Origin of the sequence: Photobacterium obscurum (genome assembly GCF_026191635.1) — a bacterium.
GTDB classification, from domain to species: domain Bacteria; phylum Pseudomonadota; class Gammaproteobacteria; order Enterobacterales; family Vibrionaceae; genus Photobacterium; species Photobacterium obscurum.
The window spans coordinates 1-57,671 of the sequence record NZ_JAKRRW010000020.1; the positions used below are offsets into that span (position 1 = coordinate 1).

At 50.5% G+C, this 57,671-nt stretch carries 53 protein-coding genes and 1 riboswitch (1 of these 54 running past the window's edge); of the genes, 18 read left to right on the plus strand and 35 right to left on the minus strand.

What is annotated here, in order from left to right; translation table 11 throughout:
* Nucleotides 1-404: 404 nt before the first annotated feature.
* Nucleotides 405-860, plus strand: a complete 456-nt coding sequence (locus MD588_RS19875; protein WP_265699414.1) for an RNA recognition motif domain-containing protein — start codon at nt 405-407, stop codon at nt 858-860.
* Here MD588_RS19875 and murI read toward each other — a convergent pair.
* The 3 genes from murI to MD588_RS19890 all read right to left on the minus strand — a co-directional run bounded on the left by murI (nt 829) and on the right by MD588_RS19890 (nt 4,261).
* Complete coding sequence (gene murI, locus MD588_RS19880; RefSeq protein ID WP_407676598.1) at nt 829-1,617, minus strand: glutamate racemase; 789 nt, start codon at nt 1,615-1,617, stop codon at nt 829-831. The genes MD588_RS19875 and murI overlap by 32 nt on opposite strands.
* Before the next feature lie 87 nt (nt 1,618-1,704).
* On the minus strand, nt 1,705-2,370 hold the full coding sequence (locus MD588_RS19885; RefSeq protein WP_265699515.1) for an adenine nucleotide alpha hydrolase: 666 nt from the start codon (nt 2,368-2,370) through the stop codon (nt 1,705-1,707).
* Nucleotides 2,371-2,437: 67 nt separating this feature from the next.
* Nucleotides 2,438-4,261: a TonB-dependent receptor domain-containing protein gene (locus tag MD588_RS19890; RefSeq protein WP_265699415.1), complete on the minus strand. Its 1,824-nt coding sequence runs from the start codon at nt 4,259-4,261 to the stop codon at nt 2,438-2,440.
* Nucleotides 4,262-4,296: 35 nt separating this feature from the next.
* A riboswitch (cobalamin riboswitch) is annotated at nt 4,297-4,535 on the minus strand.
* A gap of 148 nt (nt 4,536-4,683) precedes the next feature.
* Here MD588_RS19890 and trmA point away from each other — a divergent pair.
* Nucleotides 4,684-5,790, plus strand: coding sequence for a tRNA (uridine(54)-C5)-methyltransferase TrmA (gene trmA / locus MD588_RS19895; protein WP_265699416.1), 1,107 nt, complete (start codon nt 4,684-4,686; stop codon nt 5,788-5,790).
* 63 nt (nt 5,791-5,853) lie between these two features.
* On the opposite strand, the gene MD588_RS19900 is transcribed toward trmA, so the two are convergent.
* Nucleotides 5,854-6,228 (minus strand): YijD family membrane protein, encoded by a 375-nt coding sequence (locus tag MD588_RS19900; RefSeq protein ID WP_265699417.1) that lies wholly within the window; start codon nt 6,226-6,228, stop codon nt 5,854-5,856.
* Between the two features lie 22 nt (nt 6,229-6,250).
* On the minus strand, nt 6,251-6,883 hold the full coding sequence (fabR, locus tag MD588_RS19905; RefSeq protein ID WP_265699418.1) for an HTH-type transcriptional repressor FabR: 633 nt from the start codon (nt 6,881-6,883) through the stop codon (nt 6,251-6,253).
* 325 nt (nt 6,884-7,208) lie between these two features.
* Between fabR and sthA the strand changes: the two genes are divergently transcribed.
* Nucleotides 7,209-8,624, plus strand: a complete 1,416-nt coding sequence (gene sthA / locus MD588_RS19910; RefSeq protein WP_265699419.1) for a Si-specific NAD(P)(+) transhydrogenase — start codon at nt 7,209-7,211, stop codon at nt 8,622-8,624.
* A 61-nt stretch (nt 8,625-8,685) separates the two neighbouring features.
* Here sthA and cysQ read toward each other — a convergent pair whose 3' ends face one another.
* The 14 genes from cysQ to gspC form a co-directional block, all read right to left on the minus strand.
* Nucleotides 8,686-9,519: a 3'(2'),5'-bisphosphate nucleotidase CysQ gene (gene cysQ, locus MD588_RS19915; protein ID WP_265699420.1), complete on the minus strand. Its 834-nt coding sequence runs from the start codon at nt 9,517-9,519 to the stop codon at nt 8,686-8,688.
* 9 nt (nt 9,520-9,528) lie between these two features.
* Nucleotides 9,529-10,080 carry an ADP compounds hydrolase NudE gene (gene nudE, locus MD588_RS19920; RefSeq protein ID WP_265699516.1) on the minus strand — a complete coding sequence of 184 codons (552 nt, stop codon included), beginning with the start codon at nt 10,078-10,080 and terminating at the stop codon, nt 9,529-9,531.
* 157 nt (nt 10,081-10,237) lie between these two features.
* Nucleotides 10,238-10,996, minus strand: coding sequence for a type II secretion system protein N (locus tag MD588_RS19925; RefSeq protein ID WP_265699421.1), 759 nt, complete (start codon nt 10,994-10,996; stop codon nt 10,238-10,240).
* 2 nt (nt 10,997-10,998) lie between these two features.
* Nucleotides 10,999-11,475: a type II secretion system protein M gene (locus tag MD588_RS19930; RefSeq protein ID WP_265699422.1), complete on the minus strand. Its 477-nt coding sequence runs from the start codon at nt 11,473-11,475 to the stop codon at nt 10,999-11,001.
* Complete coding sequence (gspL, locus tag MD588_RS19935) at nt 11,472-12,752, minus strand: type II secretion system protein GspL (RefSeq protein ID WP_265699423.1); 1,281 nt, start codon at nt 12,750-12,752, stop codon at nt 11,472-11,474. The genes MD588_RS19930 and gspL overlap by 4 nt, the downstream gene beginning before the upstream one ends.
* Nucleotides 12,721-13,731 carry a type II secretion system minor pseudopilin GspK gene (gene gspK, locus MD588_RS19940; RefSeq protein ID WP_407676600.1) on the minus strand — a complete coding sequence of 337 codons (1,011 nt, stop codon included), beginning with the start codon at nt 13,729-13,731 and terminating at the stop codon, nt 12,721-12,723. Before gspK ends, gspL begins: the two co-directional genes overlap by 32 nt.
* Nucleotides 13,728-14,399: a type II secretion system minor pseudopilin GspJ gene (gene gspJ / locus MD588_RS19945; protein WP_265699425.1), complete on the minus strand. Its 672-nt coding sequence runs from the start codon at nt 14,397-14,399 to the stop codon at nt 13,728-13,730. The genes gspK and gspJ overlap by 4 nt, the downstream gene beginning before the upstream one ends.
* Nucleotides 14,386-14,748: a type II secretion system minor pseudopilin GspI gene (gene gspI, locus MD588_RS19950; protein ID WP_265699426.1), complete on the minus strand. Its 363-nt coding sequence runs from the start codon at nt 14,746-14,748 to the stop codon at nt 14,386-14,388. Before gspI ends, gspJ begins: the two co-directional genes overlap by 14 nt.
* Complete coding sequence (gene gspH / locus MD588_RS19955) at nt 14,745-15,335, minus strand: type II secretion system minor pseudopilin GspH (RefSeq protein WP_265699427.1); 591 nt, start codon at nt 15,333-15,335, stop codon at nt 14,745-14,747. The genes gspI and gspH overlap by 4 nt, the downstream gene beginning before the upstream one ends.
* Before the next feature lie 24 nt (nt 15,336-15,359).
* Nucleotides 15,360-15,794, minus strand: a complete 435-nt coding sequence (gene gspG / locus MD588_RS19960) for a type II secretion system major pseudopilin GspG (protein WP_265699428.1) — start codon at nt 15,792-15,794, stop codon at nt 15,360-15,362.
* Between the two features lie 24 nt (nt 15,795-15,818).
* Nucleotides 15,819-17,039, minus strand: a complete 1,221-nt coding sequence (gspF, locus tag MD588_RS19965; RefSeq protein ID WP_265699429.1) for a type II secretion system inner membrane protein GspF — start codon at nt 17,037-17,039, stop codon at nt 15,819-15,821.
* 3 nt (nt 17,040-17,042) lie between these two features.
* Entirely contained in the window at nt 17,043-18,545 is a 1,503-nt protein-coding gene (gspE, locus tag MD588_RS19970; RefSeq protein ID WP_265699430.1) for a type II secretion system ATPase GspE, read from the minus strand.
* The gene (gspD, locus tag MD588_RS19975) at nt 18,545-20,557 is read right to left on the minus strand and encodes a type II secretion system secretin GspD (protein WP_265699431.1); all 2,013 of its coding nucleotides are present in this window, start codon (nt 20,555-20,557) and stop codon (nt 18,545-18,547) included. The genes gspE and gspD overlap by 1 nt, the downstream gene beginning before the upstream one ends.
* A gap of 41 nt (nt 20,558-20,598) precedes the next feature.
* Nucleotides 20,599-21,492: a type II secretion system protein GspC gene (gene gspC, locus MD588_RS19980; RefSeq protein WP_265699432.1), complete on the minus strand. Its 894-nt coding sequence runs from the start codon at nt 21,490-21,492 to the stop codon at nt 20,599-20,601.
* Nucleotides 21,493-21,779: 287 nt separating this feature from the next.
* Between gspC and hslR the strand changes: the two genes are divergently transcribed.
* The 4 genes from hslR (at nt 21,780) to MD588_RS20000 (ending at nt 27,252) form a co-directional block, all read left to right on the plus strand.
* Nucleotides 21,780-22,187 (plus strand): ribosome-associated heat shock protein Hsp15, encoded by a 408-nt coding sequence (gene hslR / locus MD588_RS19985; protein WP_265699433.1) that lies wholly within the window; start codon nt 21,780-21,782, stop codon nt 22,185-22,187.
* A gap of 27 nt (nt 22,188-22,214) precedes the next feature.
* A complete protein-coding gene (hslO, locus tag MD588_RS19990; protein ID WP_265699434.1) occupies nt 22,215-23,096 on the plus strand; it encodes an Hsp33 family molecular chaperone HslO in 882 nt (293 codons plus the stop codon).
* A gap of 319 nt (nt 23,097-23,415) precedes the next feature.
* Complete coding sequence (pckA, locus tag MD588_RS19995; protein WP_265699435.1) at nt 23,416-25,047, plus strand: phosphoenolpyruvate carboxykinase (ATP); 1,632 nt, start codon at nt 23,416-23,418, stop codon at nt 25,045-25,047.
* A 219-nt stretch (nt 25,048-25,266) separates the two neighbouring features.
* The gene (locus tag MD588_RS20000; protein ID WP_265699436.1) at nt 25,267-27,252 is read left to right on the plus strand and encodes an AsmA family protein; all 1,986 of its coding nucleotides are present in this window, start codon (nt 25,267-25,269) and stop codon (nt 27,250-27,252) included.
* Here the strand turns inward: MD588_RS20000 and MD588_RS20005 are convergent.
* Genes MD588_RS20005 through MD588_RS20015 form a run of 3 tightly spaced genes read right to left on the minus strand, consistent with a single transcriptional unit; the run spans nt 27,207 to nt 29,544 of the window.
* Nucleotides 27,207-28,127, minus strand: coding sequence for a bifunctional GNAT family N-acetyltransferase/hotdog fold thioesterase (locus MD588_RS20005; RefSeq protein WP_265699438.1), 921 nt, complete (start codon nt 28,125-28,127; stop codon nt 27,207-27,209). The two genes, MD588_RS20000 and MD588_RS20005, sit on opposite strands and share 46 nt — an antisense overlap.
* A gap of 41 nt (nt 28,128-28,168) precedes the next feature.
* Nucleotides 28,169-28,606, minus strand: coding sequence for a D-aminoacyl-tRNA deacylase (dtd, locus tag MD588_RS20010; protein ID WP_265699439.1), 438 nt, complete (start codon nt 28,604-28,606; stop codon nt 28,169-28,171).
* Nucleotides 28,603-29,544 carry a virulence factor BrkB family protein gene (locus tag MD588_RS20015; RefSeq protein ID WP_265699440.1) on the minus strand — a complete coding sequence of 314 codons (942 nt, stop codon included), beginning with the start codon at nt 29,542-29,544 and terminating at the stop codon, nt 28,603-28,605. The genes dtd and MD588_RS20015 overlap by 4 nt, the downstream gene beginning before the upstream one ends.
* Before the next feature lie 105 nt (nt 29,545-29,649).
* Here MD588_RS20015 and MD588_RS20020 point away from each other — a divergent pair, with 105 nt between their 5' ends.
* Entirely contained in the window at nt 29,650-30,294 is a 645-nt protein-coding gene (locus tag MD588_RS20020; RefSeq protein ID WP_265699441.1) for a DUF2959 domain-containing protein, read from the plus strand.
* Here the strand turns inward: MD588_RS20020 and MD588_RS20025 are convergent.
* Nucleotides 30,291-30,821 carry an AAA family ATPase gene (locus MD588_RS20025; RefSeq protein ID WP_265699442.1) on the minus strand — a complete coding sequence of 177 codons (531 nt, stop codon included), beginning with the start codon at nt 30,819-30,821 and terminating at the stop codon, nt 30,291-30,293. The two genes, MD588_RS20020 and MD588_RS20025, sit on opposite strands and share 4 nt — an antisense overlap.
* A 144-nt stretch (nt 30,822-30,965) precedes the next feature.
* Entirely contained in the window at nt 30,966-32,795 is a 1,830-nt protein-coding gene (gene typA / locus MD588_RS20030; RefSeq protein ID WP_265699443.1) for a translational GTPase TypA, read from the minus strand.
* 538 nt (nt 32,796-33,333) lie between these two features.
* Here typA and glnA point away from each other — a divergent pair.
* From glnA to MD588_RS20065, 7 genes are all read left to right on the plus strand, one after another.
* Entirely contained in the window at nt 33,334-34,743 is a 1,410-nt protein-coding gene (glnA, locus tag MD588_RS20035; RefSeq protein ID WP_265699444.1) for a glutamate--ammonia ligase, read from the plus strand.
* A 129-nt stretch (nt 34,744-34,872) separates the two neighbouring features.
* Nucleotides 34,873-35,445: a DUF4124 domain-containing protein gene (locus MD588_RS20040; protein ID WP_265699445.1), complete on the plus strand. Its 573-nt coding sequence runs from the start codon at nt 34,873-34,875 to the stop codon at nt 35,443-35,445.
* A gap of 123 nt (nt 35,446-35,568) precedes the next feature.
* Nucleotides 35,569-36,618 carry a nitrogen regulation protein NR(II) gene (gene glnL, locus MD588_RS20045; RefSeq protein ID WP_265699446.1) on the plus strand — a complete coding sequence of 350 codons (1,050 nt, stop codon included), beginning with the start codon at nt 35,569-35,571 and terminating at the stop codon, nt 36,616-36,618.
* A 49-nt stretch (nt 36,619-36,667) separates the two neighbouring features.
* Nucleotides 36,668-38,083 (plus strand): nitrogen regulation protein NR(I), encoded by a 1,416-nt coding sequence (glnG, locus tag MD588_RS20050; protein WP_265699448.1) that lies wholly within the window; start codon nt 36,668-36,670, stop codon nt 38,081-38,083.
* A gap of 182 nt (nt 38,084-38,265) precedes the next feature.
* On the plus strand, nt 38,266-40,818 hold the full coding sequence (locus tag MD588_RS20055; protein ID WP_265699450.1) for a bifunctional diguanylate cyclase/phosphodiesterase: 2,553 nt from the start codon (nt 38,266-38,268) through the stop codon (nt 40,816-40,818).
* A gap of 76 nt (nt 40,819-40,894) precedes the next feature.
* Nucleotides 40,895-41,896, plus strand: a complete 1,002-nt coding sequence (add, locus tag MD588_RS20060) for an adenosine deaminase (protein ID WP_265699451.1) — start codon at nt 40,895-40,897, stop codon at nt 41,894-41,896.
* Nucleotides 41,897-42,109: 213 nt separating this feature from the next.
* Entirely contained in the window at nt 42,110-42,238 is a 129-nt protein-coding gene (locus tag MD588_RS20065; protein WP_265699452.1) for a hypothetical protein, read from the plus strand.
* Nucleotides 42,239-42,384: 146 nt separating this feature from the next.
* On the opposite strand, the gene hemN is transcribed toward MD588_RS20065, so the two are convergent.
* From hemN to MD588_RS20090, 5 genes are all read right to left on the minus strand, one after another.
* Nucleotides 42,385-43,758 (minus strand): oxygen-independent coproporphyrinogen III oxidase, encoded by a 1,374-nt coding sequence (gene hemN, locus MD588_RS20070; protein WP_265699453.1) that lies wholly within the window; start codon nt 43,756-43,758, stop codon nt 42,385-42,387.
* A gap of 203 nt (nt 43,759-43,961) precedes the next feature.
* A complete protein-coding gene (locus tag MD588_RS20075; RefSeq protein WP_407676599.1) occupies nt 43,962-44,441 on the minus strand; it encodes a DUF2489 domain-containing protein in 480 nt (159 codons plus the stop codon).
* A 3-nt stretch (nt 44,442-44,444) separates the two neighbouring features.
* Nucleotides 44,445-45,014 carry a Der GTPase-activating protein YihI gene (yihI, locus tag MD588_RS20080; protein WP_265699454.1) on the minus strand — a complete coding sequence of 190 codons (570 nt, stop codon included), beginning with the start codon at nt 45,012-45,014 and terminating at the stop codon, nt 44,445-44,447.
* The gene (locus tag MD588_RS20085) at nt 45,014-45,655 is read right to left on the minus strand and encodes a class I SAM-dependent methyltransferase (protein ID WP_265699455.1); all 642 of its coding nucleotides are present in this window, start codon (nt 45,653-45,655) and stop codon (nt 45,014-45,016) included. Before MD588_RS20085 ends, yihI begins: the two co-directional genes overlap by 1 nt.
* 897 nt (nt 45,656-46,552) lie before the next feature.
* On the minus strand, nt 46,553-47,170 hold the full coding sequence (locus tag MD588_RS20090) for a c-type cytochrome (RefSeq protein ID WP_265699456.1): 618 nt from the start codon (nt 47,168-47,170) through the stop codon (nt 46,553-46,555).
* A gap of 158 nt (nt 47,171-47,328) precedes the next feature.
* Here MD588_RS20090 and yihA point away from each other — a divergent pair, with 158 nt between their 5' ends.
* A complete protein-coding gene (gene yihA / locus MD588_RS20095; RefSeq protein ID WP_265699457.1) occupies nt 47,329-47,994 on the plus strand; it encodes a ribosome biogenesis GTP-binding protein YihA/YsxC in 666 nt (221 codons plus the stop codon).
* 717 nt (nt 47,995-48,711) lie between these two features.
* Here yihA and MD588_RS26205 read toward each other — a convergent pair.
* Entirely contained in the window at nt 48,712-48,759 is a 48-nt protein-coding gene (locus MD588_RS26205; RefSeq protein WP_438616993.1) for a hypothetical protein, read from the minus strand.
* 197 nt (nt 48,760-48,956) lie between these two features.
* Complete coding sequence (gene polA, locus MD588_RS20100) at nt 48,957-51,728, minus strand: DNA polymerase I (RefSeq protein WP_265699458.1); 2,772 nt, start codon at nt 51,726-51,728, stop codon at nt 48,957-48,959.
* Between the two features lie 324 nt (nt 51,729-52,052).
* Between polA and elbB the strand changes: the two genes are divergently transcribed.
* Nucleotides 52,053-52,703, plus strand: coding sequence for an isoprenoid biosynthesis glyoxalase ElbB (gene elbB, locus MD588_RS20105; RefSeq protein ID WP_265699460.1), 651 nt, complete (start codon nt 52,053-52,055; stop codon nt 52,701-52,703).
* A gap of 257 nt (nt 52,704-52,960) precedes the next feature.
* Here the strand turns inward: elbB and MD588_RS20110 are convergent, their stop codons facing one another.
* The 4 genes from MD588_RS20110 to recQ all read right to left on the minus strand — a co-directional run bounded on the left by MD588_RS20110 (nt 52,961) and on the right by recQ (nt 56,780).
* On the minus strand, nt 52,961-53,398 hold the full coding sequence (locus tag MD588_RS20110) for a GNAT family N-acetyltransferase (protein ID WP_265699461.1): 438 nt from the start codon (nt 53,396-53,398) through the stop codon (nt 52,961-52,963).
* A gap of 47 nt (nt 53,399-53,445) precedes the next feature.
* Nucleotides 53,446-54,123 (minus strand): 7-cyano-7-deazaguanine/7-aminomethyl-7-deazaguanine transporter, encoded by a 678-nt coding sequence (locus MD588_RS20115; RefSeq protein ID WP_265699462.1) that lies wholly within the window; start codon nt 54,121-54,123, stop codon nt 53,446-53,448.
* 170 nt (nt 54,124-54,293) lie between these two features.
* Nucleotides 54,294-54,632 (minus strand): DUF3630 family protein, encoded by a 339-nt coding sequence (locus MD588_RS20120; protein WP_265699463.1) that lies wholly within the window; start codon nt 54,630-54,632, stop codon nt 54,294-54,296.
* A 300-nt stretch (nt 54,633-54,932) separates the two neighbouring features.
* Complete coding sequence (gene recQ, locus MD588_RS20125; protein ID WP_265699464.1) at nt 54,933-56,780, minus strand: ATP-dependent DNA helicase RecQ; 1,848 nt, start codon at nt 56,778-56,780, stop codon at nt 54,933-54,935.
* A gap of 298 nt (nt 56,781-57,078) precedes the next feature.
* Between recQ and rarD the strand changes: the two genes are divergently transcribed.
* Nucleotides 57,079-57,671, plus strand: partial view of an EamA family transporter RarD gene (gene rarD, locus MD588_RS20130; protein WP_265699465.1) — the 5' portion only. Its footprint extends 319 nt past the window's final position; 593 of the gene's 912 nt are visible here — the first part of the coding sequence; it begins with the start codon at nt 57,079-57,081; its stop codon lies off the right edge, out of view.

A 57,671-nucleotide genomic window follows, 5' to 3' on the forward strand; every position in this document is an offset into this window, starting at 1 on the left:
AATACTTCAAGGGATTTTGCCAATTTGCTTTCTCTCTTGAAGAGGGCGGCCATCTTATCGAATCAAGCTGTAGTGTCAACCACTTTTATCAACTTTCTTCAAAGGCTCAAAACCCTTTCCCGATTGAGACATCTTCTTATATTTAAGAAGCCGTGCTCCGTGTCGGTGAGGCGGCATTATAGAGACTTCGATCACTCTGACAAGTGTTTTTTTAAGAAAAAAACACCACCTGATCATTATTTCGACTAATGTGATGTAAACGCCTCTAATTTCAACATTAGAGGATCGTCACATTCACTTACTAGCAATTCCAAGTCAATGAAAGTAATATCGATGTGACCTTGTTGTTAAAATAACCAATAACGTCTTCTTCTTATAATATTTATGACGATGTAGCTTTGAATATGAAATTTTCCAATCAAACAATTATAGCAATAGTCGCTATCGCCGTTATCGGGGCTTTAGTTTTTAGTTTTCTTCCATTTTCTCCCGGTATTGCTTTTGCTTTAGGTGCTATTACGGCGGCCCTAGCCATAAACCAATTACATAATTCTCAACCATCAACTCACGACGCAGACTCATCCCAAAGTAGCAAAACCTTGTATGTCGGTAACTTGCCTTACCGTGCTAATGAAAATGAAGTAAAGAAACTATTTGCCGAGCATGGTGAAGTCTTTGCTGTGCGTCTAATGAAAGATAAGCGCACCGGTAAGCGACGTGGATTTGGCTTTGTCGTAATGAACAGCAATGATGCCGAAACAGCGATCAACCAGCTCAATAACAAAGAATATGGACAGCGCACTCTCAAGGTACGCGAAGCCAACGAACCTAAGGCTTCGGATAATTCAGAGACTGAATAACCTCTAGCTTCATTGCTTTTAAACTATAATTCAGTGCCGCGACATGATTTGTCGCGGCACTGTTGTATGTATGGTTTAACATAGAAGGCAAATTACCTTCTATATCTCCCAGTAATGCTTTTACCCTATTTGCAATAGCCAGCCCCGAATCAACAATATGCACCGGCGAACCAAATGCCTGTGCAATTTCTTGCTTAATAAGTGGGAAATGAGTGCAACCTAATACAATACTATCGACTTTATTCTGCCAAGGGCTAAGTATCTCTTCTAATTCAATAAGAGAAACGTCTTTTCCCCGTAGTTTTTCCTCTGCCATTTCCACCAAGCGAGTTGAACCAATTCGGTACACGTCACAATCACTGGCAAACTGAGCAATGAGATTATTGGTATAGCTACGTTTCACTGTGGCGGGTGTCGCCAGCAAGCCGACCGCTTTACGTTTACTGATCAATGCAGCAGGCTTAATCGCCGGAACAACACCAACAACGGGGATCACTAACTGCGCTCTTAATGAAGGAAGGACCACTGTACTTGCTGTATTACAGGCAATAACAACCAAATCGATATTATGGCGTTCAACTAGCAAAGAGACGATATGCTGAGTACGCTCGATCAACACATCTTCCGGCAACTCACCATAAGGGAAGCCGGCATCATCAAACGCATATACATACTGAACAGAGGGTAACTGCGCATATATTTCCTGGTATACAGATAGTCCGCCGACACCAGAGTCAAAAATGAGTACCCGTTTCACTATTCACCACATACCAGAACTTATTATCAGGGCGCTCATCATACTGCGATCTTCTCCAGATAAAAATATCTCCAGCTAGTGATGTGATTAAGACACTAGCTGGTAGCGCTGATAATGAAACCTTTCCTGTCGTTCACACTCTGTCTTACAAATTGCCAATTCGCCTGTAAAACACGGTGCTTTCACCACCAAGGTATGAAATTCACCGTCTTCACCGCAAGGATCGACACTATCGGGCAAGTTATCAATAAACTCTGCCGTATACCATTGTCCGCAATAGCGGCCATCAAGCTGGCTAGTATCGATGGTCGTTACTAATGTTTTGATTCCGCTATCGAGAATCTCCTGTGCCAGCTCTTTACTATTCCGGCCTAACAACGGGAAGACACACTGCCAGCCCGCAGGCTCTATATAACTGCGGCGATAATCGGCAATCCCATTGCAGAACATATCGCCGAAAGCGACGGCCTCAACTTCTAGCCCGCTGCTGCGTATTCCTTCAACGACTCGCATCTGATAGACATCATTGGCAGGGAATACTTCAGGCAACAATATAGTGACGAGAGGCAACCCAGCTAGCCTCGCCTGCTCTTCAACGACTTCAATCGGTGTCGCCTGAAAGGGAACCTCATCTTTCAGGTAGGTAGTATATAGGCCAACAACCTCGTAGTTAGGGTTGTTAAGCAACTTGATAAGGGTCAGCGCTGAATCCTTACCGGATGACCAGCTGACGATAACTTTAGTTGGCTTGATCAACGTTTGTATTCCTTAATGAAAAAAGCCACCTGATGGTGGCTTTAATATACACAGCATAAAATCATTAGAACTGATAACCAATAGTCATGTAGTAACTACGCTCTGGTGCTTGATAGTTCTTTGCTGTCTCATAATCTTTATCAAATGCATTTGCTACTCGTCCACGAACAGTAAGCGCATCGTTGATATAATAGCTCGCGGCTAAATCAACCAAAGAATATGAACCTAACTTAGTTGTATTGGCTGCATCATCATAACGTTCACCTTGGTAAAGGAAACTCAAATCAAATTGCCACTGGTCAAGGAGATAAGAGACATTCCACTTACCACTTTCTTTTGCTCGACGTTGCAGCTCTTTCCCCGTCGCTTTATCTTCTGTATCAAGATAGTCAAATGACAGATCGTGATATAAAGCACCAGTTGCAAAGCTTGCTGTTAGCTCTACACCTTGGATGTCAGCTTCACCAACATTAACGTTAGTAACTCCATTAGATGAAATTAGGTTTTCAACCTTATTCTTATAAGCAGTGATACGCCAGCCGACAAGGGAATGATCCCCTTCCAGCGCTACTTCATAATTATCTGATTCTTCAGGCTTAAGGTTTGGGTTACCAGAGTAGCATCCCCACGAAGAACATTCTAAAGGCCAATACAGTTCATTAAACGTAGGCGCTTTAAATGCTGTTCCAGCAGAAGCGGTTACACGCATATTTTCAACGAACGCCCATCCCGCTCCTAATTGCCATGTAGTATGTCCACCATAGGCTTCGTGATCATCATAACGAACATTTGCTTCTAGCTGGAAAGGCTTCTTATCATAAATAGCCATTAGATAAGCCGCCGTATTATCACGCTTAGTCTCAGTGTAAGCTTTTGAACTATTAGTTACTTCTTCCGTATACCAATCAAGCCCTCCGCCAAATTGAATATCACTGTTTAACTGATAAACATTTGCCCACGTTGCAGTAGTACGTTGCGTTTCGATGGTACCAGGTACGGTCCCTTGCCCATATGACTCAGCTTCATCTTGATTACTCGCTAGTGTAAACGATGAATACAAAGCATCATTTTGGTATTGAGCTACACCAGCAATGTTATAAAGATCACTTTTACTTTTATCGCTACCAGTCCAAGGATTATCAAACTCGGTATATTTATCTTGATAGTAGCCATTAAGCTTTAACAACCAATTCTCATTTAGATGCTTACCGATATCAGCCACAAGATACTTATTACGATAACCATCATCATCTTGATCGACTGGATTCGTACTTGTTGGCTGAACATTATAACCATCACTGGTTTCATACGTAGCAGCAAGCTTGCCCCATACGCCATTTTCAGAGCTACCCGCCACGCTTGCGCCTGCACGATAGTAGTTATCACTACCAATACCGGCATCCAACGCTATTCCGTCATTACCTTGATAAGTAGTAATAATATTGATTACACCACTCACCGCGTCGGAACCATAAACTGCCGCTCTCGGACCGCGAACAAATTCAATACGCTCAACACCAGAAAGAGGAATTGCTGAGAAGTTGGCGTACCCTACCGTTGCACTCCCAAAACGTACCCCATTTAGTAAAACCAGAACATTCTTCGAGGACATACCTCGAATATAAAATTCAGCGTTCTGACCGGGGCCACCTTGATTTGCGACTTGCACTCCTGGCAAGCGACGCATCACTTCAGACAAAGACTTTAGATTCAAAGAATCTATCTCTTCTTTAGTGACAACCGATACTGGAGCGATAACATTTTTGACAGGCTGCTCGAAACGACTTGCCGTTACGACCATCACTTCATCTGGTGAGGATTCTGCTGCAAAAGTTTGAGATTGGAAACACAGCGGGGCCAACGCCACTGCTAAAAGCGTTTTTTTCATTTTAATACCTTAAGTCGCGTTTATGACTAAGCAGGTAACCTGCTTGTACACTGGTTGGTCTTCGGACTTAAGAGCATGGTTGGACAACCACCTAAGGCAACAACTTCCCACTTCTATATGCTGTCACTAGATGCTGCATTGCACAGCCAGCAGAAGCAGTGTTCGGAACTTACGTCCATGTGCTTTCGTTCTCTATCACCGCTGCGCGTCAGTCACGGACTCCCACCGTGTTCCCGGCCTGAGATTCAGGCTAACCAGCGCAAGAGGAATGCTAATTATCATTATGGCGAATGTCTAGTTTTGTTTGTTATTGCATATGCAGAATCGCTACCGTATACACTTTTATCTGGAACAACACTGGACATCGGTCAACAATGCAATAAAATCTGCGCTCTTATTTTGAGCAGTTTGAGGCACACAAGATGGCATCCACCGCAATTAATCCCGCTGAGTACCAGTCGCAGCTGGATGAAAAAGCAGAGCGTATTCAAAATATCTTTGCAGATTTTGAAACTCCTGAGCTTGAGGTGTTCGCCTCGCCTGCTGAACATTACCGCATGCGTGCTGAGTTCCGTGTTTGGCATGAGGGTGAAGACCTTTACTATGTCATGTTCAACCAGGAAACACGTGAAAAGTACCGCGTTGATCAATTCCCTGCAGCCAGCCGTCTGATCAATGATCTAATGCCACTGCTGGTTGAAGCACTAAAACCTGTCAAAGCACTACGCCACAAGCTCTTTCAGGTTGATTTCCTATCGACCCTCAGCGGTGAAATCCTGGTATCGATGCTTTACCACCGTCAGTTGGATGAAGAATGGGTAGCTGAAGCCAAAGCTCTGAAACAACGTCTAAATGATGAAGGCTTTAACCTGAACTTCATTGGCCGTGCCCGTAAGCAGAAGCTAGTACTTGACCAAGAGTTTGTTATTGAGAAACTGAAAGTTAACGACCGCACGCTCACTTACAAGCAGGTTGAAAATAGCTTCACCCAACCAAACGGCGAAGTTGCACAGAAGATGCTTGAGTGGGCCGTTGACTGTACCCAAGACAGTGAAGGCGATCTGCTCGAGCTCTATTGTGGTAACGGTAATTTCTCATTGGCGCTGGCACAGAACTTTGAACGAGTACTGGCAACAGAGCTGGCCAAGCCATCGGTTGACTCGGCGCAGTACAACATTGCTGTGAACAACATCGACAATGTACAAATTATTCGTATGTCGGCAGAAGACTTTACCGATGCGATGGAAGGCAAGCGAGAGTTCCGCCGCCTGAAAGATCAGAACGTCGATCTACAGAGCTACAACTGCAACACTATTTTTGTTGATCCGCCACGCTCGGGAATGGATGAAGGTACATGCCGTATGGTACAGGGCTACGATCGCATCATGTATATCTCATGCAACCCAGATACACTGAAAGAAAACCTAGAAATTCTATCGGAAACACACCGTGTAACCCGTTTCGCGCTATTCGACCAATTCCCATATACCCACCATATGGAAGCTGGCGTACTACTTGAACGCAAATAATTAACAGCGGATTCACAGATACAAAAAAGGCGCCCTAGGCGCCTTTTCTTATAGTGCGCAGCCTTACGATTGCGCGATTTGTGAGCTGGTTTTCATGATACCCAGCTTGTAGACAACCCAGAACAACAGACCTAGAGCTATCATCAGCGGAAGGAAGTTAGATCCCATATCCGGCATTTGCGCACGCAGGAATGCAGAATAACCAAATGCGCCTACCAGGAAGCAGGCAAATGCGATTGCTGGAGTACCTTCAGACATTGGCTTGCTCAGGTATTCCTGATACAGGCAGTACACTGCCAGGCCGAATGCAATAACAGGGAAAACTGAGAACGACACTGCGCCCGATGTGAGTACTGCCAACGTTGCATTACCACATAAGCCAGCCAACAAAGAGAGAACCAATGTTTTACGTTCAGCTTTTACTTGTTCCTTGTCCATATCCTTCACCAAGAAAATAAAGTTATAGTTTCTGCCTGAGCTCACGACGCTCACGCTCTTTACGGTACCAATAGGCACCCTTTGCAATCATTCGCAATTGCATAATCAGTCTTTCAGCATGCTCGGCACGAGCATGACTATCCAGATCCAGCGCATCGGCACCGGAACTGAAAACCAGCGTGACTGATGCTTCCGCCTGAGTAAAAGCTTCGTCATGCGTCACGCCTGTTTTTGCTACCAAATACTCGGTCAATTCAGCAACAAAATGCTGGATCTCCCGAGCAACAGCCGCACGAAACGCTGGTGACGTACCAGAGCGTTCGCGTAAAAGTAGCCTAAATACATTCGGGCTACTTTCGATAAATTCCATAAATGTTTCTACAGAGGTACGGATCACACTGCCCTCTTTGGCAATGCGCTGACGCGCCTGGCGCATCAACTGACGAAGGATCAAGCCACCTTCATCAACCATTGTCAGACCAAGCTCATCCATATCTTTAAAATGACGGTAGAAAGATGTGGGTGCAATACCCGCTTCCCGCGCCACTTCACGTAAGCTGAGATTAGAAAAGCTACGTTCTGCACTTAGCTGATTAAATGCAGCATCGATAAGTGAGCGACGGGTTTTTTCTTTTTGCTGTGCCCTAATACCCATGAACCTGTTGTTTCTCTGTAACCTTTTTCTGCAACTATACGCGCTTTTGCTTGCTACTTCAGCGAGAATCGCCATTTTCACTGCAATCAAAACATACTAAATCCTGATATGAGCTGAATCAAAGCAGTAATTGTTACTTTTAGCTACTGGCTCACAAAGTGACTCACTTCCCCTTTACGATGGGACTCGTCTCGTTTTCACCAATTTTTGCCTCAACAACGTGATCATCACCTATCTATCACGACCAGTTGATTCTCCAGAGTAACGGAAAAAGTTAAACTAGAGCAACAGCAATGTTGCACGGATGATAAGAAAGGCCTGAGCGATGACAAAGTCGAAAAAAATGAATGCCCAACACTTTGATGCCATCATCATTGGAAGCGGCCCCGGAGGTGAAGGCGCAGCCATGGGACTCACCAAGGCGGGCTTCAATGTGGCCATCATTGAGCGGGAAGACAGTGTCGGTGGCGGTTGCACTCACTGGGGAACCATCCCGTCAAAAGCCTTGCGTCATGCCGTTAGCCGGATCATTGAATTTAACCAAAATCCGTTGTACTGCAAAAACAACTCTACCCTACACAGTACCTTCAGCCAGATCCTCGGTCATGCTCAAGATGTAGTCAATAAGCAGACCCGGATGCGTCAGGGCTTCTATGACCGCAACCAGTGTTCCATTATCTTTGGTGAGGCCAGCTTCGTCGACAGCCACACGGTGAAAGTCAAAACCGCCGACGGCAGCCATGATATCTACAGTGCCGATAAATTTGTGATAGCAACCGGATCTCGCCCATACCAACCTGCCGATGTCGACTTTAGTCATAGCCGGGTATACGACAGCGATTCGATTCTTCAGCTCAAGCATGATCCCCGCCATATTATTATCTATGGTGCAGGGGTGATCGGCAGCGAATATGCATCTATTTTCCGGGGACTCGGGGTCAAGGTAGACCTGATCAATACTCGTGACCGGCTTCTGGAGTTTCTCGATAACGAAATTTCCGACTCACTGTCCTACCATCTGTGGAATAGCGGGGCGATGATCCGTAACGGCGAAACCTACGAAAAGATAGAAGGCACCGAAGACGGCGTGATCCTCCACCTGCAATCAGGGAAAAAAATGCGGGCAGACTGCCTATTATACGCCAACGGCCGTACCGGTAACACGGATCGTCTTAACCTCGACAAAGTCGGCCTGACGCCAGACTCCCGCGGACAACTGAAAATCAACCAGAACTACCGGACTGAGGTTGAGCATGTCTATGCGGTCGGCGATGTCATAGGCTACCCGAGCCTAGCCAGCGCGGCCTATGACCAAGGACGCTTTGTCGCCCAGGCAATCGCCAACGGTGAAGCTCAGGGACAGTTGATCGACCATATCCCAACCGGGATATACACCATTCCGGAAATTAGTTCGGTCGGCAAAACCGAGCAGGAGCTGACAGCAGACAAAGTCCCTTACGAAGTAGGGCGTTCGCAGTTCAAACATCTGGCACGGGCACAGATTGCTGGCACCGAAGTCGGCAGCCTGAAAATCCTATTCCACCGCGAGACCAAAGAGATCCTGGGAATCCACTGTTTTGGCGAGCGTGCCGCTGAAATCATTCATATCGGACAGGCAATCATGGAGCAGAAAGGAGAAGGTAATACCATCGACTACTTCGTCAACACTACTTTCAACTACCCAACGATGGCAGAAGCTTACCGGGTAGCAGCCTTAAATGGCTTGAACCGGCTATTCTGAACCGGTGAACAAGAATAAAAAAACGGAGCTTCTGCTCCGTTTTTTTATGTACCAGATTGACTTATTTGTTATCCATTAGCCTATTATCTGGTGTCAGAATCGTGGCCCACGGCAGGCTTTCGTCACCCAGGGTAATAAAGTTCGGATTTTCCAGCGTATCGCGCTCATTGTAAGACAGCGGAGTAAGATGGGTATTTAATATCCGGCCACCAGCTTCCTCGACAATACATTGGGTCGCCGCCGTATCCCACTCACCGGTTGGTCCCAAGCGTAGATAGCAATCCACCGCGCCTTCAGCGACCAGACAAGACTTTAACGCCGCAGAGCCCAGCGGTACCAAATCATAGTTCAGCGATGGGTCGAGGCGATTGGTGATCGCACTGATATCCTGACGACGGCTGATCGCCACCGCAATCGACTGGGTCGGCAACTCATGCTTGTGAGTCGAAATCCTGACCGACTCCCCCTCCGGCGTTACCTTCCATGCACCTTTGCCATCATAAGCGTAGTACGCAACCCCTGATACCGGTGCATAGACGACCCCCATCACTGGTTTGTTATTCTCAACCAAAGCAATAATTGTCGCAAAATCACCACTACCGGCAATAAACTCCTGGGTACCATCCAATGGATCCACCAACCAGTAACGCTGCCACTGACTACGTTCTGACAGTGGCACAGCAGCATCTTCTTCAGAAAGCACGGGGATATCTGGCGTCAGCTCAGTAAGCTTTTCCACCACCAGTTTATGTGCTGCCAGATCGGCGCTGGTTACCGGGGTATTATCGGTTTTGATCTGTTTTACAAACTGACCACGTTGATAAATATCTAAGATCACCTGCCCGGACGCGCGGGCAATATCGATCACTGAAGGTAATAGGTTCGATAAATCCATAACTCGCTCCTACTGTGATAATTGTTTTAATGCGAGGAAAAGAGCGGTAATACTTCGAGCTTCCGCGAAATCAAGATGACTCAATAATTCTTCAGCCTGGCTCACTGGCCAACGAACAACTTCAAGCGGCTCGGGTTCATCTCCTTCCAGCTGCTCCGGGTACAAGTCCTGGGCTAAAAACAGGGTCATCCGGCTGGAAAAATAGGACGGCGCCAGTACCACTTCTTTCAGCGGTGTCAGTTGGTTGGACCCAAACCCAATTTCTTCCTTCAGCTCGCGGTTAGCAGCCTCAACAGCCGCTTCGCCGTGATCGATAAGCCCTTTCGGAAATCCCAGCTCATAGCGTTCCGTCCCTGCCGAATATTCACGGATCAACAGCAAGTCACCTTCAGCGGTCACTGGAACCACCAATACCGCGTGTCGACCGCTTGGCTTCATGCGCTCATAAGTACGCTCTTCACCATTGGAAAAACGTAAATCGAGAGATTCAATTTTAAATAGCCGTGACTGTGCAACGACTTCCGTTGCTAATATTTCGGGTTTGTTCTTGTCCAAAGCCATGCCGTTGTCCTGTATCACCATCGGTTCCCAAGTGGCAGGCTCCGCTATAAACAAACGGAGCACCATGCCACCGGGTATTACGCTATTTAAGGGCAATAGCTGGATGAAATAAAGTAAATTATGGGGAAAGCGTTAAGTTGACTAAACAACTCAACTATTAAAGACGCCCACTGTAGTCGATTTTGTAACGCCCTTTCGGATCCGGGTTACCCAACCACTTCAGTTGCTGCCCTAACTGAGACGGGAACTCTGCACCCGGCTTAAACCAACCGTTCAGAGAGTAGCGCTGATTGGTTGCAAGCTCAGCCTGCCATTCACTCGATACATCTGCCGATGACTGATTCACCGCGGCCAGGACTTTACCCTGCTCACATTTCAAATCAGCAATCACCGGTCCCGGAGTCAATCCACCCAGCGGTGAGCTGATACTGCCCGCCGTCCAGGCCAAAGAACCATTCAGCACCGAACAATAAGGCGCTTGATACTGATAATCTCGTAGGGTCAACTCCAAGTTCCCCGCTACCGTCGCCGGTACTGGCACATTGGCGTACTTCACAACCTGTTGTGCAGGCATCGAGACCAGCAGGTTTTCAGCAAATGGGCCGGCGGCACTGTAGCCTACTAAGCCTCGGCCATTGAGGTTCATCTCGCTTCCCTGACCAAAGCGGACATTAAAGGCGGCCTTACCCGTGAACAACGCGCTGACACGCATATCCCACTGCAGGCGGCCAAGGTTTCTTCCTTGCCACTGTACCTGAGAGGCCATGCCCTGCCACGGTGTACCGCTGATCCCCGAAATAGCCAACCCTCTCACCGATGGTGCCTGCTGCCACACCCAGCTAGCGGGAATGTGAGCAACCAAACTGGCCACTAAAACGGTGCCAAACGAGACACCCAATCCTAACTTATACTTCACGCTTATCCTCGGCCCAGCTGTAAACGACTCACTTCGACCATACCGGCACTGTCAGCTTTTGATACGTCCAAAAACTGAGCATCAATACCATGCTCATCTTTCAGAAAGGCGAGCCAGTTGACCAGTGTATTAAAGGGCAGTGGTTTGACCCAGACCTGTACCGACTCACTACGAGGCTGCATTCGGATCAGCTCGATCCGGAACCGACGAGTCGTTTCGTTAACCACCTGGTTTAATCCTTTACTGCTTACTGTCCCCTTGGAGCCCGAGCTACCTCGCAGAGAGGTGATCTCATCCGCCTTGGTACTTACCCAGCTCAGCAACTGACGTTCGCTTTGCAAGCGGCGCTCTGCCATTTCAGCCCGGTTGGCTAGTGGTTGCCAAAGTCCCCAGTAGAGTACGGCGATGATTAATGCGCCACCACCACCTAACACCAAGCGCTGCTCGCGCGCACTTAAGGCTTTCCACCACGCGTTCATGATTTTCTCCTTAGCACCACGGCACCGGTAACCTGGCTGCCTTCTTTATTCAGTTGCCCTTGCTGTACCTCAAAGTCTTCAGCCAGTAAGGTACGCAATTGTTCAAAATGCTGGAACTCAGAAGCACTGGCCTGAAAACGCAACTCACCACGGTTCTGGTCATATTTCAGGCTCTCTACCGTGAGCTGAGAGACTTTGCTCAGCGCGGGCTGAATTTGCGCCAGCCATGGCAATACACCCTGCGCATCGTCGCTCCCGCCCAGGCGAGCCAGCTCGCTGTTGATCTGGCGCTTTAGGTAACTCGACGACGGAACGCGCTGGTACTGCGGTAATACCTGACGGAAAATACGCTCGCTTTCAGCTTTATAGGCAAGAGCCTGCTTTTCCATACTCTGTACCGACACGACATGCTCAGCCACGATAGCAACCACTACCAAGCCTGCAGCCACAGCTACTTTTCGCCATGGTTTAAGATATTTTCGCCAAGCTGGCTGCTGCTTATAAGGTCCGGATAACAGGTTGGCTTTACTTGTCTCCGCCCCTTGAGCTAGCAACTGCATCACCAACTCCGGCGCTTCCGGCTGCCACTTTCCCGGTACATCTTTCGGTGCCGGGGTATAGTGATGGATCAGTAATGCCGACGAACTGTCGGAAGCTTCATCGGCAACCGGCTCTTCGGCCTCAGCATCATCCGCCTTATCACCTTCCACCAAGGCAGTGATCGGTGCTTTCTGCGCCAATAGCCAAGCTCCAAGCCAAGATACCTCCGCACAGATCCCCTGCGCTTCCGACTGGCGCACCAGCCATTGTCCTTCAAGCTCGGCCGCACTATAGCTGCCATCAAACAGAGGCAAGCAAAGGCAGTCAGGCAGTAGCTTCTTGACTTCCATACCCGCATCATCCAACGCTGTCAGCCACGCCTGGATCTTTCGGTGTTCAACCACCGCCACATGCGCGGTATCGCCATCTCGCTTTAACAGGTGAACATGCAGAGAATCGACATCCTGTGCCAATTCCTCCTCCAGCAAATAAGGCAGTACGGCGGCTAGCTGCCGCCCACTTCCGGCCGGAATGGTCACTTCGGTGAGCAGCAAATCACCCGCAGGGATCAGAGCAAAGACCGGACGCTGAGCAGCGTATTCAGCCAGCTCATCTAACTGGGTGAGATCAGCCAGCTGGCCAGATGCAATCACCTCTTTTTGCTGTGGCGACCAGACCAGCCATTGCACCGGCTGGTTTGGCCGGCTACTTAGCCTTATTGTCAGAAATTCGCTCACTGATTCCTCCATAACGGCGACGTATAACCGTCACCTTTTCTTCGCCATCACGTTTTAGTAAGGCCACTAACCTGACTCTGGATCTATCGACCAGGATCTCTGTATCCAATTGAAAATAATCGCTGCTCACAACCAAATAGTCCTGAGCCTGTTTTTTGATGTTAGCGCTCAAGCCTGCAATAGTCGCTTCAGCCAAAAAATCAGTGGTATTCTGCCAGCCATCATACGGACGATCGGCAATCAGCTTTTGGGCATCAGACAATGACAGCTCAGGGGCAAACAAGCCGACCAACAGCGCGGCCTGATGCTCATAAAGTGTGTTCACGTTCAGCTTCATATCCGTGGCCGGTATCGCACAGAGCAGCGGTTTCACCTTGTTGTAAATCTCTGCGCTGACCCCGTTGACCGCACGGAACTCACTGACATCCGCCATGAATCCTCTTGGTGGCAGATACGACGGGCTGAAGCCTTCATAGGTACTGTCACCGGCACCAAACGACGAGTTAACGCCATCAGTCGGATCAACAAACTCCCAGCTGGAATCGGCAATCACTTCAGCGTCATAGCTCTCGACACCCAACTCTTCCAATATCGATTGCAGGTAACCAACCAGAAACGGCTTTTTGGTGTTATCCGGTTCTGGTTTCAACCCAGACAACGCATTGAGGTTAAAGCACGCCTGACGGTCGATTATATCGCCTATCGCCTCGCCCCCTTCCAGCGGGTAACGCTGGCCCTGGGTTGCCCAGGCCTGACTGAGGTTGACCGTATCACTGTCATCGATACCCTGCTGGATAGCGACCTTGCCAAGCTCTTCCATCCCCAAGGCATACCAATAGGCCTGCTGGTTCTGGACCTGATTCTCAACCCGATAAAAGTTTAGCTGCAGGCGCTCGCTCATCTGAACCGCAAGCAGGGTCATCAGCGCCAATAACAGCAATACGACGATCAAGGCGACTCCTCTTTGCTGCCTCATCAGTTCCCCCCCTGGTTATCTGCGCTCAGGGCCGATATTGGCAGCATATAAACCCGCTCAATCTCACCAAAGTCTTCCAGCGTCATCTTCACCATAATGCCTTCAGGCAAAGCCGCATCCTGGTTCCACGTCTCAAGCCATTTTTTCTTGCTATAAAAACGGAATGACAGCTCAGTGACATCCGCCAGGATTGGCCGGGTCAAAGGCTCAGTCCCCACCACCGTATCCGGATAGCGAAACCAAACCCGCTCAAGCGTATCTTCAATAATGCGATAGCCAACCCGGACATTTTCCCCTCGCGGGAACATCTGCTGCGGGTTCTGCCACCCCGTACGGGTAAACATAATCCCCTTGCTAGAAGAATCGAGCAGATACTCGCTGCTAAGTAGTAGCTTATCAGTCGGAGCTTCACCCTGGTTGCGGACCTTTCGAGCAACAATCTGACGGAAATCATTGTCCATCATGACCATTGCCCGCTGGATCTCCTGCAGCCGAGCATTGTGATCTCGGGATTGCTGGTCGCTGCGCTGTACGCCGTTCATCACCTGATAAGCCGACAGGCTCAACATGGCAAAAACCGCAATCGCCACCAATACCTCCAGCAGGGTAAAACCACGCTGTCGCGATCCCTTCGATAAGGCTGGGGATAAGGGCTGGTTAATTTTCAACATATGTTCTTAACGTCATCACCGACTGCTTTCTGGCTTCATCTGTCGCCACCGTGACATCCAGCGCCCGCAGGTAACCATCAGCCGTCTTGGTGCTCTTGATTGACCAATACCACTCTCGTCCCGCCAGTTCAGACTTCCCTCGTTTCACCGAGGAAGGAATGTTCCCAGACAATCGTATTTTGGTCAGTTCGTTATCCGCGACCATGGCGGCAAAGGTTTTCTCTTCCAAATAACCCAGCGTATTGAGGTGCTGGCTGACCGACTTCATGACACTCAAGGCTGCGGTCGCAAACACCGCCAGCGCCACCAGCACTTCCAGCAAGGTCATCCCGCGATTCCGCTTGTTCATTTCGCCTCTCTTTCGGCCAGGCTTTTTATCGTTTCTCCGGGAGGCAGCAAAAATAGCTGTCCGAGTTCGTCAGCCTGGACCCGCCAGAACTGATTTTCCCCATCGACTTCAAATTCCAGCGTAAACGGGGTGTACTCACCGCTGGCCATCACCACCACCTGCGGCGGCTTAATTTTCTTCTTGTCAGTTTGCTCAGCAAACAAGTCTTCATTGAACAGTGAACCAGGCTTGAACAGGCGGTCTTTGTCCTGCCAAGAGTATCCACCGATCTCGACCCGCAGCTTGATCTCCTCGTCCACTTCCACCTCGGTGAAATAGCGGGATTCTTGCACGGGCTGCCAGTCCTGACTGGTTAGCTGAAGAAACTGATAGCGATTTCGCTCAACCCGGATACCGTAATCTATCCCGTTGAGCAGGGCGTCTTCACCCAATAGCTGTACCAAATGATGGAAACGCGCAGCCTCTTCTTTTACCGTGTCTTCCTTGCTCTCCGGCAACACCATAATCACCGCGACTGCACTGGTCGCAAGCAATACCAACACCAGTAAAATCTCAATTAAGGTAAAACCTGCTGCACGTTTCTTCATTCTATTTAGCCTATGAACCGGAACTTAGTAGTCCAGCATGTTCCAGTTGCCGATATCGGTATTCACACCTTCACCGCCTTCCTGGCCATCAGCCCCTAGGCTGAAAATATCTACAGCACCGTGTTCACCAGGCATCACGTAGTTATATTCATTGCCCCAAGGGTCTTTAGGCAGACGCTTGATATAGCCGCCGTCACGGTAGTTGCGAGGTTCCGGGCTTGAAGATGGTTTAGTCACCAGTGCATCCAGTCCCTGATCCGTATTCGGGTACACGCTGTTGTCCAGCTTGTACATATCCAAGGCTTGTTCCAGCGCACTGATATCGGTTACGACTTTCTGCTGATCCGCTTTCTCTTTGTTACCTAGCAGGTTAGGGACCACTAAACTCGCCAGCACCCCCAAGATAACAATTACTACCATCACTTCCAGCAGCGTAAAGCCGCGTTGTTTGCGTTGCATTGAAAAGACCTCCAAAGGAAAAAACTACATGCCAACCATATTGTTCAAGGCAATGATCGGCATCAGGGTGGCAATCACGATAAACATCACGATACCAGCCATAGCGACAATTAATAAGGGTTCAAAAATGCCGAGGGCCATATTGACCAACGACTCAAAATCCCGGTCTTGGTTATCGGCTGCCCGGGTCAGCATTTGCTCTAACTCGCCACTGCGCTCACCACTGGCGATCATATGCAGCATCATTGGCGGGAACAGCTTAGTCTGATCGAGGGAAACTCGCAGGCTCGCCCCTTCACGGACTCTGTCGGCGGCTTCCAGAACCTGCTTGTTGACCCAAGTATTGGTCATAACATCCGAAGCAACTTTCATCCCGTCAAGCAACGGGATTGCACTAGATGTACAGATAGATAAGGTACGGGCGAATCGTGAGGTATTGAGGCCACGGGCTACTTTGCCAATTACTGGCAGTCCCATCACCCAGCGATCCCAGCGCAGACGGAAATCCGGCTTTTTCAGCGCAGTTTTCAGTAGCATGATAGAACCCGCGATCACCAAAACGACCGCCAGCCCCCAATTCTGAACAAAGTTACTGGCCGCCAACAGGACCTCGGTGATCGTCGGCAACTGTTGGCCCATCTGGACAAACTGATCGACAATTTTGGGTACCACCGTAGCCAGCAAAAATGCCACCACGGCAACGGCAACCAGCGTCAGCATAGTTGGGTAAATCATTGCCTGTTGCAACTTACTACGCATTTGCTGTCGGTTTTCAGTGTAATCAGCAAGTCGGTTCAGTACGGTGTCGAGGTGTCCGGATTTCTCACCGGCCGCCACCATCGCACGAAACAGTTGGTCAAAGATATGTGGGTATTCCGCCATACTGTCAGACAGGGTATACCCCTCCACAACCCGAGATCGCACAGCGAGCAGCATGTTTTTCAGACGTGCTTTCTCACTTTGCTCCGCCACCGCTTTCAGACACTCTTCCAATGGCATGGAAGCCTGCACCAAGGTCGCAAGCTGGCGGGTGATCAGCGACAACTCCGTGGTACTGATCCCGCGACGAAACTGAAAAGCCCCGCTGGCTTTTTTCTTTTCCTGCTCGTGAGTCTGGGCGACATCAATAGGGATCAGCCCCTGCTCGCGCAGTTGCTGGCGTACCTGACGGGCATTATCTCCCTCAAGCACACCCTTCTTTTGTCGCCCTTTCGCATCAAGAGCTTTATATTCAAACGCAGCCATCTATCAACCCTCCCTGGTGACTCGCATCACTTCTTCAAGGGTGGTGATCCCGGCTTTGACTTTCGCCAAACCATCATCACGAATACTCGGCGTATGCTCACGGACCGCTTTCTCGATCGCCAGCTCACCGACTTCCGCATGGATTAGCTCCTGCACGTTCTCGTCAATCAGCAGCAGCTCATGGATACCGGTTCGACCACGGTAGCCCTTGTTGTTACATTTTTCACAACCCACCGCGCGGTACAACGTCAGCGAATCGGCTTCCGTCAAACCAAACAGCTTCTTCTGCTCGGTATCAGCCTCGTAAGGCTCGCGGCAGCTTTTACATAATGTCCGAACCAAACGTTGGGCCAGAACCCCCAGCAGCGAGGACGACACCAAGAAGGGCTCAATCCCCATATCACGCAATCGGGTGATCGCACCCACAGCGGTATTGGTGTGCAAAGTCGACAGTACCATGTGACCGGTCAGAGATGCCTGTACCGCAATCGATGCGGTCTCAAGGTCTCGGATCTCACCCACCATGACCACATCGGGGTCCTGACGCAAGATTGCACGCAGGCCGCGGGCAAAGGTCATATCGACTTTGGCATTGACCTGGGTCTGGCCAATACCGTCGATATCAAATTCAATCGGATCCTCGACGGTCAGGATATTACGCTCCTGGCCATTGAGTTCCTGCAGCCCCGCATACAGAGTCGTCGACTTACCGGAACCGGTCGGACCGGTAACCAGAATGATCCCATGCGGACGCTGAATAATACGTTGGAAGTTTTTGTGATTGCCCTCGGTCATCCCCAGGCTATACAGGTCGAGGCGGGTGGCATTCTTGTCCAGCAGACGCAGTACAACCCGCTCACCGTGTGACGACGGCATGGTCGAAACACGCACGTCGACCGCTCGGCCACCGATACGCAGTGAAATACGGCCATCCTGAGGAACCCGCTTTTCAGCAATATCAAGACGAGCCATAACCTTAATACGGGAGACCAGCAGCGGGGCCAGCTTACGGCTCGGCTGCAGCACTTCACGCAACACCCCGTCAACCCGGAAACGGATCGACAGGACTTTCTCAAAGGTTTCAATATGGATATCTGACGCCGCTTCCTTGATTGCTTCTGCCAACATGGCATTAATCAATTTGATGATAGGTGCATCGTCTTCAGATTCCAGCAAGTCTTCCGTTTCCGGCAGCTCTTCAGCCAGCGAGAAGAAGTCATCACTATCCGAACCCAGATCTTCCATCAGCTGACGAGCTTCCGATGAATCTCGCTGGTAAGCACTGGTCAGTTTGAGCTCAAACTCTTTGTCGGACAGCTCGTGCGGAATAAAAGCACCGCCAACGACACGACGTACTTCGGCCAGCACCGCCGCAGTCAACTGGCCGCTATAGAACAGGAACCACCCCTGCTCTGTAGCCTCCAGTACCACCCGATGGCGCTTGGCAAATGAAAATGGCAAACGGAACAGAGACAATAATTCGCCTGCCTGATTGTCCGCAGCCATTACTGATTCTCCAGCTGAGCGACGAATGCCCGCACTTCCGGCGGCAGTGAAATATCTTCACCATATTTCGGCAGAATCGGGGTCTCTGCATCAGGCATCAAACGTAACCCTTTATCAGCACGGTACAGTTGCTCCGCACGAATATAGTTATATTTCCGCTGGGTAATACCATCCGCCGTCACGCCGTCGCGAATAATCGTCGGCTTGATGAACACCATCAGATTGGTTTTCGCCGTCGTGGTATTGGTCGACTTGAACAGATGGCCCAAAATAGGGATGTCTCCCAGGATTGGAATTTTCTGCTCACTTTCGTCCACCTGCTCCTGGATCAGGCCACCAAGCGCAATCATCTGGCCGTCTTGTACCAACACAGAGGTTGTTAGCTGGCGCTTGGAGAAACGCACATCCACAGCACCTTCAGCACCAAGTACGTTCGACACTTCCTGCTCAATTTTCAGCTGGACGGAGTCCCCTTCGTTGATCTGAGGTACCACATTCAGCTTAATCCCCACTTCCTTACGCTCAACCGTCTGGAACGGGTTGTCATTGCTGGAGCTGGATGTCGAACCGGTTACTACCGGCACTTCCTCACCAACAATAAAGGACGCTTCGCCGTTATCCATCACCGTAATACTCGGCGATGACAAGATATTGGAATTACGATCCGAGGCAACAGCGTTGACCAGCATGGTCCAATCGCCCATCACGATACCCAGCGCAGCACCATTCACCCCACTCAGAACATTACCCAAAGTGGTGAAGTCGCCTTGCTTATCCGGGTTTACTGTAACATTACCGTTTGAATCTGTAACAGTAGTCCCCTTCACGTCTTCTGCCTCTTGCAGACCAATCGCATACTGGGAAATTGGCACTCCGGAGTTACCAAACTGGACCACACCACCATCAGTTGTGCCCCACTGCACCCCGAAGTTAACACCATCACCTTCCGCCAGTTCGACAATCATGGCTTCAATCAGTACCTGGGCACGACGGATATCCAGCTGGGCAATAATGTTTTCCAGCGCACGCATAATATCTGGCGGCGCTGTCAGGATCAGGGAGTTGGTATCAACGTGGGCCGAAATCATCACTTCGGTATTGCTGCTTGACGCTCCTTTCTTGCTGCCACCTTTTTTCTCGGCCTGCAGATTATCGGATACACCTTTAAGCACATCGACCATTTCCTCGGCGTTGGCATACTTCAGGTAGACGACGCGGTTGTTGCCCGAAGTCGCCATTTCTTTGTCCAGCTGGCGGATCAGGCGCTTCAGGCGATTACGCACCTTCGGATCACCGGATAGCAACACCGCATTGGTACGCTCATCAGCCACCAATTTTGGTTTGAGGAACTGAGGGGTCGACTTGGCGTCCGAAGATTTATTCAGCGCATCAACGATACGGACCATTTCCGCGGCCGAGGCATTACGTAGCTCGACGACATCAATTTCCTTGTCGCCGGCACGGTCAACCCGTTCGATGATCTCCGCCAAGCGGTTAACCACGGCAGCACGGCCAGTGATCATAATGATATTGGCCGGGTCATAATGCACCACGTTACCCGCACCAGCGTTATCATTAAGCTGGCGCAACAGTGGCGACAGTTCACGCACAGACACATTACGAACCGCGATTACTCGGGTAACGACCTGATCGCCCTTGATTTGGTCCTTACCGCCAACAACCGGAATGGCCGAAATTTTCGCATCTTTGTCACGAATGACCTTCAGTACGCCGTTGTCCATTTCTACAACAGCAAAACCGTACACTTCCAGAACATTGAGGAAAAACTGGTAGTATTGCTCATCATTCAGTAAGTCATAACTGCGAACATTGACCTGGCCACGAACAGCAGGATCAACAATGATCGTTTTCTGCAGATTGCGTCCTACAATATTAATGAATTCCTGAATATCGGTTCCTTTGAAGCTGGCACTGAAATCACTTGCCATTGCAGAACTGCACAGCAAGCCACCAGCCAGCCACAGGGCACTTTTACCCATCCATTTTTTCACAAAAAACTCCTGCTTTATGTCGCGTTTTTGCCTGTAAGCCACTAGCGCAACTCAATATAAATATCGTGTAACTGGCCTTCCCGCTCTACTGTTAGCGTAAAATCAGTCGCCTGGGACAGCTCTGTCCACAGTTTGGCCATTACGGTTGGATCCGTGAGATCATTACCATTGAGACTCACCGCCAAATCATTGGCTTTTAGCCCAACCGCATCAAATAACGCCCGCTCTTTGCCCGGATTAACCCGATAGCCCACCAGTTCACCGTCTCTCTTGACTTGCGATAAACGAATGTAGCTAAAGAGAGTCTGCGGCTTCTCAAGAATTTCTTGCTTGATTTTACCAAGATCAGAAGAAGGCCTGGTAGAAGGAGAGGACTTCGGAGCAGACTTCACCGGCGCCGAGCGCTGCTGCTCTTTACTGAATTTGACACCGTCCAGCATCAGGGTTTCATCCCGCCCTCGGTTACGAATGATCACTCGGTCGACATACACGGCCTGCAGCGTCGCTCGGGTTCCTTCAATCGCCTCGTTCAGGCCATAGGTATTCTGCTTGCCGCGGTGGGTGATCACCGCCAGGCTCGATTGCGGGTTAGAACTAGCTACCACCCCCACCAGCGTCAGGTTCAGCTGGGTTTCCGGCGCATCTTGCTTAACGGGTTGTTTCTTCACAACTGGCGCATTTTGTTGATAGCGCCCAAACAGGTTCATCCCTAATACATCAGACACCTGAAAACCTGAGCCGTTCGATGCCGAAACAGAAACCGTTTTCGCCTGCCACGGTGACGGGGCAGTCGCAGGCTGGACAATCGACCAAGCCAAACGCCCCAAAATCCATGCCAGGAACATCACCAGCAACCAAGTCATCAGGCGGGTGAGTGCTGTTACTGACAATGGGCGCTTAGTCTGAAGCGTTCCCAACCATTTTGCTGCAACCATGTTGAAATCCATTGTCCTGTGGATGTGAATACTTCCGGCGAAATATCAGCCGGATCTAAATAGGATACCCTTTAGCGAAAAAAACGGCAGTATTTCGCTAGTAAAAAGATTCAATATATCAAAACAGATCACGTAAAAAATATATCTATTATCAATAGACTAGACATTATGGGGAATTTATTCTCCATTTGCTGTTGAAAATCCGATCTAATATCACCATTTACTAAAGCTGACGCTGTAATGGCAATATGGTATTTTAGCGCCCATTTTGGGTTAAGGAGCACGTTATGGGCCAGCAATCATCAGATTCTGACACCCTTCAGGTACGCCTTGATAAATGGTTATGGGCAGCCCGGTTTTACAAAACTCGCTCGATTGCCCGTAATATGATCGACGGCGGCAAAGTGCACTATAACGGCCAACGCTCCAAACCAAGCAAAATGGTCGAAGTCGGCGCAGAAGTGCGTCTGAGGCAGGGTAATGATGAAAAAACCGTTGTTATCGCCAAACTGTCCGGCACCCGTCGTGGGGCACCTGAAGCACAAACGCTATATCAGGAAACCGCCGAAAGCATCAAGCAACGTGAAGTCCATGCGAAAATGCGTAAACTCAATGCTTTTGATAGCCCGAGTCCTGACAAGCGTCCTGATAAAAAACAGCGACGCGATATAATTAAGTTTAAGAGCAGTAACTAAATTTTACCTGCTGGAGTATACAAAAAGATGACAAACGATAGTCTGTACCGTTACCTGTTTGACGGTGTTTCTGTACGTGGTGAGCTTGTTCAACTAAACGAGACCTACCAGCAAATCATTTCCAGCAAGGAATACCCAGCTCCGGTTCAAAAGTTGCTGGGCGAACTGCTTGTTGCAACAAGCCTGCTTACCGCGACCCTGAAATTTGAAGGTTCGATTACCGTTCAGCTACAAGGTGACGGTCCGGTGAAACTGGCTGTGATCAACGGTGACCACGATCAGAAACTACGTGGCGTAGCTCGCTGGGACGGTGAACTACCTGAGGCTGGCAATATTCATGACCTAATGGGCAAAGGCCATATGGTTATCACTATTACCCCAACCAAGGGTGAGCGCTATCAGGGCGTCGTCGGCCTGGAAGGTGATTGCGTAGCCACTTGTCTGGAAGGCTACTTCGAAAGCTCTGAACAGCTAAAAACCCGTATCTGGCTTCGCACCGGCGAAATCAATGGCGTAGCCAAGGCGGCGGGTATGCTGCTTCAGGTTCTGCCAGACGAGCAAAGCAGTGATGATGGCGACTTCGCCCACCTTGAGCAGCTAACCAATACGGTGAAGGACGAAGAGCTATTTACCCTTGAGGCTCAGGATGTTCTCTACCGCCTGTACCACCAAGAAAACGTACAGCTGTTTGAACCGCAAGATGTAACCTTCCAGTGCGGTTGTTCACGCGAGCGAAGCGCTTCGGCTATCTGTTCTATTGAACGAGCGGAAATCGATCGTATCGTTGCTGAAGAAGGCAAAGTTTCTCTGCATTGTGACTACTGCGGAACAAGCTATGACTTTGATAACGTTGATGTTGCTGCGCTATTTGAGAAAGCGGCAGCCGGCAACAGCAACCAGGTGCATTAATTCTCACCCCGTATTAACCCTGAAAGTTAATTACAGTAGCCGGATTTAGTCCGGCTATTTTTTTAACTGAAGCACACTTTTCCCCTCCTTCCTGAAACCCAATAACGCTCTAACCCTCGCTTTTTTCAAGAGAAATATTAAATCTGGGATCTAGCGCAAACGCGTCACATCACTGTAAAATCAGCACCTACAATAACGTTAAGAATTTTACCTAACCTTAACTTTTTAATGGTTATTTTTTGATAAACCTCCCTGAATTACCCCTTTAGGGTTGCTAGCATGGTCAACAGTTAAACAACATCTTACCCAAGGAGCACCTATGACCGTCATAAACGTCGATAAAAAGGTTGCAAAAAGTATGGATCTGTCTAAATACGGTATCACAAATGTTACAGAGATTGTTCGCAATCCCTCGTACGAAGTATTGTTTGATGAAGAAACCAAGCCTGAGTTGGAAGGATATGAGAGAGGTGTCGTAACAGAGCTGGGCGCCGTCTCTGTTGATACCGGTATTTTCACCGGTCGTTCGCCGAAAGATAAGTTCATTGTTAAAGATGACACCACCAAAGATACCCTATGGTGGGCCGACCAAGGCAAGAACGACAATAAATCCATTGGTCAAGAAGCGTGGAACGATCTGAAAGAACTGGTTACAGAGCAACTATCAGGCAAGCGTCTGTTTGTAATTGATGGTTACTGTGGTGCAAACCCTGATACTCGACTATGCATTCGTGTGATCACTGAAGTCGCCTGGCAGGCACATTTCGTGAAGAACATGTTTATCCGTCCTACCGAAGAGGAGCTGGAAACCTTCGAGCCTGACTTTGTGGTTATGAACGGTGCGAAGTGCACTAACCAGAAATGGGAAGAGCACGGCATGAACTCCGAGAACTTCACCGTTTTCAACCTGACAGAGAAAATGCAGCTCATTGGTGGCACATGGTACGGCGGTGAGATGAAGAAAGGTATGTTCGCGATGATGAACTACTTCCTTCCTCTACAGGGCATTGCATCAATGCACTGTTCTGCCAACATGGGTGAAGATGGCGATGTTGCGGTCTTCTTCGGCCTATCTGGTACGGGAAAAACAACCCTGTCTACCGATCCTAAACGCGCCCTGATTGGTGATGACGAGCACGGCTGGGATGACAACGGAGTATTCAACTTCGAAGGCGGCTGCTACGCCAAGACTATCAACCTGTCTAAAGAAGCCGAACCAGATATCTACAACGCTATCCGCCGCGATGCATTGCTAGAAAACGTCACCGTACGTGCCGATGGTGCTATCGATTTCGACGACAACTCGAAAACCGAGAACACCCGTGTTTCTTACCCTATCTACCACATCGAGAATATTGTTAAGCCTGTATCGAAAGGTGGCCATGCCAACAAGGTGATCTTCCTGTCGGCTGACGCCTTCGGTGTTCTGCCTCCAGTTTCCAAACTAACGCCAGAGCAAACCAAGTACCACTTCCTATCAGGCTTTACTGCCAAGCTAGCCGGTACTGAGCGCGGCATCACCGAGCCGACTCCTACGTTCTCGGCATGTTTCGGTAACGCCTTCCTTACCCTGCACCCAACGCAATACGCTGAAGTACTGGTCAAGCGTATGGAAGCTGCCGGTGCCGAAGCCTACCTGGTTAACACCGGCTGGAACGGTACAGGTAAACGTATCTCTATCCAGGATACGCGCGGAATTATCGATGCAATCCTAGACGGATCCATCGACAAAGCCGAGTGCAAGAATGTGCCTATCTTCAACCTCGAAGTACCAACAGCCCTACCAGGCGTTGATCCTGCGATCCTTGACCCTCGCGATACCTACGTCGACCCGCTGCAGTGGGAAAGCAAGGCGAAAGATCTGGCCGAACGCTTCATCAATAACTTCGACAAGTACACAGATACAAGCGAAGGTGCGGCACTGGTAGCTGCTGGTCCTCAGCTGGACTAAACCGCAATACCCTACATCAGATATCGAGCCCCTCTCCGGAGGGGCTTCTTTTTTCTATACACCAAAGCGACATCACGCAAGGTTCTGTTATAAAAAGAATACTCCCCTTGCAGCCAGGTGGTTTTTCAGTCAACCTGAATCTAATACCAAACTGAATAATGATCTGTCCTATCAGCGAGATCATGATTCAATTTGGTATAATATCGACAGGAGGTATCAATGCGTCTGGCCGGAAAACTCATCGCAACCTTATTAGTATTGCTCGCGCTAAGCCTGACGATATTGATCACCCTTCTTCATACCCAATACGCGACTTCCATTCTGACTCACGTAGTTGACCGTTTCAGCCCATACTCACTCAGCACCCCGCACATCAGCTATAGCATCACCGAACCGTGGCGCCTGACGCTGGAGCAGCCCCACATCAGCCTTGAACAACAGACCTTGCTCAAGGCCGAGCAACTGGAGGTCTGGTTAACACCAACCAAGTTGCTTCAGCCTGGCTGGCATTTTGATACCATCTTAGTTGACGGACTTAGCCTGAGCCCCGCCACGCCTTTGCCGACTTTGCCAGCCGTTAGCACCAACCGCCTGGCACTGACCCGGTTCACCCTGCTGAGTCCCGAGCTAGACCTGCGCAACAGCCAGCTCCAGTTCGACAACTGGCGCAGCCAACCTGCGTCATGGGGGGAGTTTTCCGGAGACTTTCAGCTTGCCGCCGAGCAAGCCCGCTGGCAGCAGGCCACCCTAAACAATGTCCTGCTAGACGGGGACCACTATGCCCAACACTGGAAACTGTATGGTTTTTCATTTAACTGGCAACACGCCAACTTCAATGGCCAGGCCGAGTACCTGAACGCCCCAGCAACAGCGAAGGCATTACGGCTGCACCAACTGACCCTTTCCGGGTTGCAACTGCAAGACGCCTCCCTATTCAACCTGCTACAGGAGCGCTTCAGCCAGCTAACCCAGCCAGCAGTCAATATAGATATTCGGCGCCTGGATATACTCGACAGCAGTATTGAACTACCAGACTACAGTATTAATAATGCCAGCCTGTCACTGCAAAACTGGACTTGGCCATCCGATCACTGGCAGCAGCAACAGGCTCACCTGTCGCTCAATGCCGATAATGTCCGTTGGCAGGAAACTGTCTTTGACGAGCCACTGGTTGAGATCGACTTTTCGCCGCAACAAATCACCATAGAAGGTGCCTCGGCCAAGGTGCTAGAAGGGTATGTTCAGGCCGACGGCGCATTCACACCCGATATGCTGGCACTCAACCAACTCACCATCAATGGCATCAAGTGGTTTATCCCCGAACAGTGGCCGGCCCAACTGCAGGCTGCGAGCCGTTATTTCAACGATATCAGCCTGACCAAACTGGATATCAGTTATGCCCAGCTCACCGACTCACATCCCGAGCGGCCATTTCAACTGTCGGGGATCAATGCCAGCGGGCAAGACTTGGTCCTGAAACGCCGCGGGCGCATCGGATTATGGCAGGGGGAACTGACTGCCAGCGCCGGCTTTGCCAGTGTCAACAGTATCACTATGGTAGAGCCCTTTGTCGCGATGCAAAGCCAAGCCGGCCAGTGGCAGTTAAGCCAATTGATCATTCCTTTTCGTAACGGATTGCTGGAAGCCGAAGGGGCGATAGCACTCAACCGCGACGGACAGCCATGGCAAGTTGAGGTGGCGGCTGACAGTATCCCGACCCCAGTGCTCCGCCAATGGCTGCAACTTCCTCTGCCAGTCAGCGGGGTGATGGATATTGCCCTGTCAGCACAAGGGCTGGCCCAACACTCAACGAACTTGGCCTACAGCCTCGAAGGGGAATTAACCGCAGGGTTCCGCCAGCTACAGCTAGACAAGATCACAACGACCCAACTCTGGCAACAATGGAGTCAAGAAAGCGGATTAAGCTTGGCTACCGAGCATACCGGTCACCACTCGGGATCTCATAGCCCAATAACCGCCTCGCCGCTGCACATCAGTGCCGATCGTGGTCGGATAACGATTCAGCCCATCTCGTTAAGCGGTGATGATTTTAGCGCGACGTTGCAAGGGCTGTGGGACTTGGCCAGGCCAGACAGGCAAACCATTCAGCTGAAGGCTAGGCAGGGCTGCCAACAGCTCAACCGGTATTGGAGCGGCAATCAACAACAGATTTCGCTGTCATCCTGCGACGGAAGCAGCATATAGGTTCCTGTAAAGGTTGAAGCCAGTTGCTCACCACTATATACACTCACTTCAACCACCACTCGGCCTTTGCGTCCACTGGCAAGGCGATCCAGATCACCACTGAGCCTTTCTACCGAAGCAACCGCTCGCGGGCGCTCTTTCACCGGCGCAACATAGCGGATATGACTATCCGCCAACACAATATCCGCCTCTAGCTTACGCTCTTTCAGTAGCATCCAGACAAAGCCCCAGCCAGCCAGCGTCGCCATAGTAAAGATACTACCGGCAAACATACTCTCGCTAGGATTAAGGTTGGCATTGATCAGGGCACTGACCTCGAAGCGATAACCGGTATACTGGCTGATCCGGACTCCCATTTTTTCACTGATCGGGATCTGGTACTGCCACAGCTCCTGCAGATCCTGGCACCAGTCCGGGTGGCGAACCACTTCGGTCAGTGGGTCCAGATGTTTCAGCATTTGCTGGTGCCGTACCGGGCCACGCTCTTCGCTCAGCTCGCCCTGGCTGGCAAAGTCATTGCGCAGGTAAAAAGGGATCGCATCTTCACGGGCATTACAGACCAGGCGCTTGGCGCCTTCCTGACGCGCCAGTGACTCCAGCGCCATCAGCACCAGCGCCCCCATTCCTTTATGACGGTACTCCGGATGCACCGCCATAAAACGGATCTGACCATCGTTATCCGGGGTCATATACAACCGGCCGATGGCGATGGTTTCCCCGCTATCGCTCATGATCATCCGGTGGCAGCTCAGTTCATCGTAGGCATCTCGTTCAGAGCCCATCGGCATATGCCAAGGTTCCCGCAGCATTCGCCAGCGAAAGTCATAGTATTTTGCCAGTTCTTCGTCTGTTTGCGGGGTGATCAGTCGAAACATGAAATCCTTCTCCAACATTCCTCGGCGGTTATTCTTCGCGCCTAAACCTGTAGCCAGAAAGTCACCGGACCATCATTGAGCAAGGCAACCTTCATATCGGCAGCAAAAATACCGGTTTCGGTCTTGATCTCTTTGGCCCTACAACTTTCGACAAAATAATCATACATACGTTCCGCATCGGCGGGCGCAGCACCGGCAGAAAAACTCGGGCGCATACCGCTTTTGGTATCCGCCGCCAGAGTGAACTGGGATACCACCAACACGCTACCACCTGCCTGCTGAACATTCAGGTTCATTTTGCCGGCGTCATCTTCAAATACACGATAGCCAAGTACCTTATCGCGCAAGCGTTGCGCCTTTGCTTCGTCATCGCCCTTTTCGACGCCAAGCAGTACCAGCAAGCCTTTGCCAATTGTCCCGGTCACCTGACCTTCTACGGTGACACTGGCTTCGCTTACACGTTGAATAAGAGCAATCATTCTTTCCGTTCCTTCAATTCTCGATTTGTACCTTGGGCTTGTTCTTTGGATTGGCCAATCGCTTCTTCTGCATCTGGCTTCTCAGGCTGCCAGTGTACACGTTCTCTCAAACTGGCGGTAATTTCTGCGCCCAACAAGACAATGCACCAACACAAATAGACCCAGACAAACAGGATCGGGATCACCGCCAGCGCGCCGTAAATCACCTGGTATGAAGGAAAATTGGTGATATACAGAGCAAACCCTTTTTTGCTCAGCTCAAACAATATACTGGCAATAATGGCCCCCGTCAGGGCATGGTGAAGACGTACCTTGATATTCGGTACCAGCAAATACAACCCCAGAAAGGCACTGCTTGACATAATCACCGGCAGCCCGCGCAAAGTTTGCTGAAACAGACCATGAACCGCCTCACTATCGAGCAGGTTCAGCGAGCCGAGGTATGAACTGACTGCAATACTGGACCCCACCAGCACCGGGCCTAGGGTCAGTACCATCCAGTAAATCGAAAACGAGATCACCACACGGCGTTTTGCATGGGCACGAAAAATATAGTTTAGGGATTTATCAATAGACGAAATCAGCATCAACGCCACCACAAACAGTGCCGCGACCCCGACAGCAGTCATCCTGCCGGCATTGGCAACAAACTCATTGAGATACTGCTTGACGACCTCGCCTGCCGCCGGCACAAAGTTCTCAATCACAAAGTTTTGCAACAGTTCGCCAAGCCCGGCAAACACCGGAAACGCCGATAACGCTGACAGCACCACAGTCAGCAAGGGCACCAGTGATAGCAATGTGACATATGCCATCGATCCCGCCGTTACTGTTAGGCGGTCATGGCTGATACGCCGCTGAAGGTACTTAACAAACGCAATCCCAGTGAAAAAGGATTGTCGCCATTGATGCTTGCCCGTTATCTTTTTCTCAGCCATATTCTTGTGTTTTATTTATCTGTTTTTATAGTCAAAATAGTTGTTTCAAAGGAAGATGACAACAAAACCGCCCCATACAACATTGAATCCAACCAGGAGCCTGTTATGCCTTACCTGCTAATTGCTATGCTCAGCCTCACCCTACTTTCTGGCTGCCAGAGCGCCTATTATTCTGCCATGGAAACCGTCGGCGTTCACAAACGTGAAATCATGGTCGATCGGGTTGAAGAGGCGACTGAAGCACAGCAAGACGCCCAGCAGCAGTTCAGCAGTGCCTTAGAAGCACTCAAAGCACTGAACCAGTTCGACGGCGGAGAACTGGAGGCGGCATATAACAACATTAACGATCAGTATGAAGCCAGTTCCGAGGCGGCAGAGAAAGTCAACAGCCGTATTGCCGCTATCGAAGATGTCGCCGACGCCCTATTTGACGAATGGCAGAACGAACTTTCCCTGTATACCAGTAACAAGCTCAAGCGTCAGAGCGAACAAAAGCTCAATAACACCAAAGCCTCCTACCGCCGGATGCTCAGTGCCATGCACAGAGCGGAGCAAAAAATGACCCCGGTACTCAACACACTGCGTGACAATACCCTGTACCTGAAACATAACCTCAATGCCGCCGCTATTGGCTCGCTACAGGGGGAGTTCAACACATTACAACGTGATATTCAGCGTGCAATCGCCGACATGCAGGCTGCAATTGCCGAATCGGAGCGCTTTCTCTCTACACTCAATAATAAAGCCTAACCCTGCTTTAGCCGGGTCAGTATCCAGCTGGCCCGCTCTTCCACGCTACCCCACGGCACCTCTGCCACGCGATAGCCCAGCCCCTGATAGGTCGCAACCAGCTGTTGGTGGATTTGTTCGGCTTCGGTGAAGCTATGGGGGCGTTCAGCATCCTGAACATAAATATCGCGTTTAGGGGCACAGAAAAAGGCCGTCGGATGATAGCCTGATGCTGCCTCGAGGTAATGCTCGGGCACCGACTCACCACCAATCGTCAGGTAGGCACAGATATCGCCAATCGCGCGATCGACAAAAGCCGGTATAGTCCCCTTGCCGGCCTGGCAACGCTGCTCATTCATCATCGTCAGACACAGCTCTGCAAAGCCCGGGAGATCTGTCCAAGGCAAGATACCGCCTGCCAACAGGGACTGTTGCTGGATCAGGGTGCGGGACACCTCGGGAAAGACAAGATAGCCTTTTTTCCCCATGGCATTAAGCAACGTGGTTTTCCCGGCTCCCGGACCGCCAGTAATAATAATAGGTTGCATGTAGTTATTCTTTATAAATTGTAGGGTAATACCAAAAAGGTAATTAACCGGTTGGTATAAAAGCGTAAATGGCAAACGCCAGATACAACAATCCCCCCATGGTAGCACCGATGGGGGGACTGATTAACGGCAATTAGCTAGCAATTATTTTGCTGTACGGCTTGCACGTTTACGATCGTTCTCAGTAAGTAGTTTCTTACGGATACGGATGCTTTCTGGCGTTACTTCTACTAGTTCGTCATCATCGATGAACTCTAGCGCCTGCTCTAGCGTGTACTTGATTGCAGGAGAAAGAACCTGCGCTTCATCAGTACCCGATGCACGAACGTTAGTTAGCTGCTTACCTTTCAGACAGTTAACCGTCAGGTCGTTTGAACGGTTGTGAATACCGATGATCTGACCTTCGTATACTTCGTCAGCGTGCTCAGCAAACAGACGACCACGCTCCTGCAGGTTGAACAGTGCGTACGTCAGTGCCTTACCTGTTGCGTTCGAGATTAGCACACCGTTGTTACGCTGGCCGATCTCACCGCCTTTGTGCGGACCGTAGTGGTCAAACGTATGGTAAAGCAGGCCAGAACCTGAAGTCAGGGTCATGAACTCTGTCTGGAAGCCGATCAGGCCACGAGAAGGCATCATGAAGTCCATGCGAACACGGCCTTTGCCATCTGGTGCCATATCAGTCAGTTCGCCTTTACGCAGACCGATGTTTTCCATGATACCGCCCTGGTGCTCTTCCATAACGTCGATCGTTACAGTTTCGAACGGTTCCATCAGCTGACCATCTTCTTCTTTGATGATTACTTCTGGGCGCGATACTGCAAGCTCGAAGCCTTCACGGCGCATGTTTTCAATCAGGATAGACAGGTGAAGCTCACCACGGCCAGATACGCGGAACTTATCCGGGTCTTCAGTTTCTTCAACACGTAGAGCAACGTTGTGTACCAGCTCTTTCTGAAGACGCTCAAGGATGTTACGTGAAGTAACGAACTTACCTTCTTTACCTGCAAACGGAGAAGTGTTCACCTGGAAGGTCATAGTTACTGTTGGTTCGTCAACAGATAGCGCAGGCAGCGCTTCTACTTCGTTAACATCACAGATAGTGTCAGAGATTTTCAGCTCGCCAAGACCGGTGATTGCAATGATGTCGCCCGCCGTCGCTTTTTCGACTTCGTGACGCTCTAGGCCTAGGTAGCCAAGAACCGTACCAACTTTACCATTACGCTTCTTACCGTCAGCACCAACAATGGTTACCTGCTGGTTTGGCGCGACAGAACCACGCGTTACACGCGCAACACCAATTACACCTACGTAAGAGCTGTAGTCTAGCTGCGAGATCTGCATCTGCAGTGCACCGTCAACGTCAACACTTGGCGCTTCAACGTTTTCTACGATAGCCTGGAACAACGGTTCCATATCTTCGCCAGTCACGCCTTCTTCTTGCGTCGCCCAACCGTTTAGCGCAGATGCGTAAACTACTTGGAAGTCCAGCTGTTCGTCAGTTGCACCTAGGTTATCGAACAGATCGAATACTTGATCCATTACCCACTCAGGGCGTGCGCCAGGACGGTCAATCTTGTTGATAACAACGATTGGCTTCAGGCCGTGTGCGAACGCTTTCTGCGTTACGAAACGCGTTTGCGGCATTGGGCCGTCAACCGCATCAACGATAAGCAGTACAGAGTCAACCATCGACATGATACGCTCAACTTCACCACCGAAATCGGCGTGTCCTGGGGTATCTACGATGTTGATGCGGTAATCATTCCAGTTAATCGCTGTGTTCTTAGCAAGAATGGTGATACCACGCTCTTTTTCGATATCGTTGGAATCCATTACGCGCTCTTCAGCTTCACCGCGCGACTCTAACGTACCAGACTGCTGAAGCAGTTTATCAACCAGGGTAGTTTTACCGTGGTCAACGTGAGCAATAATTGCGATATTTCTTAATTTATCGATCTGTGGATTAGACATGGATTTCACATTCACTCAGAACATGCAGCGACCATCGGGTTGCTACTTGGTTAAAAAAACGGCTCATAATCTAACAGATTTTACGCCAAAACCCACGAAATATGTGATTTATATCACCAGCTTTTTTTATTCAGCCCACAAAGTCAGATATCACGGGGCTATTTCCCGTGCCAGAAAACCCCATTTCAGCGTCCTAAAGTACCTATTTTAAGCTATGCACTCCGATTTCAGTGAACTGGAGACACGTCATCAGCAACTGGAATAATGCATCACCAGATTGACAATATGCCTACATCCGCTAATAGTAGAAGCGCACCAAAGTTGTGAAACCAGCACCAACTGCACCATTATGGTGCAATCATTCACCACGATGGTGCATAAAAAGGATTACTCTGCCCCTAAAACGCTATAAGTGGTCGATTTTAGGGCTTTAAAAAGTTGGCACAGTTTTCGCAAAGATTTCTTTAGCTGAACAACACCCATGTTCAACACTATTTTTGCGGCCAGTTGCCCAATCTAACACCGGAGGTTACTCAAGATGTCAGTAGAAAACGTACTAGCGCTGATCCAGGAAAACGAAGTTAAGTTTGTTGACCTACGCTTTACCGACACCAAAGGTAAAGAGCAGCACATCTCTATCCCAGCCCACCAGATCGATGCTGACTTCTTTGAAGAAGGCAAAATGTTCGATGGTTCTTCGGTTGCTGGCTGGAAAGGTATTAACGAATCAGACATGGTAATGATGCCTGACGCTGCAAGCGCGGTACTTGACCCATTTACAGAAGACGCCACCCTGAATGTTCGTTGTGACATCCTGGAACCTGCCACCATGCAAGGTTACGACCGTGACCCACGCTCTATCGCCAAGCGCGCTGAAGAGTTCATGCGTGCAACTGGTATCGCTGACACGGTTCTTATTGGCCCTGAGCCAGAGTTCTTCCTGTTCGACGACGTGAAGTTCAGCACTGACATGTCAGGCTCGTTCTTCAAGATTGATGACGTAGAAGCAGCCTGGAACACAGGTTCAGAGTTCGAAGGCGGTAACAAAGGTCACCGTCCTGGTGTTAAAGGCGGTTACTTCCCTGTTGCACCAGTTGATTCATCGCAGGACATCCGTTCTGCTATGTGTTTGATCATGGAAGAGATGGGACTGGTTGTTGAAGCACACCACCACGAAGTGGCAACTGCAGGTCAGAACGAGATCGCGACCCGTTTCAATACCCTAACCACCAAAGCCGATGAGATCCAAATCTACAAGTACGTTGTTCACAACGTTGCCCACGCATTTGGCAAAACAGCTACCTTCATGCCTAAGCCGCTAGTTGGCGATAACGGTTCGGGTATGCACGTTCACCAATCACTGGCAAAAGACGGTCAGAACCTGTTTGCCGGCGACAAGTACGGCGGCCTGTCTGAAATGGCACTGTACTACATCGGCGGTATCATCAAGCACGCACGAGCAATCAATGCCTTTGCCAACCCGGCAACGAACTCATACAAACGTCTGGTTCCAGGCTTTGAAGCACCAGTTATGCTGGCTTACTCTGCGCGTAACCGCTCTGCGTCGATCCGTATCCCTGTGGTACCGAGCCCGAAAGCACGTCGTATCGAAGTTCGCTTCGGTGACCCTGCCGCTAACCCATATCTGGCATTCGCAGCCATGCTGATGGCTGGCCTTGACGGTATCCAGAACAAGATCCACCCAGGCGAAGCCATGGATAAGGACCTGTACGATCTGCCAGCAGAAGAAGCCGCTGAAATCCCAACAGTTGCCGAATCTCTACAGGGCGCACTACAGAGCCTTAACGAAGACCGTGAGTTCCTAACAGCAGGCGGTGTATTCTCTGATGACTTCATCGACTCGTATATCGACCTGAAATCTCAGGATGTTGAGAAAATCAACATGACAACTCACCCACTTGAGTTTGACCTTTACTATTCTGTATAAGTAATTAACTCATTACTCAATAGTTAAGATTTAGGCCTGCTTCACAAGCAGGCCTTTTTGATCTTGTAGTCTTGCCGGAAGCTGAAAAACTATCGCTTAACTATCAGTCACTTCCTAGCTGAAAACATAATGAAAAAAGCCCCCTCGCCACTGCTCTTCACTATAACGCTGGCCGGACTGATCACAGCCACCGGCTTGCAGGCTACCACTATCTATACCTGGGAAGATGAAAACGGCGTGATCCATTTTTCCGATCAGGCTAAACCCGGGGCGAGCACAGTCGAGCTCAACACGCTCCCCTCCATCGAAACCCGCCACCCCACGGCGATTTCCTCCGCGGAGCCTGACGTAATGGAGGCTGACAAAGCCGAGTCAGCCCTCCCCCCCGCAACAATCCGTCTATTGTCGCCCCTCCACCAGCAAACTATCCGCGACAATGAGGGGATCATCAGCGTTTCCGCCGTTAGCAACCGTAAGCTAGACAAAGGCCACACGGTACAGCTGCTACTGGATGGCAAGCCATATGGCCGCCCGCAAACCCAGCTAAACTGGCGCATGGTCAATATTGACCGTGGCAGCCATACCTTACGAGCCCAGGTACTGAAATACGGCAAGGTTATTGCATCATCTGATATGATCACTGTCTACCTGCATCGGGCTTCTCTACTCCAACGCAAGCCCCCAGCGGTAACCCCTAAGTAAAATGCCACCGACGAGATTTTTCGTTCACGCCGCCGGGCAGACAGGTTACACTTGATTGCACCAATATGGTGCACAATCAGTTCACTGCACCAAACTGAACTGATCAAGACAAGGATGATAATCGTGACTGCCTCTTTTACACCCCAGATTTTGGACAATTTGGTCACAGCCATCGTGTTGCTCGATGAAGGGCTGACGATCCGCTATGTCAATCCGGCCGCGGAGCAACTGCTGTCCTTCAGCAAACGCCGTATCAATAACACCCGCTTTCCAGATTTACTGCAACATTCATCACTCGACCTCAGCTTGATCCAGGATACCCTACAGAGCGGCCAGGGGCTGGCAGACAGCGATGTTACCTTTGTCATCGACGGCAGGCACAATACGCTGGAACTCAATGCCAGCCCATTGTCATGGCAGAAAGAGCTGCTGATCCTGCTAGAGCTCAAGCCTATCGACCAGCAGCGGCGGATCAGCCAGGAGCTAAGCCAGCACGCCCAACAACAGGCAGCCAGAGAATTGGTGCGCGGACTGGCCCACGAAATCAAAAATCCGCTGGGCGGATTAAGAGGTGCCGCCCAGCTACTGGAGAAGACACTGCCGGATCCCAGCTATACCGAATATACCCAGATGATTATTGAACAGGCAGATCGGCTACGGAATCTCGTCGACCGGCTACTCGGCCCGCAACGCCCGGGATCGCGCCAGGTGGATAATATTCATGTGGTGCTGGAGAAGGTCCGCCAACTAGTCGCGATTGACAGCGGCAACCATATTCATCTTCACCGTGACTACGATCCGAGCCTGCCAGACTTCACCATGGATCCCGAACAGCTGGAGCAGGCTATGCTCAATGTTGTTAGCAATGCCGCCCAGGCCCTACAACAGCATGGTGGCGGCAATATTACCCTGAAAACCCGTACCGCCCACCAGGCGCTGATCCATGGCAAGCGCTACCGCATTGCCGCCAAAATCGACATTATCGACGACGGACCGGGGATCCCCGGTGATATTCAAGACACCTTGTTCTATCCCATGGTGACAGGCCGGGAGGGAGGCACCGGGTTGGGCTTATCCATCGCGCAGAATCTCGTCGACCAGCACCAGGGCAAGATTGAAGTAGTCAGTTGGCCAGGGCATACCAAATTCACCATCTATTTACCGATAAAGTAATCGAGCGCGGACACATCACCCGATTAAGATAAATGAGAGAGGACGTGATATGAGCAAAGGACTAATTTGGGTTGTCGACGATGACAGTTCAATCCGCTGGGTGCTGGAACGTACCCTCAATGCGGCCGGATTAACATGCGAAACCTTTGCCAACGCCGATAGCGTAGTTGACGCACTGGAGCGTAGCGTACCTGATGTGTTGGTCTCCGATATCCGAATGCCGGGTATGGACGGGCTGACGCTGCTCAAGTCGCTGCAGCAGGATTACCCTTCGCTGCCGGTCATTATCATGACCGCCCACTCCGACTTGGATGCGGCAGTCAACGCTTACCAGGAGGGCGCGTTTGAGTACCTACCCAAACCGTTCGACATCGACGAGGCGGTCAACCTGGTAGAACGGGCCGTGACCCATAGCCAAGAGCAAAAACGCCAGCAACAACCAGACCTGGCCGAGAAAAACGCCCCGGAGATCATCGGGGAGGCGCCAGCCATGCAGGAGGTCTTCCGGGCGATAGGTCGCCTGTCGCGCTCTTCCATTTCGGTGCTCATTAATGGTGAATCCGGCACCGGTAAAGAACTGGTCGCCCACGCCCTGCACCGTCATAGCCCACGCAGCCACAAGGAGTTCATCGCGCTTAACATGGCGGCAATCCCCAAGGATCTGATCGAGTCAGAACTGTTCGGCCATGAGAAAGGCGCCTTCACCGGTGCCAATAGTGTTCGTCAGGGACGCTTTGAGCAGGCTAACGGCGGAACCCTGTTTCTTGATGAAATCGGTGATATGCCACTGGATATCCAGACCCGATTACTGCGAGTATTGGCTGACGGCCAATTCTACCGTGTCGGCGGCCACTCTCCGGTCAATGTCGATGTTCGGATCATCGCCGCAACCCATCAGGATTTAGAGCGACTGGTGACCAATGGCGACTTCAGGGAGGACTTGTTCCACCGCCTCAACGTGATCCGGGTTCACTTGCCAGCTCTCAAAGACCGACGCCAGGATATTCCCCAGCTTACCCGCCACTTTCTCCAGCGAGCATCCGATGAGCTGGGTGTCGAGGTCAAAACTCTACACCCATCAACAGAAGAAGCCCTCACTGAGCTGGGCTGGCCGGGTAACGTTCGTCAGTTGGAAAATACCTGTCGCTGGCTAACTGTCATGGCCAGCGGCAATGAAATACTACCGTCGGATCTGCCACCTGAGTTACTGACTAGCGACAGCAAGCCTGAAACCGGCAATGGCTACGGCCATTGGCACCATGCCCTCGAACAATGGGCGAGAGATACCTTGCAGCAGGGCAATCAAAACCTACTGGGGGAGGCATTACCAGAATTTGAGAAAATTTTGCTGGAAACTGCGCTGGAACATACCCACGGGCATAAGCAGGAGGCCGCAAGGTTACTGGGTTGGGGGCGTAACACGCTGACCCGAAAGCTAAAAGAACTTAATATCGCTGCCGACTAACAACCTGTATAAATCGTTTTAACGGGAGCATACAAGCCAAGGGCTTGATTGCTCCCGTCAGCGGGCCTGATAATAATTTGGGCAGGCGTAACAATCCCGAAAACAACATTTGCATACTCATGCAATTTCCTTGATTATCAGCTGATAATAATCACAACACAAAACTTCAACAATTCACGAAAATGCTTAAACCCCGTCTGCTGACGCTACGTTTTGCGGTCATGATGCCGTTCAGCCTGCTATTGCTGTTAACTGTTGGAGTGATCGCCATCGCCCAACAAAACAGCTATGAGCGTATGCTGGCTGAAGTCAGTGGCAAACTGCTGAACTCCTATACGCGAAGTATTAGCAACGATTTACGTGGATTTTTAGGCGACCCTTTCAATACCAACCTAACCATCGCCGACAGCATTCAACGCCACAATCTGTATCAGCCGCCTCGGTTAGCAGGCCTCGAGGCCTACCTGAAGGATGCCATCTCCACCTTGTATGCCCACCAGCCACAAATCACGACTATCGGCTTTGGCAGCGAAGACAAATATTTTGTCGGCTTTCGCAAAAGAAACCGCTACCAACTGTCTCTGCTATTGAAAGATCGGCGGACTGACAATGAACTGCATATTTACAATGAATCGACCCATTACAGCACAACACGCTACCGGGTCAGTGACTATGATCCCACCGAACGCCCTTGGTATCTGCCGTTTGCCCGTAGCCTAGAATCCGGCTGGGCTGATGTCTATACCAACCAAGATGAAAACCAGAGCCTGGCGATTTCCGCCGTCAGTCCGGTGATTGATGACACTACCAACCAGTTGCTCGGGGTTATGGTGACCGACATCAGCCTCAGTCATCTCAATAAGTTCCTCCGTCATGAAAGCAATAACTTCTCTGGCAGTACATACCTCATCGACGGCAAGGGTAAGCTACTGGCCAGCTCGGGCCTACCGCCGGAAGAACAACCCACGACTCACCTACCGCAGCCCGATCCTCTAATTGAAGCCAGCCAAGCTTTTATTACTGAACACCATATGTCCCAGCCAAACAGTGCGACTGAATTTGCCTTTGAACAAAACAGCACGCGCTATTTCAGCCGGATCACTCCTTTCCGGGACGAACACGGCCTCAACTGGAGTATTATTGTTATCATGCCCGAAGCCGAGTTGCTGGGACAGCTGCCGGAGCAACAGAAATCAGGGTTGATCGCGGCGGCGCTGCTTGCCGGCTTCGGACTACTGTTCGGACTGTTCATCCTGAAAAGGCTGACCCAGCCGATCATCGATATTGCGCAAGCTTCGCAGAAAATCACCGAAAGCAACTGGGACGTCGATATTCACCAGACACTCAAGCTCCATGAAACCGACCAGCTCGCCTCAGCATTCAAAGCCATGTCTGCCCGTCTGCAGCACTCGTTCAATACGCTCCGCAAGCAGGTTCTGTATGATGGGCTCACCGGGTTGCTCAGCCGCGAGGGGCTCATAGAGGCGACTCGCCATCCGCTGACAGGCCAGCAAAGCGCGCTGATGATCATCGGCCTGAAAGCCTTCAGCCATATCAACGACAGTATCGGCCACCTCAATGGCGATCAACTGCTGGTGCTCATCGCCCGTCGTCTGGAGAAAGAACTCCCGGGCACCGCCGCCCTGCTCAGCCGTGTAGGCCGTGATGAATTCGCTGTCTTCATCCCCAACCTCTCTGCCCGTGATGATGCGCACCATATTACCCAGCAGCTGCTGACACCGTTTTATCTGCCTTTTATTGTCAATGGTGTGGATGTGATGGTTTCGGCCAGTATCGGCATCGTACAAGGAGCACTGCAAGAAGGCGACATGAGCGAGTGGCTGCGCAATGCCAGCTTGGCGCTCAACCAAGCCAAGGCACACGAGGATCAGCCGGCACACTACTTCGCCCCCCACATGCTTGAAGCCTCGCTGGAAAAAACCCGGCTGGCGGCCGAGCTAAACCGCGCTCTGGAACACAACGAACTAGAAGTGCATTTTCAGCCTTTGGTTGACTTAAGCGATGAGTCGATCTGCGGAGCCGAGGCACTGGTACGCTGGCGCAGCCCGACCCGAGGTCTGGTACCCCCTGCGCAGTTTATCCCGCTGGCAGAAGAGAACGGCATGATCATCGAGATGGGACAGAAAATCTTACTGCAGGCATGCCTGCAAACCCAACAGATGATCGAACGAGGCCGATGGCCGCAAGATTTTATGCTGCACGTCAACCTGTCTGTACGTCAGCTGCTACAAGCGAACTTTGTCGATCAGCTCAGAGCCACCTTAGCCCAGTCAGCTTTGCCAACCGCTAACCTGACCCTGGAAATCACCGAATCCCGTTTGATCAGCCACCCCCAGCAGGCGACGAAAACCCTGAAGCAACTGCGGCAGCTGGGCGTACATATCGCTATCGATGATTTTGGCACGGGTTACTCTTCGATGGCTTACCTGACCCAACTACCTTTTGACAGCCTGAAAATCGACCGCTCGTTCGTTAACCAAATGTCGGAGAGCGACAACTATACGCCGGTAGTTGCCGCCATCATTACCTTGGCCAACAATTTCAATGCCGACATTGTGGCGGAAGGCGTCGAAACCCAAGAACAGGTGCAGCAGCTCAAGTCTCTCGGCTGTCGCTATGCCCAGGGCTTTTATTACGCCCGGCCCAAACCACTGAGTGAATGGTCAACAGATCCGGTAAGCATCGACGCAATTTCTCCGGCTATGGACAATTAGCAGCACTAACTATAATGATTGTAATTTCTTCTTTGCGTATACTGGCTCACCAGTTTTTAGCGGGATACCTATAATCATGATTACTAAGCACCTTCCTTTAACCGATCTGCATCGCCACCTTGATGGTAACATCCGTATCCAGACGATTTTAGAACTGGGCCAGCAATTTGGTATGGCGCTGCCAGCCAATGATATTGAGTCCCTACGCCCGCATGTTCAGATCGTGGAAGCCGAGCCAAGCCTGGTTGCCTTCCTGTCAAAACTGGACTGGGGTGTCGCAGTGCTGGGTGATCTTGATGCCTGCCGTCGTGTCGCGTATGAAAATGTCGAAGATGCACTCAACGCCCAAATTGATTACGCCGAACTGCGCTTCTCCCCGTACTACATGGCCATGAAGCACAACCTCCCGGTAGCAGGTGTGGTTGAAGCTGTCGTTGATGGTGTACAGGCCGGCTGCCGTGACTTTGGTATTCAGGCTAACCTTATCGGGATCATGAGCCGGACATTCGGTACGGATGCCTGCCAGCAAGAACTGGATGCCCTACTGACCCAAAAAGACAAGCTGGTTGCTATCGATTTGGCGGGTGACGAGCTAGGCCAGCCTGGCGAACAATTTGTATCTCACTTCAAACAAGTCCGTGATGCGAACCTGCAAGTCACCGTTCATGCCGGCGAAGCAGCAGGACCGGAGAGCATGTGGCAGGCAATTCGTGAGCTGGGTGCGGTGCGTATCGGCCACGGTGTCAAAGCCGTTCACGATCCAAAACTGATGGACTACTTGGCCGAGCATAAAATCGGTATCGAGTCTTGCCTGACCTCCAACATTCAGACCAGCACCGTGGCATCCTTTGAGTCACACCCGGTAAAACAGTTCCTGGAGCACGGTATCCTTGCCTGTTTGAATACCGATGACCCAGCGGTGGAAGGTATCGAACTGCCTCACGAGTATGAAGTGGCGGCGCCAAAAGTTGGCCTGAGCGAGGAGCAAATCCGCCAGGCACAGATCAACGGCCTTGAGCTGGCATTTATCTCTGACGCGGAAAAGCAAGCACTTAAAGACAAAGCTGCTAACCGCTAATCAGTCACTTATCAGTCATGATCGGTCAGATGGACTTTTTGCTCGTTTTTTGAGCAAAAACAATTCCATTCTGGCCGATTTTGCGTAGAATACGCCCACCTTTTGCTGCCGGCCCGTCGGCTCAGCTCCAATGGGGTAACACCCTTCGCCAAGCCGCTACCGGCTTTTCGAAGACCGCACTAACACCAACAATAACAACGTGGGAACACCACCATGCTGGAAAGTCTTCTTTCATTCAGCGTGGCTATGCCTGTTGTCAGTGAAGTTGCAGCCAATGGTTCCGGCCATTTTGCTGCAGGCGTACTGGCTCTGATAGCTACAGCGAATATGTTTAACAGCTGAGCCTGTTTATACCGACTGGGATCATTCTCTGGCCCCGCCTTGCTAGGTTGAGACCAATATTGCTTCTGCCGGTATTAAAAAGCCCCCGCACCGAAGGTCCGAGAACCTCAGTTGCGGGGGCTTTGCATTTCTAGCCTCAGCCTAGATTAGATAACCCGGGAGAACTGCTGCTGGCGGGCCCGATCACGCAGGTATTTATCGAAACACATACAGATATTGCGGATCAGCAGGCGGCCTTTCAGCTCAACCTGGATATAACGCTCGTTCACAGTGACCAGCTCATCGTTTACAAAGGTCTGCAGCAGCTCGAAGTCTTCCGCAAAGTAGGTTTTGAAATCCAGTCCAAAACGTTGTTCGATATCCTGCATATCCAGCTGGAAGTTACAGATCAGCGCCTTGATCACTTCGCGGCGCAACAGATCATCCGCATCCAGAGAAACCCCTTTCCACAGTGCCTCTCGTTTTTCGTTGACACTCGAGTAGTATTTTTTGAGCTCTTTCTGGTTCTGGGCATAACAATCGCCAATCATCGAGATGGCCGATACGCCAAGCCCCAGCAAATCACAGTCGCCCTGTGTGGTATAGCCCTGGAAATTTCGGTGCAGCACACCGTTACGCTGGGCGACCGCCAGCTCATCATCCGGCAGAGCAAAGTGATCCATACCGATGAACTGATAGCCCGCCCCGGTCAGGGTTGCAATGGTATCTTGCAAGATGGCCAGCTTCTCTTTGGCCGCCGGCAGCTCTGCTTCATTGATCTTGCGCTGTGCCGCAAACAACTTAGGCATATGGGCATAGTTAAAAATCGACAACCGCCCCGGCCTCATCGTCAGTACCTGCTCAAGCGTTTCGGCAAACAGCTCACGGTTCTGCTTAGGCAGGCCATAGATAAGATCCAGGTTGGTCGAGCGGAAGCCCAGCTCTTTTGCCCGTTCAACCATGGCAAAGATAAATTCCTCATCCTGCTCGCGGTTAACCAGCTTCTGTACTTCCTTATTAAAGTCCTGTACCCCGATACTCAATCGGTTAAACCCTTCAGAGCGCAAGTGATCTAGCATATCCAGCTCAATCTCACGCGGGTCAACCTCAATACTGATCTCGGCGTCAGGGGCAAACGTAAACTGATCACGAAGCAGCCCCATCAAACGGCTCACCTGTGCCTTGGTCAGGAACGTTGGTGTACCGCCCCCCCAGTGCAGCTGACTGACATTTCGCTCGCCAAGCAGTGCCGCACGCTGGCGGATTTCCTGCTCGAGGGCATCAAGATACTGATCGGCCTTGTGCTGATGGCGGGTAATAATCTTGTTACAACCACAGTAGTAGCAAAGCTTGTGGCAGAAAGGAATATGAACATACAGTGAAAGGTTACGCTCGGGATACTGAGCGCACGCCATATCAAATTCCGCCGGCGTAAAAGCCTCATGGAACTCAAGGGCGGTCGGGTATGAGGTATAGCGGGGGCCTGAGTAATTGTATTTTTCTATCAGTGCCTGATCCCAAATAATCTGCTCATGTGACATGACATACTTCCACTAGTCGTTTGGGGTTAATTGCGAATACCGAGTGTGCCATAACTTGGTAAAGATGTAGATGTTTTACTTTTTAAAGATAGCTGAAATGTTGGCTGGCTCAGATTAAACGCAGCCCAAGACAAGAAAACCCCACCTATACCGGTAGAACCAATATAGATGAGGAATTGCCCCGGCAGTACCGCCAGTTCGCCCTAAGCCTTTAGTGCCAGAATCATATCCAGCTCGCGCTTGATATCATCCAGCAACCGGGCCTCGGCTTTCATGCGCTGCAGATCCTGTGCCATACGCTCTTTCTTCTGCAATACTTTACGGGCATCGCCACGCGGCATATCTTTAACCACGTTATACAACTCATGCATCGCCGGATACTGACTTGCAAAATCAACGGCCTGCTCAGCCTGCAGCACTTCCATCAGCTTATACAGACGGATGGCAATCTCAGACAGCGTACACTGATCCTGCTTGCCGGCTTCAGCAATAATAAACACACTGCTCATAATGTTGGCATTGCGCTCATTAATCTTCTCAGCCTGCTGAAGCTTAGCCCGCTCCAGAAAGGCCTTATGACGTGTGTTCTGCTGATACAACTTAAACAATAAGTATCCGGCATACGCCGCCAGCACAGCAACAAGACTGCCCGCCAGTCCTAACCAAAGCGTCATATCCTGCAATGGTTACTCCTTATCGAATGAGTTCTCGGATGAGTCCTCGAACGAGTCAAAGCCCATATTCTCGAACTTGTCCAGCAGATCATCGTCTGAAGACAGATCGGCCGCCGGCTGAACGTCATCCGCAGCCGCTGGCTCATCGTCTTCCAGTAGGCCCAGCTGGTTCATTAGCTGCTCGATACGATCCAGTTTTTCGTCAACCTGCTTCTGCAGGCCTGAACCAAGATTCTCACCGGCTTCGATACGATCCAACAACACCATAAGTTGCGCATCATTTTCCAGCATCGCCAGTTCCTGCTCGGCACTTAGGCGGCGCTCTTTCTTCGTGGCAGGCTTCTTCGCCTCGACAATCAAAGGTACCGGCTTCTTGCTACCGTGGCGCGGATCTTTGCGTTTCGCCTGGGCTCTCGAATCATTCATCTGGGCTTCAGAGTGGCGGCTGCCAGACTTCAGACCTTTACGCTTCTTGTCTTTCTGGCGCTTGCGAGCTTCCAGATCAAGCTGAGTCGTTGATTTTTGGGTAAATGCCGCAGGACCTTCTGATCCTGGCTTACGGCTTCTTTTCTTACGGGTCATTACTGGGTCTTCCTCAGCAAAATTACATCATTTCCAACAAACTCGACTTCCAGGCCATCACGCTTTGCCAGATAGCGGAAAGTCTCGCGGCTGAAAAAGCTCACGTGGGTTGGGTCGTTCTTGTAATGCCATTGCGCAAAGGCATCTGCATCTATTGCTAACTTGGTCATGAGTCCCAGCCACCCGCCAGGTTTCACCATCCCTGTTAGCTGCCCCCATTCCTTCGCAGGCGTATAAAAGTGTTCAATCGCTTCTGTACAGGTGACAAAGTCATACTGCTGCTCTAAGACTGCAGGCTCATTGGCAAAATACAGATCATAGATAGCCATATTATACCCCATCTCTTCCAGCATCACGGAAAGAGTCGGGCCCGGGCCACAGCCAAAGTCCAGCCCAGATAAAGGTGCCGGTCCCAGGCGCTCTATCAAAGGTGCAGCCAACCGATTCAGAAAGCGGCGATAGCCTTGATCTTCCGGGTTATTTTCATGTTGATCATAAACGGCCTTTTCATCGTCAGGCGGCAGCAACGCTTCAGGATCAGCAAAAATCAGTGCACAATCCAGGCAACGGAAATAAGCCCGTCGCTTGTCCTGATGAAAAGCACCGACCGACTGACTGCTGCATAACGGGCAGGTTAGCATAACGTTCTGTCTCCTAATCCCAGCAGGCAGTACCGCTTACCACCGGCTGGCTTAAAATGAAGCCGGGTATCATAGCAGATTCGATGGAGAAATGTGCACTTTCGCACCATGTGCGCCGAGCCAGGCAGGGGGGGAAAGTAAAATGCAGAAAAGAAAAAAGCGACAGGTATACACCTGTCGCTCTATGGGTCGCCATTGCTGGCTTTTATCCTGTCTAGTCTGTCCTTAACCAGTATGTAACATCCCGGTTTGACAACAATCCTTTTGTTATTTGTGCTTTCCCTGCCAACTTTATTGTTCTTCATCACCCTGATGAATTTTCACCTTCCGTGTCACGCATCCCTGTAAATTCGGTTAGTCCCTAACCGGCTTATCCTTTAAGCATGTTATCGTCCAGATAACGCAATTCACCATCCATGTGGGTACACTCTCCGTCGCGTACCAAATTCTTCAAACGAAGACTTGTCCGTAAGCGTCTACCTTGACAGTCCCTACGCTTCATGCGGTCTACCCGGCCTCCTGGCCAGACATCCTGTAATCCTTCAGGCCTCTTGCCTATGCCGTCAATGGCGCTTCCTGTCCTGTGTCGCTCTCCGTGTCGACAACGCATACTTTACGCCGATTCAGCTCCGGTACAAGGTCACCTGTCAGAGCACACTGGCTGATAATTTATTTCAATATTGATAACCCACTGTTCTGAATGCATTTAGATGTCGTAAGGCTATTTTTTTTCATCATCATCGGCCACGTTGAATAGCCGATCTCTCACAGGCTGTTCAGCTATTCGCACTTTCGGCCGGTCCGATTAAGTGGCACTGATAACGGTCGGTAGCTTTACCCCAAAAGCAAAAGGCAGCCGAGGCTGCCTTTATTATTCAATACTGGAATAGGGGGGTATTAGTGTAGGCCGCCGACATACTGCGACAGGGCGCCAATTTCATCATCGGACAGTTTGGCCGCAACCGAACGCATCATGGCATTCATATCGTTGCTACGCTGGCTTGAGCGGAATTTTTCCAGCTGCAATTTCACGTATTCAGCATTCTGGCCGGAAATTTTCGGGAACCCCGACAGGCTGGTTCCGTTACCACGCGGGCCATGACAAGCCGTACAAGCCGCGATACCGCGCTCGGCATCACCAAAGCGATACAGCTGCTGGCCAACCTCAATCGATGATTCCGGTGTGGTATTGTCTGAAATAGGTAGGGTTGAATAGTAAGCCGCGAGATCTGCCATATCCAGCTCGGTCAAAGGCATCGCCATCCCGCCCATCACGGGATCATTACGCCCCTGCTTACCGCCTGTCGTCATTGCTAACTTAAAGTCCTTGAGCTGCTTTTCAAGGTAGCCCGGATGTTGACCGGCAATTTTCGGGTATTGCGCCATAATGCCGTTACCGTCCGCACCATGGCAAGCCGCACATGTTGCTGCTTTCGCTTTTCCAGCTTCTGCATCTCCCTGGGCCCAGGCTGAGCAACTGGCCAGAAGAGTCAATATAAGTGCTAATTTCTTCATGACATTCCGTTTATAATTATAGAGCTTCCAGTACCACAAGTAATGCTCAGTTACATGGTATACAATGCGACCACAAACCAAGCACGGTTTTCGTACATTTTACACAATTTCACATAAAAGTAATCAGTCGACTACATGAAGACTTGACGGAGTTAACAGTGAATCAACCTCTCAACTATAGAAATACAGGATTCATCACAAGTGCACCGGATATTCGTCACTTGCCAAACGACACAGGCGTTGAGATCGCATTTGCTGGCCGCTCCAATGCAGGTAAGTCAAGTGCCCTGAACCGTATCACCGACCAGAAAAGCCTGGCACGTACCTCTAAAACGCCGGGTCGTACCCAGCTGATCAACATGTTTGAGGTCGTGAACGGCTGCAACCTGATCGACCTGCCAGGCTATGGTTTTGCCCAGGTTCCGCTGGAAATGAAGCTGAAGTGGCAAAAATCACTCGGCGAGTACTTACAGAAGCGTGAGTGCCTGCAGGGGCTGGTGGTACTGATGGATATCCGCCATCCAATGAAAGATCTGGATCAGCAGATGATCAGTTGGGCCGTTGAAAGCCGCCTACCTGTTTTGGTACTGCTAACCAAAGCCGACAAACTGAAAAGCGGTGCCCGCAAGAAGCAACTCATGACGGTGCGTAATACGGCGTTAAGCTTCGGCGGCGATGTACAGGTTGAAGTTTTCTCTTCCCTGAAAGGCCTTGGTGTTGATCAGGTACGCCGCAAACTCGACGAGTGGTTTGCCCCTGAGCTGGCCCGTCAGCAGGCGCTACTTGAAGACGAAGGTGAACCAGCTAGCGATGATGCGGAGTAACAGATCATTCGCTAAATGATGGCTCTATGGACAGGGCCATAAAAATTCCCCACCTTCCAGGTGGGGCAACGGGAGAGAAATAGGAGGTTTTTATTTTTGTGCTAAAAGCATCAATGATTTCCTAAACCAACGCAAGTTTTTTATCCCGTTTTTGTCTACTTCTTCACCACTTCGACCAGCGCCCTGCCTGCCTTTATCCCAGCAAAATACGGTATTTTACGCCTTCTGTAGCAAATTAGTGCTCAGTTGCTTTTTAGTGAAAATTAAGTAACAAAAACGACCGTTCAGACGAATTAATTATGGAAGTTAATTACAGTTTTATGAATTGGCAGGCGAAAAAAAAGCCACCCCAATAAGAGAGGGTGGCCATTTCATGGATGTGTTGGCTAGCCGGTAAAAAGACCCGCTACCAATAACAAATATGAACAAGAAGCATGGACAATTATACCGACCTCAAAACAAATTTTAAAGTAATTACTCTAAAATCATCCCTCGCAAATCAGAGATACGGATCCCACGGTTGTAGAAAAAACGTTATGAGCAGACAGGAATAATGCGATTGCGTCTAGATTTGTACAATTATCATTCAGCAAAAAAATGAAGCTTGGCTGTCACGGACAAAGAATAGTCGCCATGGCTGAAGCGAGAAAGGCTGGGGGAGTTTTTTTATGACGCTGAAATAAAAAACGCCCTGGTCAAAAGACCAGGGCGGCTGAATCAGCCAAATCCAATAACGTGAAACAAAAGGTCTGAAAGATAGAACATCTTACCTCTGTACCCTACGCCGATAACTGTATATCAATTGCACAGTTTTGAAAAGTCATTTTTGTAGTTTTTTTTCACTTATACGTAACTAAATTCTACTTACCGTAATTTTATGATGCTTTATTTTTCATAAAAAAATAGCTGGCACCAGGCCAGCTATTCTTGTTTCAATCACGAGCAATAGGATAGCAGGATCGTTAGTGTGCCTGGTCCCAGTTATCTCCCATACCGGCATCGGCAATCAACGGGACGTCCAGCTCAGCCGCTGATTCCATTAGACGGCGCACCTCTTCCGTCACAGTTTCCAGCTCTGATTCCTGTACCTCAAAAACAAGTTCGTCATGTACTTGCATTAATAAGCGAACTCGGCCAGATTCTTGCTGCTGTACCCACTCATCCACCAGTACCATGGCACGCTTGATAATATCCGCAGCGGTCCCTTGCATTGGCGCATTAATCGCAGCGCGTTCGGCAGCTTTACGGCGCAGGCCGTTACGCGATTTGATGTCCGGCAGATACAAACGACGGCCGTACAGGGTCTCAACATACCCCTGCTCGCTCGCCGCCGTACGGGTACTTTCCATATATTCCAGCACCCCTGGGTAACGCTCAAAATACACGTTCATATAGTCCTGGGCTTCGTTACGCCCCATATCCAGCTGCTTGGCCAGGCCAAAGGCACTCATCCCGTAGATCAGGCCGAAGTTAATCGCCTTAGCACGGCGACGCTGTTCGCTAGTGACCGACTCAATCGGCAACCCCAAAATTTCGGCAGCAGTGGCCGCGTGAATGTCTTTGCCGTGCCTGAACGCATCCAGCAGGGCTTTGTCACCAGAAAGGTGGGCCATGATCCGCAATTCAATCTGGGAATAATCGACCGCCAGTACCTTGTAGCCGGTCGGGGCAATAAAGGCTTGACGAATACGGCGACCTTCCTCATTTCGAACCGGAATGTTCTGCAGGTTAGGATCACTGGACGACAGGCGGCCAGTCGCCGTAACGGCCTGATGGTAAGAGGTATGCACACGGCCGGTCGCCGGGTTCACCATCTTCGGCAGTTTGTCGGTATAAGTTGATTTCAGCTTCGCCAGGCTGCGGTATTCCAGGATCAATTTTGGCAATGGGTAGTCCAGTGCCAGCTCCTGCAGCACCTCTTCATTGGTAGAAGGGGAGCCCGACGGGGTTTTCTTCAGCACCGGCAGTCCCATCTTCTCGAATAGAATAGCCTGTAGCTGCTTCGGCGAGCTGAGGTTAAATTCCTGCTCGGCAATATCAAACGCTTTTTTCTCAAGCTCATCAAGGCGGACTGCAATCTCTGCCGACTGGGCACTAAGCTGCATGCTGTCGATCAAGACACCGGTACGCTCCATGCGCGACAGCACCGGAACCAATGGCATCTCAATCTCTTCAAATACCGACTTCAGCTTGTCGTCTGCCTCAACCTTCTCCAGCAGAAGATTATGCAGGCGCAGGGTAATATCGGCATCTTCTGCCGCATAAGGCCCGGCTTGCTCGAGGTCGATCTGGTTGAACGTCAGCTGCTTCTTGCCTTTGCCCGCAATCTCCTCGAAGCTGATGTTCTTGTGTTCCAGATAGCGCAGGGCCAGGCTGTCCATATCATGGCGGCCGACGACACTGTTGAACACATACGACTCCAGCATAGTGTCGTATTTAATGCCCTGCATCTCAATATCATAGCGGGCCAGAATACTGGCATCGAACTTGAGGTTCTGCCCCACTTTGGCCTGCGCAGGATCTTCCAGCAACGGTTTTAGCTTGGCCAGCACCCAGTCACGATCCAACTGCGCTGGCGCATCAAGATAATCATGGGCAACCGGTACATAGGCGGCTTTGCCTTCTTCAACAGCGAACGACACACCAACCAGGTTTGCCGTCATATAATCCAGCCCATCGGTTTCGGTATCAAACGCGACCACATCAGCCGCACTCAGCTGCTCCAGCCACGTATTGAATGACGCCTCATCGAGTACCGTCTCATAACCGCTACGATCAATCGTCGGAGCAACCGTTTTTGTCTCTTCCTTTGCCGCAGCCGATTTCTCATCAGCAACAATTTTTCCGTCACTACCGTCCAACATTTCGGCCAGCCAACGGCGGAACTGGAGTTTGCCAAATAGCTTAGTCAGCTCATCGGTATCCGGCTCGCCTTTACGTAGTTGATCCGGGGTCATCTCCAGCTCGACATCGAGCTTAATCGTCGCCAGCTCATAAGACAGGTAGGCTGCGTCTTTATGTTCTTCCAGTTTCTTCGGCATGGTCTTCGAGCCACGGAAGCCCAAAGCCGGAATCGCATCAAGATTATCATACAATGCATCCAGTCCGCCGATCCCGGTCAACAGGGCTTTGGCTGTCTTCTCGCCCACGCCCGGTACGCCCGGAATGTTATCCACTTTATCGCCCATCAAAGCCAGGTAGTCGATAATCAGCTCGGGACCGATACCAAACTTCTCCACCACACCCACCGGATCCATGACGACATCTGTCATGGTATTGATCAGGGTAATATTCTGATCGACCAGCTGGGCCATATCTTTATCACCGGTACTGATCAAGACCGGCATATCCGCTTTTGATGCCTGGGTTGCCAAGGTGCCGATCACATCATCTGCCTCTACCCCGGAGATCGAGATTAATGGCAGTCCCATTGCCTTGATCACTGCATGCAATGGCTCGATCTGGCTGCGAAGATCATCCGGCATAGGTGGGCGGTGCGCCTTGTATTCCGGGTATAGATCATCACGGAATGTCTTGCCTTTGGCATCGAAGATCACTGCAACATGCTCAGTCGAAAACTGACGCAACAAACTGCGCAGCATATTCACAACACCGTACACCGCGCCCGTCGGTTCACCGTCAGAGTTGGTAAAATTAGGCGCTGCATGATAGGCACGATAGAGATAGGAGGATCCATCAATCAGGATAAGTGGATTTTCAGGGATAGTTGCCATAGAGATATTCTTATATCCGGGGGATGAAAGAGTTAAGGCATTAGAATGCCATGACAGCCGACAAGTGTTAACTGATGTTTTCCACTAATCCACCATCACCTGTGGATAACTTTGTTAGTATTTAAAATCAAACAGTTGATCAAAAAACATAACAAATAAACAATTTCCAACCAAAGCCATAAAAATCAGCAAGTTAAGTATTAATGCAAAAATGGATCCTCGATCCTAAAATGATCATTAATTGTGGAAAAAGTTAACAGACCGATCTGAAATAAGAGTATCTGAGAGTAAAAATAGATAAATCCGACCATAAAGGAAGCCAAAATGAAGAGAATTGCGGTTATTTTAAGCGGCTCAGGCGTATTTGACGGAACAGAAATCCACGAAGCCGTACTGGCACTGCATGCTATTGAGCAGCAAGGAGCAAGCTGGCATTGTTTTGCCCCCAATATCAACCAGCACCATGTTATCAACCACATTACCGGCGAGGAAATGCCAGAAACCCGCAACGTACTGGTTGAGGCGGCGCGTATTGCCCGGGGAAAAATTGACGATATCGTGAACCTTCAGGCAGCCGACTATGATGGCTTGCTGCTACCCGGCGGATTTGGCGCCGCCAAAAACCTGTCTGACTTCGCCTTTGCTGGTGCCGGCTGTGAAATTAACCCTGAAGTAAAACGGGCCTGCCAGAAGTTCGCTAACGAAGACAAACCTGCGGCCTATCTCTGCATAGCCCCGACCTTGATCCCGGCAATCTATGGCCCCGGCGCCAAAGGAACCATCGGCTATGATCCTGACACCGCCAACGCGTTTAGCAAAATGGGGGGGGAACATATTAACTGTCCTGTGGATGACTACGTTCTGGATCAAAAGCGGCGGATCCTGACAACCCCGGCTTATATGCTGGCCAACAGCATCTCGGAAGCGGCAAGCGGTATTAACAAATTGGTCAAGGAACTGGTGAAATTGGCGTAGTAGCCGACAGAAGATGGGAAAAGAAAAAGCGGCGCGACCTGAATTAAATAAATCAATCGGGAGGCGCCGCTCAGCAGAAGTGGTATTCGTTTTCAGCCCTACACTAAAAACACAGACCGTCGCTGAAGTACACTGGAAGCAATGTGAGCAATGTCGTGCCTTCAAACAAGAGAACCTTTGGCTTTCCTCTCTCGCTGAGTGCAAGTTAATAATAACCATTCTCATTTAAGATGCAAGTACTTTATTGAGAATAATTGTCATTTGGTTGGCAGTATCTTCACAAAATGCAACCTGAAATCTTCAATGCCGTCTTTTTTCTCCATATGCTCAATAAGATAACCGTTACGGAGCAGCAGCCTTAACATCGCCGGAAAACGGTTACGGGACTTAACCCGCAGCTCCTCAAACCCCTGCTCAATAACCCAGCTTTCCTGTGCCTCGAGCAACGCCTGGGCCACCCCACCACGCCGCCCTTCTGGGGCCACTCCGCCCAGCCAACTGTAAAAGCACGTCTCCGACAGACGGTAACCTATTTTTACCCCGATCAGCTGGCCACCCTGCTCTGCCACCAGGATCAGGGGCTGCTTGCCCTTCAACCTCACTTGCAGCGCCGCTTCATCCGCCGACTTTGCAAACTCACCGATGCGTGCCAGTACCTCTGCCGCTTCTGCCATACTTGCCTGACGTATTTTCATCACTCTGCCCCTAATAAAAAAGCCGGCTAACTGCCGGCTCTTTCAGTTTAAATCAGCCCTTTTTCGGGCTCAAGTTTAGGCGCAATGGTCGTCAGGCGCTTAATCAAATAATTGAGCAACACCCCGTACATCGGCACAAACAAGCCCAGGCTAATAATCAGCTTGAAGCTGTAATCCACCAGCGCGATCTCAACCCAGTTTGCGGCCATAAACGGATCCGGACTGTTGTAAAAGGCAATGGCAAAGAAGGCAATTGTATCCAGCGCATTGCCAAAAATGGTTGAGCAACTCGGTGCGACCCACCACTGCTTGGTCTGTCGCAGGCGGTTAAAGACCGAGACATCCATGATCTGTCCCAGCAGATAGGCCATAAAGCTGGCTATCGCAATCCGGGCCACAAACAGATTGAATTCTCCCAGGTGCGACCACCCCTGGTACTCACCTTGATAAAACAGTACCGACAGGCCATAGGAAATGGCCAACGATGGCATCATCACCCGCAGAATGATTTTGCGTGCCATTGCCGCACCAAAGATCCGGACCGTCAGATCTGTTGCCAGGAAAATAAACGGGAAGGTGAACGCGCCCCAGGTAGTATGGAAACCAAAAATAGTGAACGGCAATTGCACCAGATAATTACTGGAAGCAATGATCAACAAGTGGAAGACAACCAGGAACGAAAGGGCTTTGCGCTGCTGCGCGAGAGAAAATTGAGATACAGTCATTATCAGACCTTTTTGTCATTGGGGGAGAGGGAACCCAAAACACTACCGCCAGGCTCTCATACCTGGCCGCAGCAACCGAAGCGGTGATTATACATTAACCACTTTGGTTGCCTAGCCAGAAAAGAGGTCCCCAAAGAGACGCAAACGATTACTGTCTGACCAAGCCAATTTTACGACTGGCGATAGCCCAGCAACGAAGCCACAAACTGCAGTGTTTCCCTATCATCAGGCGATAACCACTCCAGCCATAGGGCACCGGCATAGTGCTCTCCCTTGAGCATCAACCGGCAGCCTTCGAAATCAATCAGCCAGACATGCAGATCGGCATTAAGCTCACGCTCGATCACGCTGGCATCAATTTGCTGCAGCAGCTGTGCAGCCACCTCGGAGAAGTTGTCAAAATCAAACTCGGGACCGCTGATCAATAGCAAACCCTGTTCCAAATCCAATTCTCGGCACACAAACGTCAGTATGGTATTCGAGGGTGATTTCGGGGTCGAAGAGGACATTGATTATTCCTTTTTATCCATGGCAAACGCAGTAACATGTCGTCACCGCGACTTTCCTGTAACCAAGTGTTTCTATGCGTATCAAGCAATAAAGGAGCTATAGCCAGCTGCATTCGTTCATGTTTTTATAGCTTCGTTGCCTGGTTACACGAAAAACGCATCCCGTCGTTTCCGTTTTGCCGGGCAGCAGGTGAAATTAACATTCTCACCAAATACGCAAGCTGTTTTGTAGCGAACAGAACATACCCTGTTATGTTTCTTAAACGCATTTATACCGGACTCGGACAGTCCGGTATTTTTTTATCTTTCATCGACCCCAGCCATCAGGTGATCTTCGATCACGTTCAAGAACGCATTGCCGTATTTCTCCAGCTTACGGTGGCCAACCCCGTTCACAGCCAGCATTTCACCGGCCGAGGTCGGCAGCATTTCTGCCATCTCCATCAGGCTGGCATCATTGAAAACCACATACGGCGGCAAGTCTTCCTCGTCGGCAATCGCCTTGCGCAGCTTACGCAGCTTGGCAAAGAGCTTCTTGTCGTAATGACGATTGGCCAGCTTGTCGCTTTTTGCGCTGCGAGCCGCAATATCAAGCCGTGGCACGGCCAGTTCCAGCTCGACTTCGGCCCGCAGCACGCCTCTGGCTTTTTCGGTCAGCTGCAGCGTCGAGCTACGGACAATACTCTGAACGAGAAAGCCACGGTGTACGAGCTGGCGCAAGATACTGACCCAAAACTCATGGCTGTGCTCGCGGCCGATCCCATAAGTACTGAGCTTGTCATGACCATGTTCGCGAATACGCTGGTTCTGCATCCCGCGCATCACATCAACCACATGGTTGATACCAAAACTCTGGTTCACCCGGTAGACACAAGACAGTGCTTTCTGGGCCACCTCGACAGCAGCAAAACGCTTCGGCGGATCAAGGCAAATATCGCAGTTGCCACATGGCTCCTCGCGGTATTCACCAAAGTAGTTCAACAGTACCTGCCGGCGGCAGGTCTGGGCTTCGGCAAACGCCCCCATTGCATTGAGTTTATGGCTCTCAACCTGTTTTTGCGGCCCATCTTCCTTCTCATCAAGGCAGCGGCGCAGCCAGGCCAGATCCGAGGGGTCATAGAACATCACGGCCTCCGCAGGTAAGCCGTCACGACCAGCCCGGCCGGTTTCCTGATAATAGGACTCGATATTACGTGGAATATCGTAATGTACGACGAAACGGACATTGGGCTTATTGATCCCCATGCCGAAAGCCACTGTCGCCACGACAATATGGATGTCGTCACGCTGAAAGCCTTCCTGTACCTGTGCCCGGTCATAATGGTCAAGCCCGGCATGATAGGCGGCTGCCCGGATCCCGCTCTCACACAGCTTCTCGGTAATTTGCTCAACCCGTTTTCGGCTATTGCAATAGACAATCCCGCACTGGCCCCGTACTCCGCTCAGGTAACGGGTCAGCTGCGACATCGGCTTGTATTTTTCCTGCAGGGTATAACGTATATTCGGTCGGTCGAAACTGCCAAGATAGGTATGCGGTTCCACCAGGCTCAAGCGGGACACGATATCATTACGGGTGGTCTCATCAGCCGTGGCAGTCAGTGCCATGATCGGCAGCTGGTCAAAATGTTGCTTCAGCGCTCCCAACGCAGCATATTCAGGCCGGAAGTCATGTCCCCACTGGGAAATACAGTGCGCCTCGTCAACGGCGACCAGACTGAGCGGCATATCCGAAAGACGCTCGAGAAAGTCCCGGGTCAGCACACGCTCCGGTGAAACATACACCAGCTTGACCTCGCCGCCCTGCATCGCCCGGAATGTCTCCTGCATTTCATCACGGCTCATCGTCGAGTTGAGATAGGCGGCAGACACACCGTTGGCATTGAGCTGATCGACCTGATCTTTCATTAATGAAATCAGGGGAGAAATCACGAGCGTCAATCCTTCGCGCATCAGCGCCGGGATCTGGTAGCAGAGCGACTTTCCCCCGCCGGTCGGCATGATCACCAGGCAGTCCTGCCCTTGTACGACGGCTTCAATCACCTGCTGCTGGCCGGTTCGGAACGTCTGGTAACCAAACACATCCTGTAAGATCTGCTCACTGGCGAAGAGAGTAGTTGGCTGACAAACCGCGGCGCTGCTAGATGACATAAATCGACTCTTTAATTGACGAGCTGGCTATTCTATACCAATCAGATCGCCGATGTGAACGGTACGTGCCGTTCGCTACCCGCCAGACGGTCGTGATCCGATTAACTGGAAAGTGACTCTCAGATCGCCTCCAGGCGTTTTCACTCTTCCCTCACACTTCGTTATGACTGATGGCCCGTGTTCATTCATAAAAGTTCCGGATGACATCCATCTTGAACACGTTTTATACTGCTTGCGCATACTTTTTTAGAAAATCCATTTAATAATATTAAATTTTATAAAATAACCCTAGAGATCTATGGACGAACAAGCCAAACAAACCCAGCGAGGGGTCTTACTTGCCCTTGCTGCCTATACGATGTGGGGGATTGCCCCTATTTACTTTAAATCCCTGCAGCACGTCAGCCCGCTGGAAATTCTCAGCCACCGGGTGATCTGGTCGTTTTTCTTCCTCGCCGGCCTGATCATTATCGGCAAGGGCTGGGGTAAAATCCGGGCCGTGCTGGGCAAACCCAAGACGCTGCTGATACTGGTTGCCACCGCCTTTCTCGTAGGTGGTAACTGGCTCATTTTCATTTGGGCTGTCAACAACAACTTCATGCTCGATGCCAGCCTGGGTTATTACATCAACCCGTTGTTCAATGTTGTACTAGGCATGTTATTCCTGGGAGAGCGCCTACGTCCGCTCCAGTGGCTGGCCGTGGTACTGGCAGCCTGCGGCGTGGCTGTCCAGCTGTTCCAGTTCGGCTCCCTGCCCTGGATCGCCCTCGCACTGGCTACCAGCTTCGGCCTCTACGGGCTACTGCGAAAAAAGGTCAACTTGGATGCCGAAACCGGCCTGTTCATGGAAACCTGTGTCTTGTTTCCCCTGGCCTTGGTTTACGTGCTTTT

Excerpts from the sequence above, each read along its gene's own strand:
- MD588_RS19875 (WP_265699414.1), top strand. The coding sequence starts at position 405 with ATGAAATTTTCCAATCAAACAATTATAGCAATAGTCGCTATCGCCGTT.
- MD588_RS19890 (WP_265699415.1), bottom strand. The coding sequence starts at position 4,261 with ATGAAAAAAACGCTTTTAGCAGTGGCGTTGGCCCCGCTGTGTTTCCAA.
- trmA (WP_265699416.1), top strand. The coding sequence starts at position 4,684 with ATGGCATCCACCGCAATTAATCCCGCTGAGTACCAGTCGCAGCTGGAT.
- MD588_RS19900 (WP_265699417.1), bottom strand. The coding sequence starts at position 6,228 with ATGGACAAGGAACAAGTAAAAGCTGAACGTAAAACATTGGTTCTCTCT.
- fabR (WP_265699418.1), bottom strand. The coding sequence starts at position 6,883 with ATGGGTATTAGGGCACAGCAAAAAGAAAAAACCCGTCGCTCACTTATC.
- sthA (WP_265699419.1), top strand. The coding sequence starts at position 7,209 with ATGACAAAGTCGAAAAAAATGAATGCCCAACACTTTGATGCCATCATC.
- cysQ (WP_265699420.1), bottom strand. The coding sequence starts at position 9,519 with ATGGATTTATCGAACCTATTACCTTCAGTGATCGATATTGCCCGCGCG.
- nudE (WP_265699516.1), bottom strand. The coding sequence starts at position 10,080 with ATGGCTTTGGACAAGAACAAACCCGAAATATTAGCAACGGAAGTCGTT.
- MD588_RS19930 (WP_265699422.1), bottom strand. The coding sequence starts at position 11,475 with ATGAACGCGTGGTGGAAAGCCTTAAGTGCGCGCGAGCAGCGCTTGGTG.
- gspJ (WP_265699425.1), bottom strand. The coding sequence starts at position 14,399 with ATGTTGAAAATTAACCAGCCCTTATCCCCAGCCTTATCGAAGGGATCG.
- gspI (WP_265699426.1), bottom strand. The coding sequence starts at position 14,748 with ATGAACAAGCGGAATCGCGGGATGACCTTGCTGGAAGTGCTGGTGGCG.
- gspH (WP_265699427.1), bottom strand. The coding sequence starts at position 15,335 with ATGAAGAAACGTGCAGCAGGTTTTACCTTAATTGAGATTTTACTGGTG.
- gspG (WP_265699428.1), bottom strand. The coding sequence starts at position 15,794 with ATGCAACGCAAACAACGCGGCTTTACGCTGCTGGAAGTGATGGTAGTA.
- gspF (WP_265699429.1), bottom strand. The coding sequence starts at position 17,039 with ATGGCTGCGTTTGAATATAAAGCTCTTGATGCGAAAGGGCGACAAAAG.
- gspE (WP_265699430.1), bottom strand. The coding sequence starts at position 18,545 with ATGGCTGCGGACAATCAGGCAGGCGAATTATTGTCTCTGTTCCGTTTG.
- gspC (WP_265699432.1), bottom strand. The coding sequence starts at position 21,492 with ATGGTTGCAGCAAAATGGTTGGGAACGCTTCAGACTAAGCGCCCATTG.
- hslR (WP_265699433.1), top strand. The coding sequence starts at position 21,780 with ATGGGCCAGCAATCATCAGATTCTGACACCCTTCAGGTACGCCTTGAT.
- hslO (WP_265699434.1), top strand. The coding sequence starts at position 22,215 with ATGACAAACGATAGTCTGTACCGTTACCTGTTTGACGGTGTTTCTGTA.
- pckA (WP_265699435.1), top strand. The coding sequence starts at position 23,416 with ATGACCGTCATAAACGTCGATAAAAAGGTTGCAAAAAGTATGGATCTG.
- MD588_RS20000 (WP_265699436.1), top strand. The coding sequence starts at position 25,267 with ATGCGTCTGGCCGGAAAACTCATCGCAACCTTATTAGTATTGCTCGCG.
- MD588_RS20005 (WP_265699438.1), bottom strand. The coding sequence starts at position 28,127 with ATGTTTCGACTGATCACCCCGCAAACAGACGAAGAACTGGCAAAATAC.
- dtd (WP_265699439.1), bottom strand. The coding sequence starts at position 28,606 with ATGATTGCTCTTATTCAACGTGTAAGCGAAGCCAGTGTCACCGTAGAA.
- MD588_RS20015 (WP_265699440.1), bottom strand. The coding sequence starts at position 29,544 with ATGGCTGAGAAAAAGATAACGGGCAAGCATCAATGGCGACAATCCTTT.
- MD588_RS20020 (WP_265699441.1), top strand. The coding sequence starts at position 29,650 with ATGCCTTACCTGCTAATTGCTATGCTCAGCCTCACCCTACTTTCTGGC.
- MD588_RS20025 (WP_265699442.1), bottom strand. The coding sequence starts at position 30,821 with ATGCAACCTATTATTATTACTGGCGGTCCGGGAGCCGGGAAAACCACG.
- typA (WP_265699443.1), bottom strand. The coding sequence starts at position 32,795 with ATGTCTAATCCACAGATCGATAAATTAAGAAATATCGCAATTATTGCT.
- glnA (WP_265699444.1), top strand. The coding sequence starts at position 33,334 with ATGTCAGTAGAAAACGTACTAGCGCTGATCCAGGAAAACGAAGTTAAG.
- MD588_RS20040 (WP_265699445.1), top strand. The coding sequence starts at position 34,873 with ATGAAAAAAGCCCCCTCGCCACTGCTCTTCACTATAACGCTGGCCGGA.
- glnG (WP_265699448.1), top strand. The coding sequence starts at position 36,668 with ATGAGCAAAGGACTAATTTGGGTTGTCGACGATGACAGTTCAATCCGC.
- MD588_RS20055 (WP_265699450.1), top strand. The coding sequence starts at position 38,266 with ATGCTTAAACCCCGTCTGCTGACGCTACGTTTTGCGGTCATGATGCCG.
- add (WP_265699451.1), top strand. The coding sequence starts at position 40,895 with ATGATTACTAAGCACCTTCCTTTAACCGATCTGCATCGCCACCTTGAT.
- MD588_RS20065 (WP_265699452.1), top strand. The coding sequence starts at position 42,110 with ATGCTGGAAAGTCTTCTTTCATTCAGCGTGGCTATGCCTGTTGTCAGT.
- hemN (WP_265699453.1), bottom strand. The coding sequence starts at position 43,758 with ATGTCACATGAGCAGATTATTTGGGATCAGGCACTGATAGAAAAATAC.
- yihI (WP_265699454.1), bottom strand. The coding sequence starts at position 45,014 with ATGACCCGTAAGAAAAGAAGCCGTAAGCCAGGATCAGAAGGTCCTGCG.
- MD588_RS20085 (WP_265699455.1), bottom strand. The coding sequence starts at position 45,655 with ATGCTAACCTGCCCGTTATGCAGCAGTCAGTCGGTCGGTGCTTTTCAT.
- MD588_RS20090 (WP_265699456.1), bottom strand. The coding sequence starts at position 47,170 with ATGAAGAAATTAGCACTTATATTGACTCTTCTGGCCAGTTGCTCAGCC.
- polA (WP_265699458.1), bottom strand. The coding sequence starts at position 51,728 with ATGGCAACTATCCCTGAAAATCCACTTATCCTGATTGATGGATCCTCC.
- elbB (WP_265699460.1), top strand. The coding sequence starts at position 52,053 with ATGAAGAGAATTGCGGTTATTTTAAGCGGCTCAGGCGTATTTGACGGA.
- MD588_RS20110 (WP_265699461.1), bottom strand. The coding sequence starts at position 53,398 with ATGAAAATACGTCAGGCAAGTATGGCAGAAGCGGCAGAGGTACTGGCA.
- MD588_RS20115 (WP_265699462.1), bottom strand. The coding sequence starts at position 54,123 with ATGACTGTATCTCAATTTTCTCTCGCGCAGCAGCGCAAAGCCCTTTCG.
- MD588_RS20120 (WP_265699463.1), bottom strand. The coding sequence starts at position 54,632 with ATGTCCTCTTCGACCCCGAAATCACCCTCGAATACCATACTGACGTTT.
- recQ (WP_265699464.1), bottom strand. The coding sequence starts at position 56,780 with ATGTCATCTAGCAGCGCCGCGGTTTGTCAGCCAACTACTCTCTTCGCC.